Here is a 54,297-nt window from a genome sequence, read left to right as displayed (position 1 = left end):
TGATGCTGCATCCCCGGCTTGCCGAGCAGGCAACGGCGCGGATGAAGATCGCCAATATGCTGATCGACCGTCGGCGCAAGGAACTCACCCGGCGCTAGAGCCATAAAAGTCGAGCGCGCCGGGCCGCTTGTTCCGCCGCTGCGGGCGTGCATTCATGCGCGCATGCGAAGCATCGACCTGAATTGCGATTGCGGCGAGAGCTACGGTGCCTATGTGATGGGCGACGACGCCGCCATGCTGGAGATCGTCACCAGCGCCAATGTGGCCTGCGGCTTCCACGGCGGCGACCCCGAGGTGATGGCCCGCACTTTCGGGCTGGCGAAGAAAAAGGGCGTCGCTGTCGGCGCGCATCCGGGCTTTCCCGACCTTTGGGGTTTCGGCCGGCGGCGGCTGCCGTTTTCGGCGGCGGAAATCGAGCGGCTCGTTGCCTATCAGATCGGCGCGGCGCAAGCGCTCGCCGCCTATGCGGGCCACAAGATCACGCATGTGAAACCGCACGGCGCCCTGAGCAATATCGCCGCCGAGGAGCGCGAGATCGCGGAGGCGATCGCGCGCGCAACCAGGATCGTCGATCCGCAGCTTGTCTTTCTCGCCATTGCCGGCACGGAACTCGAGCGTGCGGGCGCGACGGCGGACCTCGCTGTCGCGCGCGAAATATTCGCTGATCGTGGCTATAGCGACGATGGTCAGCTTCTGCCGCGCGGGCAGGACGGCGCCGTGCTGCATGATCCGCAGGTCATCGCCAAGCGGGTATTGGACATGGTGGAAGAAAGCGCGGTGATCGCCACATCCGGCAAGCGACTGCCGACGCAGATTGATTCGATCTGCGTGCATGGCGATACGCCAGGCGCCGTCGCGATCGCTGCTATGGTGCGAAAAGAACTTGCCGCGGCTGGCGTCAGCCTGCGGGCCTTCGTCAAGCCTGCGGGTTAATCGCTACCGGTCTTCGGCAATTGATGGCCGGCGGTCGCGGGATCGGTGGCCTGCCAATTCTCCGAATGGCCGAATTCGCTCGTCGAATGGATCGACAGGAGGTTGGCGAGCCGGTTACGCGCCCGGTTGACGCGGCTCTTCATCGTGCCAACGGCACAGCCGCAAATCTCCGCCGCTTCTTCATAGGCAAGCCCCGAGACGCCGATAAGGATTAGCGCCTCGCGCTGGTCGTTCGGCAATTGCTGCAAGGCGTCGTGGAGATCGCAGAGGTCCATATGGCCGTTCTGCGCCGGCGCGGTGGCAAGTCTGATCGCCATCGCGCCATCGGGATCGGGAACCTCGCGGCGGCGCTTGCGATATTCGGAATAATAGAAATTCCGCAGGATGGTGAAGAGCCAGGCCGGCAGGTTGGTGCCCTCGACGAAGGAATCGAGATTTCCCCACGCCTTGACGAGCGTCTCTTGAACGAGGTCGTCCGCCCGGTCCGGATTGCCGCATAGAGAAACCGCAAAGGCCCGCAGATTCGGAATGACGGAAATCAGCTCCGCCTTGACCTGCGCGCTAACCGGCTTGTGGCCGGCGCTTTCGCTCGGCATTCCTGTCACTTGCGCTCCTTCTTCGCCGGCTTTCCGGCTTGGGCCTCATGCTCGCCCGCTTCGAGTTGCGCCAGAAGATCGAGGAAGCGCTCGGGCACCGGCTGGGAGGCGACCGAATTGTATATGGACGCCAAGCGGTGGCCGATGAGGTCGACCATTTCGGGATTGGGCGGACCCTTGGCCTTGCGGCCTACGGGCAAGACGCTGATATCGGCGGAAAATTGAGCATCACCGTTGGTGTCCTTCGTTTTGGCACGCAGCTTCTCAATTCGGCCCGAGGTCGATGCATCTGTATTTTTCGTTTTGATTTCAATGGGTTTTGTCACTGGTGCGCCCCTGTAGAGGTTCTCGTCCTGATCCATCGTGCCAACTCGGCCAAATCAGTGGACCGTCCCGCCCCCACGCGGACAACCCGGTTGCAATTTCAAACTTTCGCCACTGGCTAATGCATTTCTGCTGGCGACGTCTTACCTGTAAAGCCAGTTTTGGGCAGGCTTGCGCCCGCCGATGCATAACGTAATGTTTTGGCGAAGGTTCCTTTCAATTGGAACCAAATTTCTCCTGAGACATTAGATTCTAGCCTGAGCTCGTCAGTGCTTAAGGAGGAAAGATGTCCGTCTCGAACGCCATTTCCGCGCATGTTCCCTACTTACGTCGCTTTTCCCGCGCGCTGACGGGAACGCAGGCGGGCGGCGACGCCTATGTTCTGGCAACTTTGGAAACCCTCGTTGCTGAACCCGGCACTCTGGAGGACACAGCGGATCTGCGCGTTGACCTCTATCGGCTCTTCCTCAAGGTCTGGGAATCGACCCCCATCAATGGCTACGTCGATGAAGCACCGTTTTCCGCCGACGAAAAAGGCGCACAGCGCAATCTCGAGGCGATTCCGACCGAGCCGCGCATCGCCTTCCTCCTCAGCGCGCTCGAAAATTTCAATGTCGAGGAGGTCGCCCACATCCTCGACTGTTCGAGCGAAGCGGCCGCCGGCCTCATCGATCGAGCCGGCAAGGAGATTTCCAAGCAGATCCGCACCGATGTGCTGATCATCGAAGACGAGCCGCTGATCGCCATCGATATTCAGATGCTGGTGGAAGAGCTCGGCCATCGTGTCGTCGCCATCGCCCGTACCCGCGACGAGGCCATCGCGGCGGCGAAATCCGGTCCCCCGGGCCTGATTCTCGCCGACATCCAGCTCGCGGACGGCAGCTCCGGCCTCGACGCCGTGAACCAGATTCTCAGCAACTTCGAGTTGCCGGTGATTTTCATCACCGCCTATCCGGAGCGGTTCCTGACCGGCACGCCGCCGGAACCGGCTTTTCTCATCACCAAGCCGTTCGGCATCGACAGTTTGAAAGCCGTGATCAGCCAGGCGCTCTTCTTTGATCGCAGATCCTATCGCAAGGCGCCGCCGGATCAAAAAGCTGCTTTGGTCTGAGCCCCTCAGCCCTTCTTGCCGGAAATGCTGCGGGCAACGACGAAGCCCGCGGTCACCGCCAGGGCGATGAGGCCGAAGGGTCCCGTCTGCTTGCTGAGTTCGACGCCGACGCGCAACGCCAGTTCCGCCGGCTGCATATTCGCCTCATGCAAGGCGCTGAGGATCGGCGCGACCGTCTCGTCGATATTGGCGGACAAAGCGGCGCGCCGCTCGGCCGCCTTCGCTTCAATCTGTGTAGGGTCCGCCTCGACCGGTTTCGGCTTGGGCGCGGGAGGCCCCGAGAGACGCCTCAGCCGCAAGATGAGCAAAGCGATGAGCGCGAACAGGATAAATGCGCCGCCGACCGCCAGCGCGGCATAGAACGGCCCGGCCAGCGCCGCCACCTTGAGGTAGAGCGCGACCGTCAGAAAGGCGAGACCGGCGAAGATCGCGATGATCGCCAACACCGCCAGAACGATGTTGACGATCACACGGCCGGCGGCCCTTTCGAGCAGCGCCGAGATTTCGCGCGCCTGACGTGCCAGAAATTCGTTCATTTGCCGGGGCGCACCAGAATTCCGATCAAAAATCCGGCGAGCGCACCGGCGAAGATCGCCGCAAACGGATTGCGCTCAATGGTGTTTTCGAGATCGGACGTCAGCGCGCCTATGCGGTCGCGCGCGTCGGCGGACTGATCCGCAAATTTTTGCCGCGCGTCATCGACGGCGCCGAAAACCTGGGTTTTGGCGGCGGCCGCCTGTTGCTGCACCAGTTCCAGCACCGACGTGGAAAGCTGCGATATATCATCGCGCAGGGCGGCAAGATCGGCGGCGAGGTCTGAACTCACCTGCGCCTCGACGGATTTAAGGTCTGCCATGACTCTCTCCCTTTGTTCACATGCGCCATACATAGCGCGCCGTCCGCAAAATTCTCTGACATCAGTCAATTATGCTGGATTTAACGCTAATGCCGGCATTTGGTTTGAACCAATCGCCACGCCGGATCGGCAAAAGTGCCACATCACGCAATGTGAATCGGCAGGCGGGAACCTTCGTCACGACGGTGCGTTTGCCTTCCAACCAGCTTTCTAGCGAGGGAAGTGCATGACAAATACGACAGATCTGCCCACCAGAACGTCGACGCGCGGTTTCGCTTCGATGGATCCGGAAAAGCAGCGCGCCATCGCACGCAAGGGCGGCGAAAGCGTGCCCCATGAAAAGCGCAGCTTCTCACAAAACCCGGCGCTCGCCGCGCAGGCCGGCCGCAAGGGCGGCCAGAGCGTGAGTCCGGCCAAACGCAGCTTCTCGCAAAATCATCAGCTCGCGTCGGAAGCCGGCCGTAAGGGCGGCCATGCCTCGCATGGCGGTCCCAAGTCGCCCAAGATCGAGCATTAAGACCGAGCACTAGGGGCTCGAAAGCCCTGCGGGGGATGAGAGCAGCAAGCGCCTGAGCCTGTTCGAAAAAGTTTCGACTTTTTCGACGTGCTCGCCGTGTTTTAGCGCGCCTGCTCGCAAGAACTTGCCCCGCGCCAGACGATGGTTTATTGCCGCCTTCCACGGGCCGCGTAATGCGGCGTCAGCGAGTGGAACTTGGCCTTGCCCGAACGTGGCTCCATCAATTGGCTGCATGTCTCGACCTTGATCGCTGTCGGCATTCTTGTCGGCACGGAGATGGTTGGCGCCTCCTGGGCGGCGGGCTGGGCGCTCGGCGGCCTGTTGCAGTTTTCGCCGCTTGTAAGCCGGATCGTCGAAGGGCTGTTTGCCCTCTGCGGCGTCGTGCTGCTGTATTATTTCATGCGCACGGCGATCAGCAACGAATCGATCCGCAATTAGACACGCCGATCTTCGAGCCCCGTCTTTTGCGCCGACGCGGGACTTATCAAGCCAGCGCCGGGCGATTATAGTTTTGCCGGTTGTCCTCCCGGAACGATCCCATGCCCCGCGCTTTCATCTTCGCCTTTCTGTTTCTCGCCTTCGGCGCCGGTGGCGCGCAGGCCGCGGGCACCGACATCGGCCGCCCGCCGATCTTCGGCGATGGCGTCGCCTGCGACGCCCGGCTGCTGTCCTGGCCCTCCGTCTGGTACGGGCATTTTTCCGGTGGCATCGCCCGCTATGCGCCGAATTCGCCGTCGGCTTTCGTCGACTGGCACGATGACAAGCTCTGCTTTCCCTCGCGGCGCGAATGCCTGCACTGGCAGCACGCCGAGCGCCGCCTCTATCATGAGATCAAGGGCGACTGGACCTGCCTGCCTTTGCGCTGATCCAAGGGAAAGCGATGTTCGATCAAATCAGAAATTTCGTCGCCGAACTGACCGGCGCATCGGAGGCCCGCAGCTTTTCGCCGGATGATTTCCGGCTCGCGGCGGTCGCCCTGTTGGTCCATCTCGCCAGCGCCGACGGCAATTTTTCCGCCGACGAGCAGCGCCGGCTCCGCGACATTATCGAGACGCGATTCGGCCTCGACGCCGACACGACGACCCGCCTCATTGAACTCGGCGAGGTGCAGGACCGTCAGGCCGTCGATTTCTACCATTTCACTCATGCGCTCACGAAAGCGCTCGATCAGGACGGCCGGCAGAAGATCATCGCCATGATGTGGGAGATCGCCTTCGCCGACGGGACGGTGACCGAAGTCGAGGAAAGCATCGTCGCCCGTATCGCCGATCTCCTCGGCGTTTCCCGCCCGGACCGGCTGCGGCTGCGCCAGCAGGTCGCCGACGGCATCGCGGCGGGCACAGGATTTGCTGGCCCCTGGGCGCCGGCAGCGGCGAAGGGAAGCCTGTCTTAGTTTCTTGCCTTGTCTTCCTGCCTTAGTCTTGCCGACCATTTCACCGAGAAATGAAACGTCTCGGCAGATAGTATTGGCTATGGCGACGAATCAGCAGGCCTCCGGCAAGATTCTTATCGTCCTGCATCAGGAACGCTCCTCTCCCGGCCGCTTCGGCTGCCTGCTGAATGGGCGGGGCTACGAACTCGACATCCGCCGCCCGCGATTCGGCGATCCGCTGCCTGAAACGCTCCGCGACTATACCGGTGCAATCATGTTCGGCGGCCCGATGAGCGCCAATGACGAGCATGACTGGCTGCGGCGCGAGATCGACTGGATCGACGTGCCGCTGTCCGAGGACAAGCCCTTTCTCGGTATCTGTCTCGGTGCCCAGATGCTCGCCCGCCACCTCGGCCACCGCGTCTACGCCCATCCCGAGGGCAAGGTCGAAGTCGGCTATTATCCGATCCAGCCGACCGCCGATGGCCATAACGTCTGCGACTGCCCGTTCCCCGACCACGTCTATCAATGGCATGGCGAGGGCTTCGAACTGCCGGCCGGGGCGGCTCTTCTCGCCTCGGGGCAGGATTTCGAGGCACAGGCTTTCCGCTACGGCACCCGCGCCTACGGGCTGCAATTCCATCCCGAGGTCACCTTCACCATGATGTGCTGCTGGATGGGGCGCAACGGCGGCCGCCTCGAACAGCCCGGCGCCTGCCCGCGCGAGCAGCATCTTCAAGGCTGGTTTCAGCATGATATGGCGGTCGCGCGCTGGTCCGACGCCTTCCTTGACGCCTGGACAGGCGTGACAGCAGCCTAAACCTCGTTCAGCGGGTGCAGATCGCGCACCATCGCCTTCATCCGCGCGTCGAGCACGTGGGTATAGATCTGCGTCGTCGAAATATCGGCGTGGCCGAGCAATTCCTGCACGACGCGCAGATCGGCGCCGTTCTGCAAAAGGTGGCTGGCGAAGGCATGGCGCAGCACATGCGGGCTGACGCGCGCCGTGGTGATGCCGGCTCGCGCGGCTATGGTCTTGAGATCACGGGCAAAAACCTGCCGGCTCAGATGGCCGCTAGCGGCCGCGGCGGGGAAAAGCCAGGGGCCGGCGGCGCCGCCCCGCGTCTCCAGAAGCGCGCGATAGGCGGCGATGGCCCGGCGCGCCGGCTCGGAAAGGGGCACGAGCCGCTCGCGCCCGCCTTTGCCGCGCACGTAGATCAGCGGCTCGGCGCCCTTGCCCGCCGTCTTCGGCAGCGCCACCAGCTCCGAAACGCGCAGCCCCGTCGCATAGAGCAATTCGAGCAGACAGACGGTGCGCAGCGCGTCGAGCCGCTCGGCGGACTTTTCCGGCGCATCGGCCGCGGCGGCATGGGCGGTGGCGAGCAAGCGCTCGACCTCCTCGACGGACAGGATTTTGGGCAGGCTCGGCGCGCGTCGCGGCCCCTCCAGAATCGCGGCGGGATCATCGCCGCGCAGACCCTCGGCATAGAGGAAACGATGCAACTGCCGGATCGCCGAAAGCCGCCGGGCGCTGGAGGACGGGGCGAAGCCACGGCTCTTCAGCCCCCGCAGATAGGCCTTGATGTCATCCGTCGCGGCATTTTGCAGGCTCTTGCCGGCGCGGGCGAGGCTCCCGTGATAATCGGCGAGGTCGCGGCGATAGGCTTCGAGCGTGTTGGCGGCAGCGCCGCGCTCGGCGGCCAGCATCTCCAGAAAGGCTGCGATGCCGCGCTCTCTTGCCATGCCGCCCTATTTGTTGAGCCGCGAAGCGGGCAGGGTCTGGACGATTTCGTGGGGTTCGGGCGTCACAAACGTCACCAGAGCCAGCATGCCGAGGTAAACGAGCCCCGCCAGCACGGCGATGGTGAAGATGAACCGGAACAGGCTGGGCAACCCCGAACTCCCAGGCGAATCGCTGAATTTACCGATATTAAGATCAAAATAGGCGCTAAAATATTGCCGCCCGGTCGGCACCGGGGAACACCCGCTTAAAACTGCCTTTCCGCCGTGATACAGCAAGGAAATGACCGGCGCGATAAAATCCATCGGCGAGGAAGGCCAGAGCGCACCGCTAACTGCGGAGGCCGCAGCGCTCGCCGCGGCTTTGGGACATCGCTCCGTCGTGCTCGTCGGGCTGATGGGCTCGGGCAAATCGGCGATCGGGCGGCGGCTGGCACAAAGTCTTGGGCTCGAATTCGTCGATTCCGATACCGAGGTGGAACGCGCCGCCGACATGCCGATCCCGGAGATTTTCGCCCGTTACGGCGAGCCTTATTTCCGCGACGGCGAACGCCGCGTCATGGCACGGCTTCTGACCGGCGGCCCGCGCGTGATCGCGACGGGCGGCGGCGCCTTCATGAGCGAGGACACGCGCGCGCGGATCAAGGAGAACGGCATTTCCATCTGGCTCAAAGCCGATCTCGACGTGCTTTGGCGGCGCGTGCGCAAGCGTGGCCACCGCCCACTCCTGCATAGCGCGGACCCCGAGGGCGTGCTGAAGACGTTGATGGAAGAGCGCTATCCGATCTATGCCGAGGCCGACATCGCCATCATCTCGCAGGAGGGGCCGCATGATGCCGTTGTCGAGGATTTGCTCGCCACATTGCAAAGCTATCTGGGCACTGAAAGTGCGGAGGACGCGGGTGTGAATGACGTGCGGGAAAAGCCGGCCATCTTCGAAAAGGTCAATGTCGCGCTCGGCCGGCGCAGCTACGACATATTGATCGGCGAGGCGATCCTGCCGCAGATCGACGCCCATGCCGCGCGGCTCGCACCCGGCGCGGCGCTGGCCATCGTCACCGACGAGAATGTCGCGCGCGCGCATCTGCCGGCGGTCGAAGCCGCTTTGACGGCGGCCGGTATCCGGCATGAGAGCATCGTCGTCGCGCCCGGCGAAGAATCGAAATCCTATGCCACATTCGAGAAAGTCTGCGACGCGATCATCGCCGGTCGTTTCGAGCGCGGCGATCTCGTTGTCGCGCTCGGCGGCGGCGTGGTCGGCGACCTCGCCGGCTTTGCCGCGGCGAGCGTGCGGCGAGGCATGCGTTTCATTCAGGTTCCGACCTCGCTTCTGGCGCAGGTCGATTCCTCGGTCGGCGGCAAGACCGGAATCAATTCGACGCACGGCAAGAATCTCATCGGCGCCTTTCATCAGCCGCGCCTCGTTCTCATCGATACGCAAGTGCTGAAGACACTGCCCTTACGCGAATTTCGCGCCGGCTATGCCGAGGTCGTCAAATACGGCCTCATCAACGACCGCGCCTTCTTCGAATGGCTCGAAACCCACTGGCGCGGCGTCTTCGCCGGCGGCCCGGACCAGGTGCATGCCATCGCCAAAAGCTGTGCCGCCAAGGCGGCGATAGTGATCGCGGACGAGCACGAGGCGGGCGAGCGAGCGCTACTCAACCTCGGCCATACCTTCGCTCATGCGTTCGAGCACATCGTCCATTACGACAATCGCCGGCTGGTTCACGGCGAGGCCGTGGCGATTGGCCTCGCCTGCGCCTTCCGCTTCTCCGCCGCGCGCGGCCTTGTCGGCGCGGCCGAGGCGGAGCGTGTCGTCGCTCATCTGCGCACGGTCGGCCTGCCAACCGCGATCCGCGATATTCCGGACTGGAATGCGGATGAATCGACGATCCTCGAAGCCATGTTCCAGGACAAGAAAGTGCAACGCGGGGTGCTGACTTTCATCCTGGCGCATGGCATCGGCCGAAGCTTCATCGCTCGCGATGTCGCAGCGGCGGATGTGCGCGCCTTCCTCGCGACCGAACTCAACGCGCCGTAAGACGGGAATCTCAATCATGCACGGCGCTCACGCCGACGGAGTGACGCTCAATCTCTGGATTGCCGCCGGCATCGTCATCTTCTGTATTTTCATGGCGGCCTTCTTCAACGGCTCGGAGACGGCGCTGACGGCCGCCTCGCGCGCCCGCATGCACGCGCTCGAAAAGGGCGGCGACCGTAACGCCCTGCGGGTCAACCACCTGCTCGCCAAGCGGGACCGGCTGATCGGCGCGATCCTGCTCGGCAATACGCTTGTCAGCATCGGCTCCTCGGCGTTTCTGACCAGCGTGCTCGAAGCCATCTTCGGCTATCGCGGCGTGATCTATGCCACCGGCCTGATGACGCTGCTCCTGCTCGTCTTCGCGGAAATCCTGCCGAAGACCCTGGCGATCAATTACCCCGACAGGTTCTCGCTCACCGTCGCGCCGGCTATCGGCTTCTTCGTCGCCATTTTCGGACCGATTCTCGCCGCCATCGAAACCCTCATCCAGGGTCTGCTTAAGCTTGTCGGCATCGACACCAAGGTCCACCACGCGCTTCTGTCCGGCCACGAGGAACTGAAGAGCACCGTGGATCTTATGCACCGGGAAGGCGGCGTGCAGCGCACCGAACGCGATATGTTCGGCGGGCTGCTTGATCTCCGCGAACTCACCGTCGAGGACGCGATGGTACACCGGACAAAAATGTACACGATCGACGCCGATCTGACGCCGCACGAGTTTCTCCATGCGGTGGTCGGCTCGCCCTATTCGCGGGTGCCCATCTGGCGCGGCGAGCCCGACAACATCATCGGCGTTCTGCACGCCAAGGATCTGCTGCGCGCGATCGAGGATTCAGGCGGCGACATCTCGCATGTGAAGATCGAGGATGTCGCGCTTGATGCCTGGTATGTGCCCAACACGACGAGCCTGCAGGACCAGCTTCAGGCCTTTCTGAAGCGCAAGATTCACTTCGCGCTCGTCGTCGATGAATATGGCGTCGTTCTCGGCCTCGTCACGCTCGAGGATATTCTCGAAGAAATCGTCGGCGACATTGCCGATGAGCACGACCCGGTCGCGCTCGGCGTGCGGCAGAATCCCGACGGCTCCGTCACCGTCGAGGGCTCCGTGCCGATCCGCGATCTCAACCGCGTCCTCGGCTGGCAATTGCCGGACGAGGAGGCGACGACGATCGCCGGCCTCGTTATCCACGAGGCCCGCGCCATCCCCGAAGTGGGACAGGTCTTCACCTTCCACAATTTCCGCTTCGAAGTGCTGCGCAAGATCCGCAACCGGCTCACGACGCTGCGCGTCACGCCGCTTGGCGGACCGCAGGCGCCTTCGCCGAGCTAAACCGGTCATTGCGCGCCATCGGGTCCGGCCTTTGGCCGGCCCAATGATAAACTCCGCGAAGCAATCCAGGACAACGCCCGGATTGCTTCGCCGCACCGCGCCTTGCGATGATGTTGGCGATCAGAATTTCTCGCCCACCATTTCCTCGCTCTTGGCCCAGAGCGCCTTGGCGTGCGCGGGATCGAGCGCATAGGGACGCACGCCGCGGCTCATCAGCGAAGCGCCGTCGACCAGTTCGGCGACATGGCAGTCTTCGCAATAAAGACCGCCAACCTCCTCGGCTGGCGCAACAACGCCCGCCCAGACGGTGGTCGCGGCGCCTTGCGGAATGGACTTGAACTTGAACGGCGGTGCGCCGGCCGGGCGCTCGGCATTGATTCTCTCGAGCATTTGCTCAAGAGCGCCCGGCGCCAGATGGCGGCCGAGCTCGGTCTGGATGCCGCCCGGATGAACCGCCGTCGCGCGGATGCCCGCGGCCTTGTGGCGCCGATCGAATTCGACGGCGAACAGAATATTTGCCGTCTTCGAGCGGCCATAGGCGCCGAATTCCGTATATTCCGTATGCTCGAAATTCGGATCGTCGAGATTGACGTCACTGTAGCGATGCCCGGCTGACGACAGGTTCACCAGCCGCGAGCCCGGTTTGAACAACGAGACGATGCGGTTGACGAAGACGAAATGGCCTAGATGATTGGTGCCGAACTGCATCTCGAACCCGTCCTTGGTGAAGCTCTTGGGGCAGGCCATGACCCCGGCATTCGCGATGACGAGATCGAATGTGCGGCCATCGGCCACCAGCGCATCGGCCGCGGCCCGGACATCGGCGAGCGAGGCGAGGTCGAGTTCGATCAATTCGAGCCCGCCGCCGGCGGCTTTGGCTTGCGCGCGGACCTCCTGCGTCGCGGCGCGCGCCTTGTCGAGATCGCGCGCGGCACCGACGACTTCCGCGCCGTGCGCCGCCAATGCGCGCGCCGTCTCGGTGCCGAGGCCGGCCGAGACGCCGGTGACGAGGATGCGTTTGCCACGCAGATCGACACCCGCGAGCACCTCGTCGGTCGTGGATTCGGCGCCAAATTGCTTGCTCATGCTCATTTCCCTCATGAATTGGTTGTCGGTTCACGCTCTATCTGGAGGACCGCAGATTGATCCGCGCTCGCGATTGCGTCGATCTCTTGCCTAATCCTCTCAAAAGATTGCGCTTGGGGCCGGAAATGCCTTGCCCTTCCCGGCCGCTGCGCCAATGTCAGCTTCATGGCTGAAGAACTAGAGCTTTTGCGCGCCCTGGCCGCGCGCCATGCCGGAGGCCGGCATCAGGAGACGCCAATCCCGCGGGTCGCGATCCATAGAGGATGCGCGCCGACGGAAATCTCGGCGGGCCTCTTCGAGCCGAAACTCTGTCTCGTCCTGCAAGGCGCGAAACAGATCATGATCGGCGATCAGGTACTGCGTTACGACCCGGCGAACTATTTCATCGCCACGGTCGAATTGCCGGTCACGGGACGGATCATCGAGGCGAGCGCCGCACAGCCCTATCTCGGCCTCTCCCTCACGCTCGACTGGCAAAGCCTCGCCGCGCTGATTCCCGACGTGCCCGGCGGCCGCGAGACGGCTGGCGCCGGTTTCGCGGTGAGCCCCGTCACGGCGCCCTTCCTCGATGCCTGGCTGCGGCTCTTGCGTCTGATCGAAGCGCCGCAGGATATCGCCGTCCTCGCGCCGCTTTGCGAGCGGGAGATTCTGTATCGGCTTCTGCAAGGCCCGCAGGGCTATGTGCTGCGCCAGATCGTGACGACCGACAGCCGGCTCTCGCAGATCCGCAAGGCCATCGGCTGGATCAGGGAAAATTACAACGCATCCCTGCAGATCGAATCGCTCGCCAGCCTGGCGGGAATGAGCACGGCCTCATTCCATCGCCATTTCAAGGCGGCGACGACGATGAGCCCGCTGCAATATCAGAAGACGCTGCGGCTGCAGCAGGCCCGCCAATTGATGATCGCCAACCCCGACGCGACCCGCGCGGCCTATGCGGTCGGCTACGAGAGCGCCTCGCAGTTCAGCCGCGAATATGCCCGCATGTTCGGCGCGCCGCCGGCGCGCGACGCGCTGCGCCTGCGCGGTATCGGGGCGGCCAGCGAGGAAATATCCGCCGCCTGATGCTTGCTTACCGAAAGGCCACCTTCAAGACTTCGTAGCTCTTGCCGCCGCCGGGCGTGTTGACCTCGACGGAATCACCTTCCTTCTTGCCGATCAGCGCGCGCGCGGTCGGTGAGGTGATCGAGACGCGGCCGGATTTCACATCGGCCTCGCTCTCGCCGACGATCTGGTAGACCTTCTTCTCTTCCGTATCCTCATCGACGAGCGTGACCGTCGCGCCAAACTTGACCGTATTGCCGGAAAGCTTCGAGACATCGATGACTTCGGCGCGCGAAAGCTTGTCCTCAAGCTCGGCGACGCGCCCTTCGTTCAGCGATTGCGCCTCCTTGGCGGCATGATATTCGGCATTTTCCGACAGGTCGCCATGCGAACGCGCCTCGGCAATCGCCTGGATGATGCGCGGGCGCTCCACCTGCTGGCGATGCTTCAACTCCTCCGACAAAGCCGTATAGCCCTGCCCGGTCATCGGAATCCTTTCCATTCTCTCGATCTCTCTCCAGGCCGGCGCTCGCCGGCGTTCGTTGAAATTCGATATTCTGGCCGCGCGGCTGAAGCGCGGCGGATAGCAACCTCGGCGGAGCGCACCAGGCGCGCCCGCTGTTCTACGATTCCCGAAACAGGATCTTGTGCCGCGCGCTCCTATCGAGGGGCAGCGGCCGGATCAGATGTTCCAGCCTATTCTTTCCGCGAAAAGCGAAGGTTGCAATTGTAAATCCGGAGGCCCGACGCCGCCGCCGGGCCTGTGCCCGAATGTCGCGCCCGCCTCGCACGGCCGCCGGCCGTGAAGAATTTCTGCCAAAAACGCTATTTTATTCAGGTGCTTACTTAATTTATTCGCTGCTGTCGGCGAAATAATCCTGCAGCGCCCTCACCTCCAGGTCGCCGGCCTTATAGCCGGCGATCGCCTGCGTGGCGGCAATCGCCCCGGCAAGCGTCGTATAATAAGGCACCTTATGCAGCAGGGCCGCACGCCGGAGCGAGCGCGAATCGGCCAAAGCCTGCGCGCCCTCGGTCGTATTGAAGACGAGCTGGACGCCGCCGTTCTTGATCGTATCGACGATATGCGGGCGGCCCTCCGACACTTTGTTGACCTTCTGCATCGGGATGCCCTGGCTTTCGAGAAAGCGGGCCGTGCCGCCCGTCGCGCAGAAGGTGAACCCGAGTCCGAGCAATTGCCTGACCGCCGGGACGATGCGCGGCTTGTCGGCATCGCGGACCGACACGAAGACCGTACCGCTGACCGGCACTTTGGTGCCGCCGCCGAGCTGGCTCTTGGCGAAGGCGATGGCGAAGGATTTGTCGAGGCCGATGACCTCGCCGGTCGAGCGCATTTCCGGGCCGAGCACAGTGTCGACACCGGGGAAGCGCGCGAACGGAAACACCGCTTCCTTGACGCCCACATGGTTGAGCGGCTTCGGCGCCAGATGGAAGCTTGCGAGACTTTCGCCGGCCATCAGCCGCGCCGCGATCTTGGCGATCGGGATGCCGATCACCTTGGCGACGAAGGGCACGGTGCGCGAGGCGCGGGGATTCACCTCGAGGACATAGATTTCGCCATCCTTCAGGGCGAGCTGGACGTTCATCAGGCCGCCGACGTCGAGCGCCAGGGCCAGTCTGCGCGCCACATCCTCGACCCGCGCGATCGTCTCGGGCGGCAACGAATGCGGCGGCAGCGAGCAGGCGCTGTCGCCGGAATGGATGCCCGCCTCTTCGATATGCTCCATGATGCCGCAGATGAAAACATCCTTGCCATCGCAAAGCGCATCGACATCGATCTCGACCGCATCCGAAAGATAGCGGTCGAAGAGCAGCGGATTCTTGCCAAGAACAGTGTTGATCTGCCCCGTCTTGTCGTTGGGATAGCGCGCCTTCACATCCGAGGGGACGAGACCGGGCAGCGTCTCCAGCAGGTAATCGTCGAAGGCCGAGGCGTCATGAATGATCGCCATCGCCCGCCCGCCAAGCACATAGGAGGGCCGCACGACAAGCGGCAGGCCGAGGTCGGCGGCGACAAGCCGCGATTGCTCGACCGAATAGGCGATGCCGTTCATCGGCTGTTTAAGGCCGAGCTTGTCGAGCAGCCGCTTGAAGCGGTCGCGGTCTTCCGCGAGATCGATCGAATCGACGCTGGTGCCGAGGATCGGGATCTCCGCCTGCTGTAACGCATAGGCAAGCTTCAGCGGTGTCTGGCCACCGAACTGGACGATGGCGCCGCGCAGCCGCCCGACCGAGCGCTCGACGTCGAGGATTTCGAGCACGTCCTCGGCGGTCAGCGGCTCAAAATAGAGTCGGTCCGACGTATCGTAATCCGTCGACACCGTCTCCGGATTGCAATTGATCATGATCGTCTCGTAGCCCGCGGCGCGCAAAGCAAAGCTCGCGTGACAGCAGCAATAGTCGAACTCGATGCCCTGGCCTATGCGGTTGGGGCCGCCGCCGAGGATGACGATTTTCTCGCGCGACGACGGCAGCGCTTCGCTGGCGGGAACGCCGGCGAACGGCGTCTCATAGGTCGAATACATGTAAGCGGTGGGGGAGGCGAATTCCGCCGCGCAGGTGTCGATCCGCTTGAAGACGGGCCGCACGCCGTGTTCGTGCCGTAGCGCCCGCACGCTCGCCTCGTCGGTGCCCGCGAGCGTCGCGAGCCGCGTGTCGGAAAAGCCCGCCGCCTTCAGCATCCGCAGATTATCGGCATCCTGCGGCAGGCCGCGCGCCCGCACTTTCGCTTCAAGTTCGATGATCTCTTGGATGCGAGCGAGAAACCAGCGGTCGATCTTGCAGGCCTCGTGGATTTCATCGAGGCTCATGCCATACCGCAGCGCCTGCGCGGCGACGAGCAGGCGATCCGGCGTCGGCCGCCCCAGCGCGGCGCGCAGAACCTTCTTGTCGTCGTCGCGTTCGAGCCCCTCGATCTCGACTTCGTCGAGGCCGGTGAGGCCGATTTCGAGCGAACGCAGCGCCTTCTGCAGGCTCTCGGCGAACGTGCGGCCGATCGCCATGGCCTCGCCGACCGATTTCATCGCCGTCGTCAGCAACGGCTCGGCGCCGGGGAATTTCTCGAAGGCGAAGCGCGGCACCTTGGTGACGATGTAATCGATCGTCGGCTCGAAGGAGGCCGGCGTCGCACCGCCGGTGATGTCGTTGGCGATCTCATCGAGCGTATAGCCGACCGCCAGTTTGGCCGCGACCTTGGCGATCGGAAAGCCGGTCGCCTTGGACGCGAGGGCCGAGGAGCGCGAGACGCGCGGGTTCATCTCGATGACGATGAGGCGCCCGTTCTCGGGGTTGACGGCGAACTGCACGTTCGAGCCGCCGGTTTCGACGCCGATCTCGCGCAGCACCGCGATCGAGGCATCGCGCATCACCTGATATTCCTTGTCGGTGAGCGTCAGCGCCGGGGCGACGGTGATCGAATCGCCGGTGTGGATGCCCATCGGATCGATGTTCTCGATCGAGCAGATGATGATGCAATTGTCCGCTGTGTCGCGGACGACCTCCATCTCGAATTCCTTCCAGCCGAGCACGCTCTCCTCGACCAGCACTTCATTGGTCGGCGAGGCGTCGATGCCGCGCTCGATGATTTCGATGAACTCCTGCTTGTTGTAGGCAATGCCGCCGCCCGTGCCGCCCATGGTGAAGGAGGGCCGGATGATGGCCGGCAGGCCGATATCGTCCAGAATCGCCAGCGCCTGGGAGAGCGTCTTGATCTGATGCGAGCGCGGCGTCGAAAGGCCGATGCGCGACATCGCCTCGCGGAAACGTTCGCGATCCTCCGCCTTGTCGATGGCCTCGGCGGTCGCGCCGATCATCTCGACATTGTATTTTTCGAGCACCCCCATCTTGGTCAGCGACAGCGCGCAATTAAGCGCCGTCTGGCCGCCCATGGTCGGCAGCAGCGCGAAGCCGCCGGGCACGGCATCGCGCTCCTTGGCAATGATCTTGGCGACGACCTCGGGTGTGATCGGCTCGACATAGGTGCGGTCGGCCATATCCGGGTCGGTCATGATCGTCGCCGGATTGGAATTGACGAGGACGATCCGATAGCCTTCCTCGCGCAGGGCCTTGCAGGCCTGGGTGCCGGAATAGTCGAATTCGCAGGCCTGGCCGATCACGATGGGACCGGCGCCGATGATCATGATGGTCGAAATATCCGTCCGGCGGGGCATAGGTGGGCTTTGTCTCCTCGTCCGGGCGCGCCGGAAGGCCGCCACCGAGAGGACGGGGCGGCAAAAATTGCGAATTAAGGGCTAGAGGAATTGCTCTAAAGAAGAAAAGCCGCCCTGTGAACCCCCCCGGCTTTTAGCGCGCTTTCGGACCGGATGGACTCATCCGGTCGATAAGAAATCGCGCCAATTCATGATGTTGGAGCACGTTCCGATCGAAAAAGTCGCACAACTTTTTCGGAACATGCTCTAGGACAAATCGACGGCGTGGGCCTTGAGATCGGCCAGGGCGCAATCCGCGAGCGCCCCCTCGTGCGTCGCCTTCAGCGCAACGCGCGGCGCCTGCCCTGCCTCGAAGGCCTCCTGCCAGCGCGGCGCGCAGAGACACCAGCGGTCGCCGGGCTTGAGGCCGGGGAAACCGTAGGCCGGGGCCGGGGTGGAGAGGTCGTTGCCCTGTGCCTTGGAGAAAGCGAGGAAGTCCGCCGTCAGCACGACGCAGACGGTATGGCTGCCCCCGTCTTCCGGCGACGTGTCACAGCAGCCGTTGCGGAAAAAGCCCGTCAACGGATTGAACGAGCAGCTTTCCAGCGGCTCGCCGAGCACATTGCGCGCCGGCTTGCGGCCACCGCCTCCGGGAACATCCCTGAACATGCGATTTTGCCTCGTCGAAGATGAGCCGGCAAAATAGGCTCGTTGCGCAAATGCAACAAGAGACTAACGCGCCGCTTTCTTGCCGCGGATCTGAACGCAGAATTCACGCGAGCGCACCAGCAGGCGCTCCGTCTCCTCCGAGAGCGAATTGGTCGCCTGGAGCATTTCGGCGGCGATCCTCTGGCTCTCGCCAGTCGATTGCGCCACCGCTTGCAGCGTCGCGGAAAGCTGCTGCGCCTCGCCTGCCGTGGCCACGACATAATCGCCGATCCGTCCGGCCGCCTGTTCCCGCATCGCCGTGCCTTCGCGGATCATGTCGGTGATCGCGCCGATACGACCAATGCGCTCGACCGTCACACCCACGGCCTTGACGACCTGCCCGGTCGCGCTCCGCACGACCTCGATCCGCGCCGCAATGTCGGCGGCGGCGCGCGAGGTTTCCTGCGCCAGCGCCTTCACCTCGCTGGCAACCACCGCGAAGCCGCGCCCTGCCTCGCCGCAGCGCGCCGCCTCGATTGTCGCGTTGAGGGCAAGCAGGTTGGTCTGATAGGCGACCCCGCCGATGAAATCGGCGATCTGGCCGATGGTTTCGACGGCGTCGGCGAGTTCGCCAGCGGAATTCGACGTCATCTTGCCGTCGGCCGCCGCGTGTCCGGCGATCTGGTCGGCGGCGAAGAAATCCTGGTTGGCACCGTCGACCAGCGAGCTGAATTTCTGCGCCGCGGCGGACAGAGCCTCGACCATCTCAAGGCTGACGCGCGAGGACTGGACGACATTCCGGGCGCGCCCGTCCGTGGCATGGGCGATGTCGCGCATCGCCGCCGCATTGCGTTGCAATTCCTGGCTCGCCGCCGAGAGCGCGGCGATGACATGCAGGACATCGTCCTGAAAGGCTTCTATGAAGCGCTCGCGCTCGGCCGCCAGCGTCTGCTCGGCGCGCGACTCGGCCGAGCGGGTTTCCGCTTCCAGGGCCTTCAGCGCCTTGGCTTTGTCGCGAAACACCCGGATCGCCCGCGCCATGTCACCAAGCTCATCCGAGCGGCGCGTATGCCCGATTTCGGTATCGAACCGGCCGCCGGCGATCTCGCCCATCGCAGCGGCAAGCCGCAGCAGGGGCCGGGCGATAGCGAACGAGGCCAGCGCAAGCGCCCCCAGAAAAATGGCGATATAGCCACTGGCGAACAAAGCGCTGAGGCGTTGAAAGCGCGGCGCGGCGACATTGTCGACATGGGCGATGCGATCGTTCATGTCGCCCGCGGTTTGGTTCGAAACCTCGTTCAGCGCGGCTTCGAGATCGTCGCGCAACGGACCGAAGCGATAATCGATCTGGAATTCGCGCGTCTCGGCGCTCGGCGTCTGCCGCGCGTAGCCTTCCAGGAAGGCGAGCAATCTGTCGAAGCGCACGGAAATTCCGTCGAGATTGTCCTTCGCCTCGGGCAAGAAGGCGCGGGCGATGCCAATCCAGTTGCGGAAGCGCTTCGCCTCGTCGCGAAAGGCCCAGGTCGTCTGCTGCGCCGTGTCGGGGTCGGCATGCGCGAGTTCGTAGGCGAAGGCGGTGAAGTTCGCTTCCGAGGCCTTGGCCTCGACGATGGCGACGCGGGCGGCATATTGCCGGTGGATGATGTCGGTATAGACGCCCCGCAATCCGCCGACTTCGTGCCAGAAGATAGCGGCACAAACGGCGGTCAAAATCGCAAAGGTGATGATGATCGCGGCGAACCGGTGGGTCAGCCGCAGTTTGGGGGCGAGGTTCAACACTTGAATCTGCTTTGGGCACACGAATCAGAGATCGCATGCGAAGTCTCTCCTACAGGAGTTAGCAAATTCTGTTGCCTATTTGTGACAGCCCCAAATTTCGATTCCCAAAACCGTGCCTTTGAAGTCCCATTGTTGCCCGTTCACAACAGACATCGGCGCCTGCCTTTGTTATACGAACATCACTGACGACGACCTGATTCAACCGGCCGGGGGGCAACGGTTTAGAAACGGGCCGAGGGGCAGGCAAAAGCCCGGTTCTGGGGGGAACCGGGCTTTTTTGCGCGCTCTTGCTGGCGGCATTATTCTATTAAGCCGGCAGGCGCCAAGCTGAAATCTCCAAGCCGAAATCGATATTTGAATGGATTTCGATATCGTCATTCCGACGTTGAACGGCGCGCGCTGGCTCGGGCAACTGCTGGACGCCTACCGGTCATTCGGGGTTGAGCCGCTCTATGCGGTCGATGACCGAAGCGACGACGGCGCGCTGGAATTGCTCCGCGCCCGCGGCGCAAGGATTGCCCTCATCCATCAGGATGGTTTCCACGTCGAGAACGTTTTCGCGCAAATGTCGCGCTTCGTCGATCGCGACTGGATATTGCGCCTGGACGACGACGAGTTTCCGTCGCGCGGGCTTCTGGAATGGGCGGAAAAAACGGTTGCGGCGCCCGATATTGCTTCGTGGTGGCTGCCGCGCGTGACGCTCTTCCAACACAAGGGGCGGCTCAAATACAGCCGGATAAAGACCCATTATCACTGGTATCCGCACAGCCGGCTCCTCGACCCGCAGTGCCGGCTCTATCGCCATCGCAGCGTCGGCTACATCACCGACATCCATTCATGCGGATTCGCGTCCGGCGATCCGTATTTCGCGCCGGCGTCAGCCTTTTTCCTGCACCTCGATGTTCTCTTGAGAAATCCCGGCGAGCGGTTGGCGAAAATGCGCCGCTACGAGTCGATCAAACCGCGATCGACCTGGAAATACACCTATCATATTTTGCCGGACCTGTTTCCGGCCGTGCAAAATCCGGCGCCCTTCAAGGTTCGGGATTTCGACGCCTTGATCGCGTCCCTGCCTGAGCCGCCGCGCCCATCCGAAATGCCGCCCGAAAGTGAATTGAAAACGGGGCAAGTGGCGGCCTCCCGCTATCTTCGCGCCTGGCACTTGCGGCATGGCCGATTTTTCAGAAGAAGCCTCAACCGCGCGGCGGTCCGTGTCCTGTCGCGAAAGCCGATTGCCGAATTCCTTTGCACCAGCGCCGGTTTTCTTCGCCACCAAACCTGGGTGCCGCGCCGCCTGCCGAGCCAGCTCCACGATTTCGGCAATGAACTCTTCTGGCAGGCAAGTTTGCGCGCGGGGGACAAAGCGGCGGTGCGCGAGGCTCCGCGGCCGCCCGCGGAAGCCTCTTAGCTGCAAAGACCTCGATTAATCGAGGCTGGCGCAGAAGCGCTGGATCTTGGTGCAGGCGTCTTCCAGCACTTCGGTCGAAGTGGCGTAGGAGACGCGGAAGTTCGGCCCGAGACCGAAGGCCGTGCCCTGCACCACGGCAACGCCTTCCAATTCCAGCAGCGCCGAAACGAAGTCTTCGTCCGTCTCGATCTTCTTGCCGTTCGGCGCCTTGCGACCGATCGCTTCCGCCAGCGACGGATAGACATAGAAGGCGCCTTCCGGCGACGGACATTTCAGATATTTCGCCTGGCCGAGCATCGAAACGACGAGGTCACGCCGCGCCTCGAAAATCTTGCGGCGCTCAGGGATGAAATCCTGCGGCCCGTTGAGGGCTTCGACGGACGCCCATTGCGCGATGGAGCAGGCGCCCGAGGTCTGCTGGCCCTGCAACAGGTCCATCGCCTTGATGAGCTTGTCGGGGCCCGCCGCATAGCCGATGCGCCAGCCGGTCATGGCATAGGATTTCGAGACGCCGTTCATGGTCAGCGTGCGGTCGATGAGATTGGGCTCGACCTGCGCCACCGTGACGAATTTGAAATCGCCATAGGTAAGATGCTCGTAGATGTCGTCCGTCAGCACCCAGACGTGCGGATGGCGCAGCAGCACATCCGTCACCGCCTTCAATTCGTCGTGCGAATAAGCGGCGCCCGAGGGGTTCGACGGCGAGTTCAGGATGATCCATTTGGTCTTGGGCGTGATCGCGCGCTCGAGATCCTCCGGCTGCAGCTTGAAGCCCTGCGCCATCCGGGTCTCCACCGGAACCGGCGTGCCGCCGGCGATTTCCACCATATCGGGATAGCTGACCCAATAGGGCGCCGGGATGATGACCTCGTCGCCCGGGTTCACCGTTGCGAGCAGTGCGTTGAACAGGATGTGCTTGCCGCCGGTACCGACGATCGTCTGCGACGGCTTGTAGTCGAGCCCGTTCTCGCGCTTGAACTTGGCCGCGATCGCCTCGCGCAGCGGTTGGATACCGGCCACGGGCGTATATTTCGTCTCGCCCCGCTCGATAGCGGCGATGGCGGCGCGCTTGATATTGTCCGGCGTGTCAAAATCCGGCTCACCGATCGACAGCGAGATGATGTCGCGGCCGGCGGCTTTCAGCTCCCGCGCTTTCTGCGTCGCCGCGATCGTCGCGGAGGGTTTGACCCGCAGGAGAGCATCGGAAATGAAAGCCATGACGGATTATTCCTCGTACTGGACTGTTAAGCCTTGCATATTGCGGCGCGAAACTAGTGGCCGCGCCACCTGGCCGCAAGCTCTGTTTCAGCCTGCGGCCAGCCGCCGCCTAACGCGGCGTGAATCTGACTGTGCAAATCTCCGCGGCGGGCTCCGCGCAATTTTAACGACATTCGATAATTTCGTTTTTGCGCTGCCGCCAATACCGCACAGCCCAAGGAATTATCGGTCGCGCCCCTCAACTCGTCCGGCATAACTCATCTAACACCTTGTTTTTGAACAAGTAAAATTCGCGTTGCCGGTGGGAGCACCAAATTCGCGCCGGTTTCTCCTGCTTTGACGTAGCAACCAAAAATGCGCTTTTGAGTTGAATTAGGCGGATATTCAGGCGCAAACCGCGGCGGATACACAACAGTCAAATGATTTTCTTCGGTTCCCGGCAACTTTTCTCGGGAATGTTGCGTTGGGGATACGTACGAGTTCTTTACCCAGTCGCGGCACATATGAGCGAGATCAAGGCCACGCGACGCCGTTAGTTCCACGCTGTCAATGTGCTTTTGCGCACAGGCAACTGGGGGAAGACGGCTTAGCTGTGAGTGGTCTCGCGGCAGAGTGCTGAGAGGAGTTGGAAATGTCGATTGCCGATCATTTCGATCACGCCCCGGATGCTGGTTTTATCCGCAGCTATGATCTGCGATCGGCCCGGCGGCAGTTTCAGGTTTCGCTGATCCTGATCGCCATCCTGACCGTTTCCGCTTTCGCCCTCGGCCTGCTGGTTCGCTTTGATCCGCCCGCGGGCGTGTCCCAATCCCAGGCGCCGACAGCCGCGCATGATGTCCATTTCGCCGGTGTGCTGCCGGATTTGACAGGTTTCGCGCCGCACTCGTAGCGGCGGAACGTTACCACGACCCCCGATGCCCCCCGTAGGAGGTCGTGTCTGAGGGCCGCGCTCCGTAAGGACGCGGCCCTTTCTTTTTGCCCGCTTCTCGTCTCCGGTCAGAAAGTTTCGGCGATTGCGTCAATCGTTTCGTAGGGCGGCGGCCTTAGGCTGCGCCCATGTCTCCGCCAATGTCCATGCCTCCAGCAAAGACCTTCGGCCGGCGCGGCCTTGCCCCGGCGGCGCGAGGCCCGGCGCCAGCGCGGCCGGACCCGCGTCCGTCCGAAAAATTGGCGCCGGAACTGCCGCGCGAGGTCGTCGCCGCGGTGCTCGCCGGCCCCCGTGATGATGCCAGCGCAGCGCGCGCCAAACCTTCCGGGATCACCCGCGTCGGCTGGTCGTTTCGCGCCGCCGTTCTCGCCGGTCTGATTGTCGGCCTCCTCAATGCCGCGGCCCGCGCCACCAGTTTCCTCAGCTTCGGCGCGCTCGGTGGCCTCGACAAGCTGCCGCTCGGTGATATCGGCATGGGCCAGATCTCGCTCGGCGAAGCTCAAGTGCCGATCATGCTGCTGATCGCGATGGCCGGCCTCTGGAGCGGTGCTCGCGCCAGCGCGCTGGCCCTGCTGTTCGCCCACAAGATTTTGGCGCGCCTCGGCCATACCAGTCTACTCGCCTATAGCCTCGGCGGTGCGGCGGCCTCTCTGGCCTATGCGCTGGTCGCGGCCCTGTTGTGGGCCGATGCAACCCCCGTCTCGATCGGCATGGAAGCGCTCTCGGGGCTCGGCGCCGGCTTTTTCTACCGGCTGTTCGCAGCGACCGAGCGAGGGTAGGAAAATCCGGCACAGGCGGTCCGGCGCTTTCATCTCGGACGCGGCGGCCCCATATTGCGGCCATGCCCAAACCGCCGAAAAAACTCAGCCGCCCCAAAGCCGGAAAGCCCGAGCTGAAGCCGCTCGGCGACCATCTCGCCGCGCTGCTCAATCCTGCCTTGACGACCAACGGCGGGCCTCCTGTGGGCTTTGCCGAGGCACCCGCGACGTTCGACGCCGCAGGCGGTGTCGCGGCGACCGCCGCCTCGCTGAAGGATCTGCTCGAGCGGGGCGACCCCAATCTGCGCGGCAAGACCCCGTGGATGCCGCATCGGCCGCCGCGCCCGGAGAAGTCGGAGGGCGGCGTCGAGTTCAGACTCATCTCGGAATATGAGCCGCGCGGCGACCAGCCGGCGGCGATCGATGAGCTTGTGGCCGGCATCAACAGCGGCGAACGCGACCAGGTGCTGCTCGGCGTCACCGGCTCGGGCAAGACCTTTACGATGGCGCAGGTCATCGCCCGCACCCAGCGCCCGGCTTTGGTTCTCGCGCCCAACAAGACGCTGGCGGCGCAGCTCTACGGCGAGTTCAAGAGCTTCTTCCCGGAGAACGCAGTCGAATATTTCGTCTCCTATTACGACTATTACCAGCCGGAAGCCTATGTGCCGCGCTCGGACACCTATATCGAGAAGGAATCCTCGATCAACGAGCAGATCGACCGCATGCGTCACGCCGCGACGCGCGCGCTGCTCGAACGCGACGACGTGATCATCGTCGCCTCCGTCTCCTGCATCTATGGTATCGGCTCGGTCGAGACCTACACGGCGATGACCTTCACCGTGAAGGCGGGCGAGCGCATCGATCAGCGGCAATTGATCGCCGATCTCGTCGCCTTGCAATACAAGCGCTCGGGCGGCGACTTTTATCGCGGCGTCTTCCGCGTGCGCGGCGATACGATCGAGCTTTTCCCCGCCCACTATGAGGATCGCGCCTGGCGCATCCGTTTCTTCGGCGACGAGATCGAAGGAATCGTTGAATTCGATCCGCTGACCGGGCAGAAGACGCAGGACCTCGAATTCATCAAGGTCTATGCGAATTCGCATTATGTGACGCCGCGCCCGACGCTGCTGCAATCGATTAAAGGCATCAAGGAGGAATTGAAGCAGCGCCTCGCCGAGCTTTATGCCACCGGGCGCCTGCTCGAAGCGCAAAGGCTCGAACAACGCACGCTCTTCGATCTCGAGATGATGGAGGCGACCGGCTCCTGCGCCGGCATCGAGAATTATTCGCGCTATCTCACCGGCCGCCAGCCGGGCGAGCCGCCGCCGACGCTGTTCGAATATCTGCCCGACAATGCGCTCGTCTTCACCGACGAGTCGCATGTCACCGTCCCGCAGATCGGCGCCATGTATCGCGGCGACTTTCGCCGCAAGGCGACGTTGGCCGAATATGGCTTCCGCCTGCCGTCCTGCCTCGACAACCGGCCGCTGCGCTTCGAGGAATGGGACGCGATGCGGCCGCCATCTGTCCATGTCTCCGCGACCCCCGGCAAATGGGAGATCGAACGCGCCGGCGGCATCTTTGTCGAACAGGTGATCCGCCCGACCGGGCTCATCGATCCGCCGGTCGAGGTGCGCCCCGCGCGGGCACAAGTAGATGATCTTCTTGGCGAGGTGCGCGAGGTCGCCCAGCGCGGCTATCGCTCGCTCGTCACCGTCCTCACCAAGCGCATGGCCGAGGATCTCACCGAATATCTGCATGAGCATGGCGTGCGCGTGCGCTACATGCATTCCGACATCGACACGCTGGAGCGGATCGAGATCATCCGCGATCTGCGCATCGGCGCTTTCGATGCGCTCATCGGCATCAACCTGCTGCGCGAGGGTCTCGACATTCCCGAATGCGGGCTCGTCGCCATCCTCGACGCGGATAAGGAAGGTTTTCTGCGCAGCGAGACCTCGCTGGTGCAGACGATCGGCCGCGCCGCGCGCAATATCGATGGACGGGTGATCCTCTACGCCGATCAGATCACCGGCTCGATGCAGCGCGCTATGGCCGAGACCAGCCGGCGGCGTGAAAAGCAGGAGCAGTTCAATGTCGAGAACGGCATCACGCCGGAATCGATCAAGCGCGGCATTCAGAACATCCTCGGCTCCATCGCCGAGCGCGACCATGTGACGGTCGATGCCGGAATGGCGCAGGCGGGCAATCTCATCGGCCATAATTTCAAGGCGACGATGGCGGACCTCGAACGCGAGATGCGCGATGCGGCGGCGGACCTCAATTTCGAGAAGGCGGCGCGGCTGCGCGACGAAATCAAGCGGCTACAAGCGGTGGAACTCGCGATCTCCGACGATCCGCTGGCGACGCAGTCCGATGTCGAACGCGAGGCGGGCGGCTACCGCGGCCCACGGCCCTTCGGCGATGCTGCGAATATGCCGGCGAGCCGGCCGCACAAGCCGACCGATTCCGAAATGGGGCCCCATAATTTCGGCGGCGGCGAAGCCAAGCCACGCTCGTCTGCGGGCAAAGGCGGCACGCGGGCGTGGAAGGGCAAGAGGCGGGGGTAATTTGTCCGAGGCGGCGTCATTGCGAGCCGAAGGCGAAGCAATCCATAATCATTCTGGATTGCTTCGGCGCATGCGCGCCTCGCAATGACGGTTGCGCATCATAAAATTTTTGCCGCAACCATTTTGCTTGCGCTCGCGTTGGCGGCGGCCATGTTTCACTTTCGCGCCACGCCGCAGACCACGGCAATGCTTTGTAGCGCCAAAACCTATCCGCTGAGCCATAGCGCCGGCGCGCCGCATATCGAGATCGATATCGACGGCACGCCCGCCCGCGCCCTGCTCGATTATGGCGCCACGCAAAGCTCGTTGCGGGCGAAGGCCGCGACCGACGTTGGTTTGCTGGTCAAGGCCGCAACCTCGCTGCCCTTGCCGGGCGAAAGCGAATTCCTCGCCCGCCATGCCGATCCGGCCACGGACGCCATCATCGGCACCGACCTTCTGGCGCATCTCACCGTCGCGCTCAATGCGACAACGGCGGCGATTTCGGCCACACCATGCGCGGCGTCGCAACTGCAAGAAGCCGGGTTCACGCCCATCGACCAGCGCGGCTTCTTCTCACCCGGCCGCGTTCATGTCGCCCACGACAGGCCGAATGTGCCTGTGGTCTTTTTGCGGATCGGCGCGGCGAAGACCTGGGCGCAGATCGACACTGGCTATGACGACGATCTCTATCCCCATTCACTCGACATCAATCAGGCCTTTCACGACGCCCTGATCGCAGACGGAGCGTCGCTGACGCTTCAAAATCATGTGACGGTGAAGACCTGCGCCGGCTTTGAGAGCCGGCCGGTTTATTCGAGCCGTCAACCGCTTGTGATCACAAATGAGAGCGGCGCGGCTGTCGCGCAGACCCGCGACTATTATCTGATCGTCAAACCAGCGAATATCTGTGGCGGTATCGCGGCGCAGACGACGCCGGCGGCACAGCTTGGCGTCTCCTTCCTGCGCCTGTTCCAGACGATCGTTTTCGACCCGCAAGCGGGACGGGTGTGGATCAAGAAGGATTGATCCCCGCGGCGCTGGCCCGACTCGGAAAGGCGAAGCCATGTTCAGGACGTTGGTGCTCGCGGCCTGTCTTCTTGCCACGCCCGCCTTTGCCGCGCAGCAGCTCATCCCCGAGCCATATCCGGGACAGCTCGGCGGCAATGCGCAGGAATCGCAGCCCTTGAACCCCGGCGGCGGCGCGCACCAGGAACTCGTGCCGCAGCCCGTGCCGCAGGCCAAGGGCCCCAATGCACTGGACGATCCGCAAACCATGCAAGGCGACCGGCATCAGCAGATGCGTCGCCACCCATATCGACGGCAGGATTGGTGCAACGGGGCGAGCTCGTGCTCTATTCTGCGTTGATCTGCTCGGGCAGCATCCGCGCCAGATAACCGTCCTTGCGCACGGCGACATGCCAGACGACGCCGAGGATATGCACGCCGAGAAAGAAATAGACGAGATATTGCCCAGCGACATGAATCTGGCCCGCGAGATCCGACAAGGCTTTGTCCTTCGGAAGCTGCGGCAACGGCAGCCCGAACAGCGAGACAGGATGGCCGCCGGCGCTCGACGTAATGTAGCCGCTCACCGGCATCACGATGAAGATCAGATAGAGAAAGGCATGCGTCGCATGCGCGAGGCCGATTTCCCATTTGGCTGTCTGTGGCGGTAGGCCTGGCGCCGGGCGCAGCGCCCGCCAGCCAAGCCGCGCGACAATGAGCCCGAGCGCCAGCACACCAAAGGATTTGTGGACGAAGAACAGCGTGCCGCGGGCCGGCTTGTGCTCGTCCATGTTCACCATCACCCAGCCGAGCGGCAGGAGGGTGAAGATGACGACGAGTGTGATCCAATGCAGCGCTTGCGCCGGCGCATTGTAGCGCGCGAGCCCGGGTTTGGATGAAAAACTTTGTTGCAGCACGGCGGCCTCCGCCCCCGATCATACCGGCGGGAGCGCGCAAGGAAAGCGGATGCCGCAAATCGTGAACGCTCAGTTTTTGTCGAGCTGCCAGACGGGAAAGGGATCGGCGAGCTTGCCCCAGGCCGAGGTCTGCATCTCCTTCGCATTGGCGTCGCCGACGAGACAGGCATTGAGCGTGCGGCGGATCGCTGCCTCCTCCATCGCCGCGCCGATGAAGACAATCTCCTGCCGCCGGTCGCCATAGACCTTGTCCCAATGCTTGGCGATGGCCGCACGCCATTCCGGATGATCGGGCCAGCGGTTCTTGGGCACCGCGGCCCACCAGAAGCCCATCGCTTCATTGCGGACGAGAGCCCCTGCCTGGCTCAATTCACCGACCCATTCCGGCCGGGTCGCGAGCCAGAAATGTCCCTTGGCGCGGATGACGCCCGGCCAATTGGTGTTGAGAAAGGCGTGGAATTTCTCGGGATGGAACGGCCGCCGGGCGCGATAGACGAAGCTGCCGATGCCATATTCCTCCGTCTCCGGCGCGTGGTCGGCAAAGCCATAGAGCTCCTTGAACCATAGCGGATGCTGCTGCGCCTTTTCATAATTGAAGCGGCGCGTATCGAGGACGCGGCCGAGATCGACCTGCGCCATTGCGGTCTCGATCAGATCGGCTTCGGGATTGAGCGCGCGGACGATCTTGCGCGCGGCATCGACCGCCTCGGGCGTTGCCGCATCGACCTTGTTCAGAATGACGACATCGGCGAATTCGATCTGATCAACAAGCAGATCGACAAGCGTGCGATTATCGTCGTCGCCGAGCGACTCGCCGCGATCTTTCAGGAAATCGGCCGAGGCATAATCCTTGAGGAGATTGGCGGCATCGACGACCGTGACCATCGTATCGAGCCGCGCGAGATCGGCCAGGCTGCGGCCCTCCTCGTCGCGGAACTCGAAAGTCGCGGCGACCGGCAAGGGCTCGGCAATGCCGGTCGATTCAATGAGGAGATAATCGAAGCGCTCATCCTCTGCGAGTCGGCGCACTTCCTGGAGCAGATCATCCCGAAGCGTGCAGCAGATGCAGCCATTGGTCATTTCGACGAGCTTTTCGTCGGTGCGCGAGAGGTTGGCGCCGCCCTCGCGCACGAGATCGGCGTCGATGTTCACTTCGCTCATATCGTTGACGATCACGGCTACGCGGCGCCCGGTGCGATTGTTGAGCACGTGATTGAGCAGCGTCGTCTTGCCAGCCCCGAGAAAGCCGGAGAGCACGGTCACGGGGAGCCTGCGGTCTGTTGCCAATGTCATGAACATCATTCCTGAATTTTTTCGTGGGCCGGGGCGTCGCGTCGCGCCCAGCCGCATCAATCGCGCGGCAGATTATGTAACTATATAACATATAATTCGCAACCCGGGGCCGGGCGCGGTCTGGGGATAGCCTTGGGCCTAATGAAGATCCCAGTCGCTCGGCTTGCCCTCGGGCACATAGGCGCCGTCGGCGCGCAGCGTGCCACGCTGCGGCGCCACCGGCTCGGGCGGCAAGGCGTCGCTCGACAGGGCCTGATAGTCGCGCGCATAGGAGCGCGGCGGCGAAGAGGGGGCGGGCGGCAGCGATGCATCGGGCGAGCCAGGCCCCGCGTGCAGGGAGACGGGCTGATCGACGCCGGCGCCCGCCTGCGAAACATCCATCTCTTCGTCGAGCGGCGGCGGCTCGGGCAGGCCGTCCGGGGGATGATCCTGCGGCAGAATCCCCGGATGCGGCTTGCAGACGCGGCGCGGCCCCGTCGACGTATTGCCGCGCATCGCGAGATCGAGATGGAAATGATTATAATGGAGGAAATTATAGCCGGGGCCGAGGACCGTGGTGAAATCGCCGCAGGCGCCGTTGTCGACGTCGCGCAGGAAAGCCTGCGATTGCGGATCGCCAAAGTTCCAATCATGCGCAATGACAAGCTTGCGCCCATCCTGAAGGATGAAGCCAGAGACGTCGATGGCATTGCCGAAGGCGTGCTCGGAGAGGCGCGAGCCGAATTCTCCGTTGATGCCGCGGCAGCTATAGGTGCCGAAGGTGGTGATCTCGACGACGCGCTCGTTATACCGGGTCTGGGCGGCGGGCTCGACGACATCGTGAACCCAGGCATTGAGCGCCGCGATCATCGGGCAATCGAGGACGTAATTGCCGTCGAGCATCACTGCGCCGTCGAGCAGCGCCGCGACCTTGAAGGGGCGCGTCAGACCACAGATGCCGGGCCCGTCGATCGCCTGGACCGGGCGGACATAGGCCGATTCATGGATCAGGTTTTGCGCCAGACAGGCGTTCTCCGCCTCGGCGCGCCAAGCCGGCCGCTGGGCCTCGTAATTCGAGCAGCCAGCAAGCTCAAAGACGAGCGCCGCCGCAGCGGCTAAGGGCAATACGCGACGCGCCATTGCCTCAAATTGTGCGAAATATGTTAAGTGCTCTTAAAATAACGCGGTTAACGTCTCGCTCAGCCGCGGGATGCCCTGCGGCCGGCCCGCTCCAGAAGATAGAGTTCTCCCGATGGATGACACGCCCGCCGCCCCGTCTGCGCTTTCGGCCGCAGGCCAAACCCTGCCTGGCCAAACCTTGCCCGGACTCGTCTGGGCGTTTCGCATCCATGCCGACGGCACGCCCGAGGCGCTGCCGATAGACCAGCCGATCGACACCGTCAGCGAGGACGGCTGGCTATGGCTGCACTTCAACCTCGCCGACGCCCGCGCCTGCGCCCTGTTGCCCAAGTTCGAGGATTTGCCGGCCGAGGCGGCGGTGGCGCTGACGGCCCCCGACGGCACCCAGCAGCTCCATGTCGACGACAATTGCGTCTATGGCGTTTTCGCCGATCTCATCGCCGATATCGACGGCGCCACGCAGCATTTCGGCTATCTGCACTTCGCCATGACCGACAGAGTGCTGATCAGCGCGCGGCGGCGGGCGATGAGCGCCGCGGAAAGCGCGCGCCAGGCGCTCGACCGCGGCCGCAAGCTGCATCGCGTCGCCTCGCTGTTCGAGCTGATCGTCGATCACGTGGCCGACTCGATCGACAAATATTCCGATGAACTCGATGAAGATATGGACGAGATCGAGGACGAGCTGTGGCAACGCGCCTCCAGGGACCAGCGCGAGCGCCTCGCCAAGGCGCGCAAGGCTGCCGTGCATCTGCACCGCCAGATGCAGGGCCTGCTGGCCCTGTTCGAGCGTGTCGGCCCCAAGCTCGACAGCGCGCCGCCACCGGATTTGCGCGTCAAGACCAACATCCTGATGCAGCGGCTCGAAAACCTTGATCGCGACATCATCGCCATGCGCGAACGCGCCCACATGCTGCAGGAGGAGGTCGCGCTCAAGATCGCCGAGGACACCAACCGCAGCCTCTATCTGCTGACGATCATCACCACTTTCTTCCTGCCGGCCAGCCTCGTCGCCGGCATATTCGGCATGAACGTGAAGAACCTGCCCTTTACCGAGATCAGCAGCGGCTTTTTCTGGTCGATGGTGATTCTGGTCGGCGCTTCGCTCGCGATTCTGGTCATCATGCAGCGTATGCGGATTCTCTTGCGCTAGCTGCCGGAATAAATCCACATGCCGACAATCGCCATCGCCAAAAATGTTTCGATCGACGAGAGCGAGCTCGAATATTCCTTCGCGCGCGCTTCCGGCCCCGGCGGCCAGAATGTCAACAAGGTCGAAACGGCGGTGCATCTGCGCTTCGATGTGCGCCGCTCGCCCTCGCTCGAGGACGATATCAAGCGGCGGCTCGAAAAGCTCGCCGGGAGCCGGCTGACGCTCGACGGCATCGTCATCATTTCCGCGCAGAGATTTCGCACGCAGGAAGCCAACCGGCGGGATGCGCTTACGCGCCTTTGCGCGCTGATCGCCAAGGCGGCGGTGCGGCCCAGGCGCCGCATCGCAACACGGCCGACGCTGGCGTCGCAGAAACGCCGCGTCGAGGCCAAGCAAAGGCGGGGCACCATCAAGAAGCTGCGTAACGTCCAGCCGGACTAGAACGCATTGCCGGAAAGTTGCGTGACTTTCCCGATAAGAACACGCTCGAGCATCACCAGCCCGCGCCCGGCAAGTGGACCGGCAAAGTAGATTGGCGCCGCCGTCCGTGCTATGGCGGGCGCCATTACAGGGCTGGGAGGGATATATGCGCGTGACATTCGCAATGACGGCGGCGCTGGTTTCGATCTTTGCGACGGCCGCCGCGGCCGACGATTATCCGCCACGCAAGCCCGGCCTCTGGGAAGTCAGCGTGCACAATCCCTCGATTCCCGACGTCGCCATGAAAATGTGCATCGACGCCGCGACCGATCAATTGTTCCACCAGTTCAGCAGCGATGTGCGTTCCAAACATTGCAGCAAGAACGACATCAAGACGGCCGGCAGCACCGTGACGGCGGACAGCGACTGCACGATGGGCGGGACCAAAGTGACGACGATCGCCACCACGGTGTACACGGGCGATACCGCCTATCATGTCGACATCAAATCGCATTTCGACCCGCCGAAGCTTGGCCAGAGCGATGTCGACATTACTCAAGATGCCAAATGGACCGGCGACTGCCCCGCGGACATGAAGCCCGGCGATTTCGACATGGGCCACGGCATCCGGGTCAACATCAAGACGATCAGGTTTCTGAAGTCGTTGCTGCCGGGCGGCGGCGGAAACAGCCAGTAATAGCCCCGACGTCGTCGCGAGCCAGACTTCACGTCCAGATAACGAAAGCAATCCGGTTTTGTTTCCGGATTGCTTCGCTGCTTATGCTTTTGCCGATGATGCCAGCAGCTTGATCAGCTTGCCGGCGGATTGGGTGCACCAGACTGCGGCGGCTGCGCATTGCGCTGCGCCAGGAAGCGCTCGAACTCCTCGCGATCCTTGGCGCGGCGCAGGTTCTCGACAAAGCTCGAGAACTCCTGCTCGGCAGCACGCAGCTTCTCGCGCTCGGCCTCGATGCGCGTGAGTTCGGCTTCGCGCCATTCGTCGAAAGCCAGATTGCCGGTCGTCGCCGGACGCCACTGCCAGGGCGGCCCGCCGAAGCCGCGTCCCTCGCCAACCGACCAATTGTAGAAATCCTGACGGCGCAAACCGTGACGGCGCATTTTCTGCTCCCATTTTTCGCGGAATTTCTGCTGCACCTGCGCGCTGACGAAGCCCGGCAGATCGCCGGCATAGGCGCGGTTCTTCTGCCAGATCTTGGCGATGAGGATGGCAAGCCCGATCGGCCAGAAGAGAATGAAGCCGAGAACCATCGCGACGATTTCCATCGGTCGCCAGTCAGACCAATAGGGAAGGCTTATCGAACTCCCTCCGGGCGTATGCCCGTAGCTGCGTGCTCCACACATAAGTTCCTCCATGCAGCAGAAGCGCTACAATGTTAATGTAACATACTTTAACATTGGCCGTTTGTCGAGACAGCGTCCGATCAAATCGTACAACCCATTGAGAGAGCGTCTATTTTTTTCGAAGTGCCGCGGTGATCAGGGCCTCCGCGCCGCGGTCGAGGATCGCGGCGGGATCATCTCCTGACGCTGGATTGAAATGGCCGGCGAGGGTCAGCATCGCCGTGCCATGCGCCAGCGCCCACAGTTCGAGCGCCAGGCGGCGGATTTCGGCTGGATCGCCGCCGCCCCCGAGAATGACGCCGGCCGCGGCGCGGCTCAGACCCTCGAAAGCCTTGGTGGCGATGAAGCCCGCCGCAGCCCCGCGCAGACCTCTGGCATTTTCGAACATCGCGCTGTAGAGGCCGGGCTCGGCCGTGGCGAAGTTGAGATAGGCGCGGCCCATGCGCTGCAAGGCGGCACGCGGCTCGGGCCGGCCTTCGTCCCAGGCGCCGGCCAGCCGCTCACCGAAAAGATCGAAGCCGCGGCGGGCAAGTTCGCCCATCAGATCCTGCCGGTCGGCGAAATGCCGGTAGGGCGCCGCCGCCGTGACGCCGACGCGCTTGGCCGCCTCGGACAGAGTGAAACCGCTCGGCCCATGCTCGGCCATCAGGGCGCGGGCCGCCTCCACGAGGGCGTCCTTGAGGCCGCCATGATGATAGCCGCGCCGCTCGCCGAACGGACCGCCGTGTTTCCAATTGCGTTTCATATGCCTTGGGATCATCCGGGCCAGTTTAGACGCGCCTGCCGCCCCGCGCGAGGGCGGTCGCGGTTTACGCTCACGGTCATGGTTACCAAAATTTGACGTATCCGCGGTAGTCTCACGGTCGGGACCACATTTAGAGAAGTACAGGCCAAACGTCCAAGGATCGCTTTTGATGTTCCGGCGTCTCAGCCAGAAGCAGCATGAGGCGCCGTCGCAAGTTGCGCCGGACGAGGATCATTTTGCCGAAATCATCGAGGCGCTGGCGGGGACGGGCGACACGGCGCCATTGCTGGACGGACGCTTCGGCCGTGCCTTGGTGCGCCTCGTCCAAACGGCACGGATCGGCAATCTCGATCACCTCGGTCTGATCGCGACGCTCTCGAAGGAAGCCTCAGAGACGGCCGTCAACACGATTTGGATCTCGCACGACGCGCGCGAAATGACGCGCGCGGCCCGGGCGATTTCGGGCGCGGTGGAAGAACTCGCGACCTCGACCAAAGCCATCGCCGACAATTCGGCCGAAAGCGCGACGCTCGCCACGCAAGCGGCGGACGCGATGACACGATGCGCAGTCGACAGCCAGGCGGCGAGCGATGCGATGACCGTGATCGAGCGCCGCGCCGGCGACATCGATGATCGCCTCAATGTTCTCGAAGCCGCCGTGGCGCAAATCGGCGCGATGGCCGGCCAGATCGAAGCCATCGCCGAGCGGACCAACATGCTCGCGCTCAATGCGACGATCGAAGCGGCGCGCGCGGGCGATGCCGGCCGCGGCTTTGCGGTCGTCGCCGAAGAAGTGAAGGCGCTATCGCGTCAGACCGGCGGCGTGACCGAGGACATTTACAAACGCCTGCACGCCCTGGCGTCGGAGACGGCCCTCATTCGCGCTGCTGCCGGCGACAGCCTGACCGCCGTCGGAGAGGGCCTTGGCATCGTCCGCAGCGTCGCCGCGCAGGTCGCCAGCGGGGGGATCGCGATGGCCGATGTCGCCCACCGGGTGCGCTGTCTTGCCGAACATCTGGCCCGCCAGCGCGCCGCGACCGCCGAGATCGCCGAAAGCACCTCCGCCATCGCCGGCAAAATCAGCAAGACCGAGACTGAGGTCGGCGCGATCGATACACGACTGACCGGCTGCGAGGCCATGTCGGAACAATGTTTCGACGCGGCGCCGACGCTGGCTGGCTTCGCGCGCATCCCGGCCGATGCCGCGAGCTTCAAGCATCGGCTCGCCGCGATCCTGATTGGCGCCCAACCGCCGCAGATCACAGCGCAATGGCTGAATCGCGATTCTCTCGACGCCAGCCTGCAGAATTTTCCCGGGCTTCGCGACGGGGGGCGCGCTGAACGCGTCGCGCAAGGTGCGGCCGAGGCCGGAAGCCTGGGAGGCGCCGTGGCTGCCGCGGTCGCGCGGAAGGATTGGAACGATGCGACGCGACTTTACCGAAGCTGCGAAACCGCGTTGGGCGAGGTCATCGCCGACGCTGTGCTTCTCCTCCAGGCCGCCAAAGATGCAGCGTAAGCCTCACCACGGCGGCTTGGCACTCCACGTGAGACGCCTCTATAATCTGCACATGCCGATTTTTTCTCGCGTACTCTTCCTGCCGCTCGGTCTGAGCCTCGTTCTGCCGGTCACCGCGGCCACGGCAGATGAGCAAGCGTCGCCGGTACCGTTTCAGAACCGCGGCGCGATCGGGAAGATACCCTCGGATGTCTCGGTGCTGGCCTATGGCGCCGCGCATCCCGAATGCCTCGAATGGACGGATAGCTGCCGCACCTGCCTGCGCAGTCCGGACGGGCGCGTCGGCTGCTCAACGCCGGGTATCGCCTGTCAGCCGAAAGCGGTTATCTGCAAGAAAGAGAAGTCCGCAAAATAGGCGTCACGCCGCCTGGACGAAGCTTTCTAGCACCATCTTGCGGCCGGCCTTGTCGAAATCGACCGTAAGCTTGTTGCCATCGACGGCGGCGACGGTGCCTGGTCCGAACTTGATGTGAAACACCCGCGCGCCCTTGTCGAAGGATGAGGTCGCGGAGGACTTCGCGACCAGTTCGCCCTCGATCGTCAGCGGGCCGCGGCGCGCGGAACTGTCGCGCCAAGCCCCGCCCTTCGCCTCGCTTTGCTCTTCGGCATTGCGGCGCTGCGCGCGCTGCCAGCCGGGCGTCGTATAGGAGGAGCGATAGGTATCCATATTGGCGAAGCGCGATTGCGCATAATTGCCGTAGCTGCGGCCTGACGCCGAATCGACGACCTCGACATGCGCCTCCGGCAATTCGTCGAGAAAGCGCGAGGGGATCGTCGTCTGCCACAGACCGCGGATACGCCGGTTGGTGGCGAAGTAGATTTTCGCCCGCCGCTTGGCGCGCGTGAGCCCGACATAGGCGAGGCGGCGCTCTTCCTCGAGCCCGGCGCGGCCCTGGTCGTCGAGCGAACGCTGGTGCGGGAACAGGCCTTCCTCCCAGCCGGGAAGGAACACCGTCTCGAATTCGAGGCCCTTGGCGGCATGCAGTGTCATGATCGAGACGCGCGGGCCGGCATCCTGGCTGTCGGTGTCCATGACCAGCGAAATATGCTCGAGGAAGGCGGCGAGGCTGGGAAACTCCTCCATCGCGCGTACAAGCTCTTTCAGGTTTTCGAGCCGGCCCGCGGCCTCGGCCGTGCGGTCCTTCTGCCACATATCGGTGTAGCCGGATTCTTCCAATATGGTCTCGGCCAGTTCGCCCTGCGGCTTCTGCTCGATCTGCGCCGACCAGCGGTCGAGATCGGCGAGGAAGTCGCGCAAGGACTGACGCTGCTTCGGCTTCAATTCCTCCGTTTCGATCATGCTGCGCGCCGCCCGCGTCAGCGAAATGCGCTCGCGCCGCGCATGATCGTGCAGGAGCTGAATACTGGCGTCGCCGAGGCCGCGCTTCGGCACGTTGATGATGCGCTCGAAGGCAAGATCGTCGTCCGGCTGGGCGGTAATCCGCAGATAGGCGAGCGCGTCGCGGATTTCGGCGCGCTCATAGAAGCGCGGGCCGCCGATGACGCGATAGGGCAGGCCGAGCGTGATGAACCGCTCCTCGAATTCGCGCATCTGGAATGACGCGCGCACAAGAATTGCGATCTCGTCGAGCCGCACGCCTTTATGCTGAAGCTGCTCGATCTCCTCGCCGACCGTGCGCGCCTCCTCTTCCGAATCCCAGACGCCGGAGACAGTGGGCTTGTCGCCCTTCTCGCCATCGGTGAAGAGCGTCTTGCCGAGCCGCCCCTGATTATGCGCGATGAGGCCCGCGGCGACATCGAGAATATGCGCCGTCGAGCGGTAATTGCGCTCAAGTCTTATGATCTTCGCGCCCGGAAAATCCTTCTCGAAGCGCAGGATGTTGTCGACATCGGCGCCGCGCCAGCCATAGATCGACTGGTCGTCATCGCCGACGCAGCAGATATTGTTGCGGCCCTGCGCCAGCAGCTTCAGCCACAGATACTGGACCGTGTTGGTGTCCTGATATTCGTCGACGAGCATGTAGCGGAAGCGATCCTGATATTGCTTCAGCACGTCGGGATTTTCGCGGAAGAGCCGCAGGCTTTCGAGCAGGAGATCGCCGAAATCGGCGGCGTTCAGCACCTTCAGCCGATCTTGATAGACGTGATAGAGCTTGGCGCCCTTGCCGTCGGCGAAAGCCGCCGCCTCCCCCGCCGGCACATGCGCGGGATCGAGGCCGCGATTCTTCCAATTGTCGATCTGATAGGCGAGCGTGCGCGCCGGCCAGCGCTTGTCGTCGATATTCTCCGCCTGCAGCACCTGTTTCAGCAGCCGGATCTGATCGTCGGTGTCGATGATGGTGAAGGAGCTCTTGAGCCCGACAAGCTCGGCGTGGCGGCGCAGGATTTTGGTCGAGATCGCGTGGAACGTGCCGAGCCAGGGCATGCCCTCGGCCGCGGCGCCGACCAGCGTGGCGATACGTTCCTTCATCTCCCGCGCCGCCTTGTTGGTGAAGGTGACGGCGAGAATCTGGCCAGGGAAGGCACGGCCCGAGGCGAGAATATGGGCCATGCGGGCGGTGAGCACGCGCGTCTTGCCGGTGCCAGCCCCGGCGAGCACCAGAAGCGGCCCATCCAGCGTCTCGACCGCCTCGCGCTGTTCGGGGTTCAGCCCTTCAAGGTAGCGGGCACCACCCACCCGAGCACGCGCGGCGATGCCGCCCGGCCGCAACGCCGGCGGCTCGTAGCCATGTCCTGCTTCTTCAAAACTGTCGGGGGCGCTCAATCCCGCTTCTCTCCGGGGAACGAAAGACGAATCATTGACCCCAATGTGGGGTCTTTGTCCACCTCTGTCGACCCGCGAGCGCCGCCGCTGCACAGGCGGCGCTCGAACCTCCACGATCAAGCGCTCCGAGGCGCCGCCTAATGCTTTAGACGGCCTTCCTTCTGCGCCTGGGCCGTCTGGCCGTGGCGTTCCTTTTCCTTGGTCTTGTGGAGATGCTCGCGGTTTTTCTGCGGGCTTTCGGATTTCGAGGCGCCCGCCTCGCTCAGGGCGATGGCGACCGCCTGTTTGCGGCTCTTCACCTTGCCGCCGCGGCTCGATTCCAGTTCGCCGTGCTTGTATTCGTGCATGACACGGCCGACGGTGTTTTTCTGGGCCTTGCTCTCGTGTTGCGCCATTGGCCTTCTCCCATTCGCGCTGCGACCGCTATCAACGCACGAGAGCCCGGACGCGATCCACGGCACATCTCAAAGTTTCAGGCCGGCGAGCCATTCGGTCAGCAACTCCGCCGTCGCGCTCCGCAGCGGCGGGCAATGGCGCGCCGCCGCCTTGCGGAACGCCCGCGGATCGAGTTTGGCGCCGGCGAGATCGCCGGCATAGCCGATAAGCCAGCGCTCCAGGTCCGCCGCATCCGGCTCGGGATGGAATTGCAGGGCGAGAACATTGGGACCGCGCGAAAATGCCTGATGCGCGCACAGCGGTGTCGAGGCTAGCAGCGTCCCGCCATCGGGAATCGCGAATGTGTCGCCATGCCAGTGCAGCACGTCGACATCGGCGAGATGCCGCAACGGGCTTTCGGCCCCGGCCGCGTTCAGCGCAAGGCGCGAGAAGCCGATCTCGCTATGGCCGGACGGGGCGACCTTGGCGCCCAATGCCGCCGCAATCAGTTGCGAACCGAGGCAGATGCCGAGCGTCGGCCGGTTGGCCGCAAGCCGCGCTTCAAGCAGGCGAATCTCGTCGAGAAGAAAGGGATATTCGTCCGTCTGATAGACACCGAGCGGACCGCCCAGAACGACGACGAGATCCGCCGCCAGCGGATCCAGCGCCGCGAGAGCGCTATTATCGACATCGACATAGGTCACACTGTAGCCGGCACTCCGCAATAACGGCGCGAGCGTGCCGAGATCTTCGAAATAAACGTGCCGGATGGCGACAGCGGTTTTCATAAGCGAGGCTCGCTCTGCATACGATTAAGGGCGCCGGAACTTTTCCGGCGCCCACCGATGATTGTCTGGCAGACGCTAAGACGCTATCCGCATCTTCATCAGTTGCGCCAGCAATGCCGTCCGCCACCGCCGAGATGCCAGCCGGGAGGACACGGACGACCGCGCCAATAGCCGCCCGCCTGACCGCCCGCGCGGCAATGGCCATAGGGTCCGCGATGACCATAAGCCCCGCAGCCGCCATAAACGAGCGTGACGTGCGGCGCCGAAGCGCCATCAAGCGACGACAAGGGCAGGGCTTCAACCTGAGACGCGACCAACGCAAAACCGGCAACTATCGAAAGCGCCAAAACTCTTTTGAGCATTCGAATCTCCCGCGATCTGGCCCGGGCCGAAGGGGAAGGAAGAAATCAGACGATGGCCCGCAAAGCCGCCGAGCCTATAGCCCGGCCACGGTAGCGCTTCAAGGCTTGCGCGTTGCATTATCTTTGAGCAAAGCGAAGAACGCCTGAGCGGCGCGCGTGGCCTCGCGCTCGCGATGTTTCAACGCAAAGAAACGTCGTTTCGGCAAAGCGACGTCGAGCTGTTTCAATGCGCCGCAAACCAGCGTGTCGGCGACGACGAGGCGCGACAAGGCTGCCGCGCCAGCGCCCGTGACGACCGCCGTGCGCACCGCCTCGTTCGACGGCAATTCGAGCACGATATTGAGCTCCCTGGCCGCGAGGCCGAGGCCCTTCAGCGCCCGCTCGAACATCGCCCGCGTCGCCGATCCCTTTTCGCGCAGCACCCAGGGCAGATTTTTGAGCAACGCTTCCGGCTTGGCCTTCGCCGGCAGCGCCAGCGCCGAACTCACGACGACAACCAGTTCGTCGCCGGGCATCGGCATCGCGCTCAAGGCGGGATCATCGACCTCTGCCTCGACGAGGCCGAGGTCGACAAGACCCTCGCGCACCAGATCGGCCACGAGGGGTGTGGTGCTGATCCGGATGTTGAGCGCAATGCCGGGATAGGCCGCACGAAATTTCAAGGCGAGCGGCGGCAGCCAATAATTGCCGATGGTCTGGCTCGCAGCGATTGAAAGGCTGCCGCTCTTCAGCCCAGCGAGATCGGCAAGTGCCGCTTCGGCATCCGCCGCGCGCAAAAGCACGCCGCGCGCCTCCTTCAAAAACACATTCCCGGTCTGAGTCAGCGCGATCCGGCGACCGACACGATCGAACAATTTGACCGCATAGCGTGCTTCGAGCGCATGGATCGCGGCGCTGACGGCGGATTGCGTCAAATTGAGATCTCGCGCCGCCTGCGTCACATGTTCGCGTTCGGCTGCCGCAACGAAGATGCGAAGCTGCTCCAGGGTCATCCGCGCATCATGTCGTCATCTTCACCAAAGCCAAGCTGAAAGTGGCGATGAAGAGGAACGAGCCGAGTCCGAGGAGCAGGGGACGCAGCCCCTCGGCGCGCAGCTTGCGAATGTCGGTCTCGAGCCCCATGGCGGCCAAAGCCATCGACAACAGAAACGTTGTCAGCATCGCGATATCGGACTTGAGCGGCGCGGGCATGGCTATGAGGCTGTTGAGGCCGACGAGCGCCACAAAACCGAGCACGAACCAGGGGATCGGCGCGGCGGCGCGGTGGTGCGCCTGTCCTGCGCGCAGGCGCGTCAGGAAACCGAGGCCGATGATCACCGGAGCCAGCATCATGACGCGGGAGAGCTTGGCAATCGTGCCGAATTCGCCAGCTGCCTTGCCATCCTGGAACGCCGCCGCGACGACCTGCGCGATCTCATGGATCGAGGCGCCGGCCCACAGGCCATAGGCGTGCGGCGAAAGCCGCAACAGGCCGGGCAGGAGCGGATAGACGAACATGGCGATCGAGCCGAAGACGGTTACACAGGCGACAGCATAAGCCACATCCTCGTCACGCGCGTTGGTCACCGTATTGGTGGCGATCACCGCGGAGGCACCGCAAATCGACGTGCCGGCGGCGATGAGTTCCGCCAGCTTCCGATCAACGCCAAGAATCCCGCCGAGCCATTTGGTGAAGACGAATGTGGCAAGGAGCGTGAGGATGATCACGCTGACGCCCTTCGCACCCACGTCCGCAACCTGCGCGACCGTCAATTGAAGGCCGAGCAGAATAATGGCGAGGCGGAGAATCCGCCGCAACGAGAAGGTGACGCCCGCTTTCGCCCGGGCCGGTGTGCCGACGAGATTGTGGAAGGCGATGCCGATGAGGATCGCCAGAATCATCGGGCTGAACGCCGCAACTCCGGGCAGATTGTGCAAGGCAAAGGCCGTCGCTGCGATCGTCGCGGTAAGAAGCAGACCCGGAAGAACCGTGAGGCGAACACGGCCCGTCGGCGCATGCCGCCGGGACAGGGGCGCATCTAAATCCGGGGTCGTGCTCGTCATCATCTGGCTCCTCTTGGGAGCCGAATGTCGCCTAAGCTGACAGATAAATATAATTCATTATTTCATTCGTATCGATCTGATTTGCAGATCGATTATCTAGAGTTCCCCGGTCAGGAATTGCGCCCGGCCGTTGCCGAACGACCAATCCTCATCCGTGTTCTGCACGAGCGAGATCATCACATCGGAGGTCGCGATGGCGCAGTGCTCCCAAAGCTCCTGACAGAGCAATTTGTAGAAGGCTTCTTTCTCGGCCCGCGAGCGCGGCCGCGTCGTCACCGTAACGAGCACGAATTTTTGCGTGCGGGGAATGTCGAGGCCGGTATCCTGCGCGATGAGATGGCTGGCCAGGTGCTCCGTATAGACCTGATAGCGGTCGCGCTCCGGCACCTTGAACGCGGCAAGCATGGCGCGATGCGCGGAATCGAGCAGCGTCTTGATCTCGTCTTCTGTGCGCCCGGCGATGGCGTCGATACGGATAAGCGGCACGGGACCCCCTTATATCTGGATGGCGTGACGTTGCAGCTTGGCGACGCGCACATGTCAGGCGCGTGTCAAAAAGCCAAACCGTTCTTCGGCTTTAATGCCATTTCCCGAGGAAATCGAGCCACGCGTCATGACGATATTTTTATCGCGCGAGCAAGCGCCGCGGTTGTGATGATTCGCCAACATCAGAACCACCTTGACACGTTTGTACCGATCGGTACAATAGCGCTCCTCAGTACAGGAGCTTTCATGACCGCGCTCGTGCCGCCTTTCACACGTGAAACCGCCATCGCCAAAGTTCGGCTCGCGGAAGACGGCTGGAACAGCCGCGACCCCGAGCGCGTCTCGCGCGTCTATACGCCGGATTCGATCTGGCGGAATCGCGCCGAGTTTCCGCGCGGGCGCGCCGAAATCATCGCCTTCCTGACGCGCAAATGGGCGCGCGAACTGGACTATCGCCTCATCAAGGAACTTTGGGCTTTTACCGACAACCGCATTGCCGTGCGCTTCGCCTATGAATGGCACGACGATGCGGGCCAATGGTTCCGCTCCTACGGCAATGAGAATTGGGAATTCGACGCCGAGGGTCTGATGCAGCGCCGCTTCGCCTCGATCAATGATCTGCCGATCAAGGAGCAGGATCGCAAATTCTTCTGGCCTTTGGGCCGTCGCCCCGACGATCACCCGAGCCTCAGTGATCTGGGATTATGATGTCGTCGTCGGCGGTGTTTTCCAACTGCGCCGTGCGCTCCCAATAGGGCGGTTTGCCAAACCGCGCGGCGAAGAAAGCGAGAAAGGTGCGTACTTTCGGCGCGACGATGCGCTTGGGCGGATAGATGCCCCAGATCGCCCGCTCCGCGCCGGTGGCAATCGCCCAATGCCAGTCGCTCAACAGCGGCGTGAGCAGGCCGGCGCCGAGTTCATCGGCCATGATCCACGTCGGCAGCAGCGCAATGCCAAGCCCATCGCGCGCAAGCTGCAACAAGGCCTCCGATTCATTGGCGCGCACATCGCCGTTCACCGTAATGCTCTCAAGTTCGGCTTCGGGCGTGGCGCGATAATACCAGGTCTCGCCCTGCTGCGGCGCGAGGATGAGACAGGCGTGGCGCGCGAGTTCGTCCGGCGCGCGCGGCGTGCCGTGACGGTCGAGATAGGTCGGGCTTGCGACCGGGATACGCCGCTGCGGCGCAAGCTTTCGAGCGACGAGGGTTGAATCCTCCAAAGCCCCGATTCGGATCGCGACATCGGCACCCGTCTCGATCAGGTTCACGACCGTATCGGTCAAGGTGACGTCAAGCCGGACGAGCGGATAGAGATCGCGATAATCCTTCAGATGCGGAACGATATGGCGGCGGCCGAAGGCGCTCGGGATATTGACGCGCAGCACGCCGCGCGGGCTGGCGTTGAGCGTGTGCATGGCGAGCCGTGCTTCCTCGAACTCGGCGAGGATCGCCACCGCCCGGCGATAGAAATCGCCACCCCCTTCGGTGAGATGCAGACGCCGCGTCGAGCGATTGAAAAGCGCGACCCCGAGATCGGCCTCAAGCGCGCTGACATAGCGCGAGACGGTCGAGACCTTCAGCTCCTGTTCGGCCGCCGCCTTGGAGAAACTGCCGAGATCGACCGACCGGACGAAAGCTCGCAATGCAGCAAAAACGTCCATCTATCTGCCTATTTGCGCAATAAACGGACCTTAATATCCGTTAATGAACCCATACAGGGTAGCATTATGCCCTTTTTTGCAAAAGACATTTGAGAAGTCGGATATTTTCTGTTGCGCCGCGGAAGCGCATTTTGAGTGGCGAACGAAGGAGATTCGCCATGTTGGTCGCCGTCTTCACCCTTCTCGGTGTCGAGCTTTTGGGCGAATTGCTGCGCGCCGCGCTGCATCTGCCGGTTCCCGGCCCGGTCGTCGGGATGATCCTGCTCGCGGCCTGGCTGATCTTTCGCGGTTACGGGCGCGAGACCACACCGGCTGCGCCCGGCGCGCTCGACGAGACCGCCGGCGTCATTCTCAATTATCTTGGCCTGCTCTTCGTGCCGGCGGGCGCCGGCATTATCGCTGAATTCGGCCTGATCCGGCAGCAATGGCTGCCGATCCTCGGCGGCGTCATCGGCTCGACCGTGTTGAGCCTCGCCGTCACCGGCCTTGTGTTGCATCACCTGATCCGCAGGAAAGCCGCGCCGAAAAAGGCGCGGATACTCGCGGTGGGAGACAAGCCATGTATCGCGAAATCCTAGCCGTCTGGACGCCGCTCGCGCTGGCGCCGCTCACCTGGATCGTGCTGACAATCGGCGCCTATCTCGCCGGCTGCTGGCTGCAGCGCAAAGCGGGCGGGGCGCCCTATGCCAATCCTGTAGCATTCGCGGTCATTGCCGTCGGTTTTATCGTCGTCGCGACGCAGACGTCCTATGCGACCTATTTCAGCGGCGCCCAGTTCATCAACTTCCTGCTCGGCCCCGCGACGGTGGCGCTGGCGGTGCCGCTCGCGCGCAATTTCCACCATATCCGCCGCAACCTCGCGAGCATCGGTCTGGCCCTCAGTGCCGGCGCGGTAACCGCGATCCTCTCGGGCATCGTTATCGTCCGCCTGCTCGGCGGCAGCCGCGCCATTGCTTTGTCGATGGCGCCGAAATCCATCACGACGCCGATCGCCATGGCGGTCTCTTCCGAGATCGGCGGCAACCCGGCGCTGACCGCCGCGCTGGCCATGGTCGGCGGCATCCTTGCCGCGATCATCGGTGAGAAAATGCTGAAAGGGCTGCGCGTCGCAGACTGGCGCGCCCATGGCCTTGCTGCGGGAGTCGCCGGCAGCGGCGTCGCCGCGGCGCAGGCGGCCCGGCTCGACGGGGTCGCCGCCGCTTTCGCCGCGCTCGGCATCGCCCTCAACGGCCTCATCACGGCGCTCATCCTGCCGCTCGTGCCGCTCATCTGGCATTAGAAACAGGCTGACCAAAAAAGCCTTTGAAAGCTTGGACAGATTGTCCATGCCCATCCTGCGATACCGCAAGGGTGCGCGTGGATTTCACAGAACATTTCTGGCTTGATCAAGATCAATTCGATTCGGGGCGACGCACAGTAACGTCCCGCGGCTTTTAGAACGTTTCCGTCACGTGGACTGACGTCTATGTGTTACCTCGCCCGCATATCCTGTTCGCGCTTTCATTCTTTCTCGAATATCGGCTGCGCGGGCATTCTCGCAGATCTTCTTTGCAGCGGTGTTGCGTGATGCCGATTGAACTCTCAATGCCACGACGCTCCGGCCGTTTCACCTATTGGCGTGAGATCGTCGCGGTCCTGTGCCTGAAGGTGATCGGCCTCACGGCGCTTTATTTCCTCTTCTTCTCCTCCGCCCACCAAATGGTGCCGACGCAACAGGATGTCGCGCATCATCTCATCGATAGAACTATGGCCAGCACGGCCGAGAGGTGAGTCATGATCGATAATGTCACGGTGGAGCTGTCGCGGCTCCAATTCGGCCTCACGGCCTTGTATCATTTTCTCTTTGTCCCGCTCACCCTCGGTCTGTCGATCCTGCTCGGGATTTTCGAGAGTGTGTATGTGATGACCGGCCGCACCATCTGGCGCGACATCACCAAATACTGGGGCCTGCTGTTCGGCATCAATTTCGCCATGGGCGTTGCGACCGGCATCACCATGGAATTCCAGTTCGGCACGAACTGGGCCTATTACTCGCATTACGTCGGCGATATTTTCGGGGTGCCGCTGGCGATCGAAGGCCTGATGGCCTTCTTCCTTGAAGCGAGCTTCATCGGTCTCTTCTTCTTCGGCTGGGACCGGCTCTCCAGGGTCGGCCATCTCGTCGTCACCTGGCTCGTCGCGCTCGGCTCCAACCTCTCGGCGCTGTGGATTCTCGTCGCCAACGGCTGGATGCAGCATCCCGTCGGCGCCAAGTTCAATCCCGCCTCGATGCGCATGGAAGTCGCCAATTTCAGCGACGTTCTGTTCAACCCGGTGGCGCAGGCGAAATTCGTCCACACGGTCAGCGCCGGCTATGTCACCGGCTCGATCTTCGTGATGGCGATCAGCGCCTGGTTCCTACTCAAGGGCCGCAATATCGCTTTCGCCAAGCGCTCGATGACGGTGGCCGCAAGCTTCGGCCTTGCCTCGGCTCTGTCGGTCGTGGTGCTCGGCGACGAGAGCGGTTACAGCGCGTCAGAAAATCAAAAGATGAAACTCGCGGCCATCGAGGCGATGTGGCAGACCGAGGCGGCGCCGGCGAGCTTTACCGCTTTCGGTTTCCCCGACCTCGCCACCCATACCACACATGACGCGCTCGAAGTGCCGTGGGTGATGGGCCTCATCGGCACCCGCTCCTTCAGCGACAAGATTCCGGGCATCCTGAATCTCGTCGAGGCCAACAAGGCGCGCATCGCCAGTGGCGAAGTCGCCTATGGCGCGCTCGGCCAATTGCGCAAACACCCCGACGATGTGGCGGCCCGCACGACCTTCAACGCGCATGTCAACGATCTCGGCTATGGCCTGCTTCTCAAGCGCTATACCGACAAGGTGACCGACGCGACGCCGGAGCAGGTTTCTAAGGCGGCGTGGGACACCGTGCCGAACGTGCCGGCGCTGTTCTGGACCTTCCGCATCATGGTGGGCCTTGGCTTCTTCTTCATCGCCTTCTTCGGTTTCGCCTTCTGGCTTTCGGCGAAGCACCGGCTCGATACCTACAACTGGTTCCTGCGGCTCGCGGTCGCCATTCTGCCGCTGCCGTGGATTGCAGCCGAGTTGGGCTGGTTCGTAGCGGAGAACGGACGCCAGCCGTGGACGATCGACGGCATTCTGCCGACGTTCTTGTCCGCATCGAGCCTGACGGCGGGCAATCTCTGGCTGAGTCTCGGCGGCTTCATCCTCTTCTACAGCGTGCTTGCGGTCGTCGAGCTTTATCTGATGATCAAATACATCAAGCTCGGCCCGGACGCCGAATTCCCGCCGTCGACCGCGCTCGGCGCGCCGGCTTTGTCCTTGCCTGAAGGGGGACGCTAATCATGTCATACCTGACTTACGAACATCTGCGCATCATCTGGTGGCTGCTGCTTGGCGTCCTCCTCATCGGCTTTGCCATCGCCGACGGCTTCGATCTCGGCACCGCCATTCTGTTGCCCTTCGTCGGCAAGACCGACGGCGAGCGCCGCGTCGTCATCAATACGGTCGGGCCGGTGTGGGAAGGCAATCAGGTTTGGTTGATTCTCGGCGGCGGCGCGATCTTCGCCGCCTGGCCGCTGGTCTATGCCGTCTCCTTCTCCGGTTTCTATCTCGCCATGCTGCTGGTGCTCTGCGCTTTGATCCTGCGTCCTGCCGGATTCAAATACCGCAGCAAGCTCGAAAACACCCGCTGGCGCGAGACGTGGGACTGGCTGCTCTTTGTCGGCGGCTTCATCCCGGCGCTGATCTTCGGCGTCGCGGTCGGCAATGCGCTGCTCGGCGCGCCCTTCACTTTCGATGACACGATGCGCATGACCTATCATGGCAATCTGTTCGGCCTGTTGACACCGTTCGCCTTGCTGTGCGGGCTGGTATCGGTCGCCATGCTTACGATGCACGGCGGCACCTGGCTCGCGGTCAAGACCGAGGGTGTGGTCGCCGAGCGCGCCCGCAGCGCGACGACCTACGCGGGCCTCGCGCTGATCGTCCTCTTCGCCCTCGGCGGTCTTTGGGTAAAATATCTCGACGGTTACCAGATCGTCGGCACCATCGCGCATGATGCGGCATCGAACCCGCTCGCCAAGACAGTGGTGCGCAAGAGCGGCCAGTGGCTCGCCAATTATTCTGCGCAACCGTGGACCCTTCTCGCGCCGATCCTGGGCTTCGGCGGCGCGGCGCTCGCGATCCTCGCAACGCGGGCGAAGTTTGCGATCGGCGCCTTCATCGCGAGTTCGCTCGCGGTCGCCGGCGTCGTCGCGACGGCGGGTCTCAGCCTGTTTCCCTTCATCCTGCCGTCGTCGTCCGATCCGTCGGCCAGCCTGACGGTGTGGGATGCGTCCTCGAGCCAGACGACCTTGTTCATCATGCTGATCGCCGCACTGATCTTCGTCCCGATCATCCTCGCCTACACGTCGTTCATCTACTACGTGCTGCGCGGCAAGGTGACGGAAGAGCAGGTGAAAGCCGATCATTTCAGCTATTGATAGGAGAAGATTCCCATGTGGTACTTCAGTTGGGTTCTCGGACTGGGACTTGCGTGCTCCTTCGCCATCCTCAACGCCATGTGGCTTGAAGTGAAGGATTCTGATGCGCGCGCCAAAGAAAATGGCTTTTCGAATCACTAGGCCGGCATGACGCCGCCAAACAAGTCGTAATGCGCGACACGTAAAAGGCCGCCCAATGGGCGGCCTTTCTATTTTCCCCGTCGTCCGGCCGGATCATCGCCCTTTGGCAGCCTCCTCGATGAGCGCGGCGACCGCCGCGGGATGCGACACCGGCGACGCGTGGCTCGACTGGATCGTCACCGTCGTCGCCTTCATGCGATGCGCAAAGAAAGCCTCCGCCTGGGGCGGGATCATCAGATCGTTGGCCGAGATTGCGTAATACGTCGGTTTCAGATGCCAGGCGGCGACAACAGCCGGGGTGCCGAACGCCGCGCCGTTGATCGGCATCTGCTTCTTGGCCAGTTCCTCACCCTCCGCGACTGGCACGTCGCCGACGAAGACATGCGGGTAGGCGGCGGGGTCGATCGACAGGAAGCCCTTGGCGTCAGGCCGGACCGCTTTCAAGCCTTCGGTCGGCGGTCCGTTGCTCGTGAGAGCCTTAAGGGTTTGGCCCTTGTCGGGCGCGAAGGCGGCGACATAAACCAGCGCATTGACCTTGGGATCGTCGCCGGCCTCGCCGATGACGACGCCACCCCAGGAATGGCCGACCAGAATGGTCGCCCCGTGCTGAGCCTCCAGCACTTTACGAGTCGCCGCGACATCGGCCTCGAGCGAGGTCAACGGAATGTCGACTTCGCTGACCTTGAAGCCCTTCTCGCGCAGCAGATGGGCCACCTTGTCCCAACTTGACTTGTCGGTGAAGGCGCCGGGAACGAGCACCACATTATGCGCGGTCGCGGTCGCGGCGGCGGCGGGAACTCCCACGGCCTGAAGGACGCCAAGGAGGCTGAGGGCAAGCATTTTCATGGGATTATCCTTTCAACTCGGCGGGCAAGCCAGAAAATCGGAACATTTCCGATCGAGGCTCCATCCCGCAATAAACGATTGCGGATTTGTTCTAAAAGTACGTATTATCATGCAGTTACGAACTCTGAACGGCGCCTTGATACCTTCAATCGGGCGATTTTAGCCATGACCGAACTCCCGAAAAACTTGACCATTCTTCCAGAAATGGAGGTCGGCATCCCGGCATCTGCCGATCTGCTGTCCCATGTGCTGGCGCAAATCCGCCTCACCGGAGATCGGGTCTATTCCTGCTCGCTGGAGCCAGCGGGCCGCCTGGAGCTGGAAGCCGGCGCCGCGCATGTTTGCCTCGTCATGGCGGGTACCCTCAGCGTTGAAGGAAGCGAGCGCGGACCTTCGATCATCGACACGGGCGACCTTGTGATGCTGCCTCACGGTGCCGGCGCCTTGCGGTTAGCGGCGGCGGGCGCGGGTGCAACCCTGGTTCTCTGCCGCTTCCGATTCGAGACCGACAGCCTGCGGGGCATGGTCTCCGCGCTGCCGGACTGCATCCATATCCGCCACGCGGAGGGTGCAGGCTGGCTTGAGGGAATCGTGCATTTTCTGATGATCGAGGCTGGCGATATCCAGCCCGGCGCCGCCCTGATGGTCTCGCGGCTGATCGACCTGGTGGTCATCCGCACATTGCGGACCTGGGTGCATCAGGGCCCCGCGTCGGGGTGGCTGGGAGGACTTTCCGATGCCCGCATCGCGAGTGCGCTGAAAGCCATTCATGAGCGGCCCACCGAACGGTGGAGCATAGATACTCTGGCGGGCCGTGCGGGAATGTCCCGTTCCAATTTCTGCGAGCGATTCACTGCCTTGGTGGGCCGTCCGCCTCTGCGCTACCAAAACGAGTGGCGCCTGACGCTGGCGCGGGATCTACTGGCGAAGGGCAATGTGCGGGTCAGCGAGATCGGGTTTATCGTCGGCTACGAATCCGAGGCTGCCTTCAGCCGCGCTTACAAGGCTCTCTTCGGTCATCCCCCGCGCGCCGAATATAAGCCGCGCAAAGATACCGCCCGCCCGGCGTCATGACTGGGCCTATTTGGATGGCGCTCGCGATCATTCGCGGGCGCCCTTCGCACGCGCGGGCCTGCTTCCCGTATGCGCGGTTTGATCCATATTAATGCCGCCCCGCGGCCATCGCCTGACACTGATCATGATCTCGCCGTGCGAGTTAAGACATTTCAGGAGAAATCTCATGAGCAATCAAACAACCGATCAGCCGGTGTGGTTCATTACCGGGTGCTCGACCGGATTTGGCCGCGCTCTGGCGCAAGCCGCACTCGCTCATGGCTTTCGCGTGGTGGCCACCGCGCGCGATCCGGAGACGCTGGCGGGTTTGGCTGCCGGCCATGAAGATCGCATCCTCACGCTTCCTCTCGATGTGGCGAAGGCGAGTCAGATCCAAGCCGCGGTTGAAGAGGCGAGACGCCGTTTCGGTCATATCGACGTTCTGGTCAATAACGCGGGCTATGGTTATCTCGCCGCTGTCGAAGAAGGCGACGACGCCGATATTCGCGCGCTTTTCGAAACCAATTTCTTCGGCCTCGCCGCGGTGACGCGCGCGGTCCTGCCGGACATGCGGACGCGGCGGCACGGCACAATCGTCAATATCGCCTCCGTCGCCGGGCTGATCGGATTTCCGGGCTCCGGCTATTACGCTGCGACCAAATTCGCCGTCGAGGGCTTTTCCGAATCTCTGGCGCAGGAGGTCGCACCTTTGGGCCTGCATGTGGTTCTGGTCGAACCGGGCCCATTTCGAACGGACTGGGCGGGCCGGTCATTGAAGCAATCGCCGCGTTTCATCGCCGATTATGGAGAGACCGCCGACAAGCGAAGGCTCGCAACCGCCGGCTACAGCGGCAAGCAGCCGGGCGATCCGGCGCGCGCGGCACAAGCCATCATCGAGGCCGTTCAATCCCCGGCACCGCCGCTGCATCTCGTGCTTGGACGCGAGGGTTTCGAGAATGTCGAGAAGCAATTGCGCGGCACTCTGGAACAGATCGATCTTTGGAAAAAGACCAGCCTCTCCGCCGATTATCCGGCCGCCGAGTGAAACGCTCGCACTGAAATCAATCCCCTTGCACCGGCGTCTCGGGGATGCCGGTGCAAAGCTTCGCGGCGAGTTCCATCAAAAGCTGCTCGGCTTGCATTGCGTCTCGCGCCAATCCGAACGCATAGAAGTCGGGGCGAACGAGGACTGCGACTGCCTTGTGCCCCGCGAGCCAGGCGGCGATGCGTCCGTTTGCCTCGCGGTGAGCACCTGCGCCGATCGCCACGAGAACGACGCCCAGATTGTCGGCTATGGCACGCACGCGGTTGTCGAGCGCCTCAAGGGTCGCGGGGTCGCCGATCAGCGCGAAATTCCGGCCGACGATATCGTCGAGGCGGCGGAAGCCCTGCGCGGTCTCCAGTTCATCATGCGGGGTGAGCAAGCCGGCGCCGTCCCCCTTGGCGATGATGCCGCCGGAGAGCCCCGGAAAGTCGAGCGGCGGCGGCCCGCCGCTCAGGAAAGCCGCGTCGCGCGCCTTCGCCGCTTCAGCGTCAATCTCGCAGACGATCTTGCCCACCTCCATCGACACGCGAATGTAGGCATCGACGTTCGGGCCCCGCTCGGCCTCGTAGGCATCGAGCAGAGCATCGCTCGAAGTCCCCTTCAACACGCGATCGAGCTTCCAGGCGAGGTTCCAGGAGTCGCGAATGCCCGAGCCCATGCCCTCCCCCATGAAGGGCGGCATCAGATGCGCCGCGTCGCCGGCGATGAGAAGCCGCCCGTTGCGCCAGCCTTGCGCGAGCACCGAGCGAAACCGATAAACCGCGTGACGCACGAGCTCGCCGTCGCCCGGTTTCATCCAACGCGAGAGCAGTTCCCATGTCTTTTCAGGCTTGGCGAATTCGGCCGCGTCCTCGTCCGGTTTGATCATGAACTCCCAGCGGCGATTGACGACACCGCCCCAAACGATCGTCATCGGCCGCGCCGGGTTGCAGTATTGCAGGACATCGGGGAACTGCAGCTTGGAGGGATCGTGCGGACGAACGTCGATAACCAGCCATCGCGCATCGAAGCCATGATCGAGAAACGTCGAGCCGAGAGCTTCGCGCACCAGGCTGTTGGCGCCATCGCAGCCGACGACATATTTTGCCGTTATCTGCTTAATCTTAGAGAGATCGACCGCCTCCGTCTCGGCGTCGAACGGCGCGATCGTGACGCTTGCGCCGTCAGCCGTCTGCTCGACCCCTTGCGCCTCGTTGCGCAGGAATAACGCGATCCCGGAGCGGCCCTGGAGGTCGCGCTCGAGCAGCCGTTCGAGATCCGGTTGATTGAAGCTGAGGGACTGGCGTCCGCCGGAGAGGGTTTCGCCGGTTTCGTCGATGTCGGCCAGAACCTTCCAGTCGGCGTTGTACCAAATGTAATGGCTCAATGGCCGGGAAATTGCCTCGATTTGCGAAGCCAACCCGAGCGCGTGGAACACGCGCTTGATGTCATGATGATAGGCGACCGCCCGGGGCAGAGGATAAGCCTCGGGCCAGCGCTCCACGATGGCAACACTGTGTCCCGCGTCGCTGAGGCACCGGGCGAGAATCTTGCCCGTCGGGCCGTAGCCTACGACGATGACGTCGTAATCCATTGGCGAGCCCCCATTCAACGAGGCAGCGGGCCTGCTTGCCCTTGAACCCTCTGCCCAGCGCGCATGGAAGACTATTTGGAGCGGGCGAAGGGATTCGAACCCTCGACCCCAACCTTGGCAAGGTCCAGATTATCCTTCGCCTTGCCACTCTGCGTCACTCTACATCCCTATAAAACAGTAGGTTATACAGAACATCCTACGCTCGTCCCCGACCGATCCGCCCTCCGCTTGCGCCGAACTGCTTACATAGTGCTTACATTTTTTGGTAGGCCTGATAATGTAAGCAGATCGGATCGCAAAGAGGAAGGCGTCATGAGCGGGAGGTTGACCAAGACGGCCGTCGAAGGCCTAACGCCCCCGGGCAAGCAGGGCGAACAGGGCTTCCTTTGGGATGGCGAATTGAAGGGCTTCGGCGTCCGGGTCATTCACTCTGGCCTGAAGACCTTCATCCTTCAGTACCGAGATGCCGACGGCCGGACCCGCCGGATCAAGCTCGGGCGCTTCGGCGCGATCACGGTTGAGAACGCACGCGATCTTGCCAAGGTGAAATTCGGCGAACTAGCCAAGGGCAATGACCCGGCCAAGAAGCCCGACACACGGAGGAAAACGACCGTGGCGGCGCTGTGCGACTGGTATCTTGAGGAAGCCAAGGCCGGCCGTATTCTCGGACGCCGGAACCGGCCGATCAAAGCCTCGACCCTCGCGATGGACAAGAGCCGGATCGAAACACACATCAAGCCGCTCTTGGGCAAAGCGCTGATCCACACCCT

60 protein-coding genes (2 of these 60 only partly in view) are annotated in these 54,297 nt (G+C 63.1%); 32 read left to right on the top strand and 28 right to left on the bottom strand.

Going from position 1 to position 54,297, the window contains the following annotated elements; translation table 11 throughout:
• Positions 1-98: the final stretch of a hypothetical protein gene (locus CWB41_RS05870; protein WP_115835147.1), read on the top strand. Its footprint begins 331 nt before the window's first position; the window shows 98 of its 429 coding nt (coding positions 332-429); its start codon lies beyond the left edge, outside the window; the stop codon is at positions 96-98.
• A 64-nt stretch (positions 99-162) separates the two neighbouring features.
• A complete protein-coding gene (locus CWB41_RS05865) occupies positions 163-933 on the top strand; it encodes a LamB/YcsF family protein (RefSeq protein WP_115835148.1) in 771 nt (256 codons plus the stop codon).
• Here the strand turns inward: CWB41_RS05865 and CWB41_RS05860 are convergent.
• Positions 930-1,529: a sigma-70 family RNA polymerase sigma factor gene (locus CWB41_RS05860; RefSeq protein WP_115835149.1), complete on the bottom strand. Its 600-nt coding sequence runs from the start codon at positions 1,527-1,529 to the stop codon at positions 930-932. The two genes, CWB41_RS05865 and CWB41_RS05860, sit on opposite strands and share 4 nt — an antisense overlap.
• 5 nt (positions 1,530-1,534) lie before the next feature.
• Positions 1,535-1,891 carry a NepR family anti-sigma factor gene (locus CWB41_RS05855; RefSeq protein WP_115835150.1) on the bottom strand — a complete coding sequence of 119 codons (357 nt, stop codon included), beginning with the start codon at positions 1,889-1,891 and terminating at the stop codon, positions 1,535-1,537.
• Between the two features lie 248 nt (positions 1,892-2,139).
• Here CWB41_RS05855 and CWB41_RS05850 point away from each other — a divergent pair, with 248 nt between their 5' ends.
• Positions 2,140-2,964 (top strand): response regulator, encoded by an 825-nt coding sequence (locus tag CWB41_RS05850; protein WP_115835151.1) that lies wholly within the window; start codon positions 2,140-2,142, stop codon positions 2,962-2,964.
• 5 nt (positions 2,965-2,969) lie between these two features.
• Here CWB41_RS05850 and CWB41_RS05845 read toward each other — a convergent pair whose 3' ends face one another.
• Together CWB41_RS05845 and CWB41_RS05840 are read right to left on the bottom strand one after the other, a co-directional pair.
• Positions 2,970-3,500 carry a hypothetical protein gene (locus tag CWB41_RS05845; RefSeq protein ID WP_115835152.1) on the bottom strand — a complete coding sequence of 177 codons (531 nt, stop codon included), beginning with the start codon at positions 3,498-3,500 and terminating at the stop codon, positions 2,970-2,972.
• Positions 3,497-3,820: an ElaB/YgaM/YqjD family protein gene (locus CWB41_RS05840; protein WP_115835153.1), complete on the bottom strand. Its 324-nt coding sequence runs from the start codon at positions 3,818-3,820 to the stop codon at positions 3,497-3,499. The genes CWB41_RS05845 and CWB41_RS05840 overlap by 4 nt, the downstream gene beginning before the upstream one ends.
• Before the next feature lie 226 nt (positions 3,821-4,046).
• On the opposite strand from CWB41_RS05840, the gene CWB41_RS05835 reads away from it, so the two are divergent.
• From CWB41_RS05835 to CWB41_RS05815, 5 genes are all read left to right on the top strand, one after another.
• Positions 4,047-4,337: a con-10 family general stress protein gene (locus CWB41_RS05835; protein ID WP_207206632.1), complete on the top strand. Its 291-nt coding sequence runs from the start codon at positions 4,047-4,049 to the stop codon at positions 4,335-4,337.
• Between the two features lie 201 nt (positions 4,338-4,538).
• Entirely contained in the window at positions 4,539-4,775 is a 237-nt protein-coding gene (locus tag CWB41_RS05830) for a hypothetical protein (protein WP_425373443.1), read from the top strand.
• A 101-nt stretch (positions 4,776-4,876) separates the two neighbouring features.
• On the top strand, positions 4,877-5,203 hold the full coding sequence (locus tag CWB41_RS05825) for a hypothetical protein (RefSeq protein ID WP_115835154.1): 327 nt from the start codon (positions 4,877-4,879) through the stop codon (positions 5,201-5,203).
• Positions 5,204-5,217: 14 nt separating this feature from the next.
• The gene (locus tag CWB41_RS05820) at positions 5,218-5,730 is read left to right on the top strand and encodes a tellurite resistance TerB family protein (protein ID WP_115835155.1); all 513 of its coding nucleotides are present in this window, start codon (positions 5,218-5,220) and stop codon (positions 5,728-5,730) included.
• A 79-nt stretch (positions 5,731-5,809) separates the two neighbouring features.
• Complete coding sequence (locus CWB41_RS05815) at positions 5,810-6,529, top strand: glutamine amidotransferase (protein ID WP_115835156.1); 720 nt, start codon at positions 5,810-5,812, stop codon at positions 6,527-6,529.
• On the opposite strand, the gene CWB41_RS05810 is transcribed toward CWB41_RS05815, so the two are convergent.
• Positions 6,526-7,452: a site-specific tyrosine recombinase XerD gene (locus tag CWB41_RS05810; protein ID WP_115835157.1), complete on the bottom strand. Its 927-nt coding sequence runs from the start codon at positions 7,450-7,452 to the stop codon at positions 6,526-6,528. The two genes, CWB41_RS05815 and CWB41_RS05810, sit on opposite strands and share 4 nt — an antisense overlap.
• Before the next feature lie 6 nt (positions 7,453-7,458).
• Complete coding sequence (locus tag CWB41_RS05805; protein WP_115835498.1) at positions 7,459-7,602, bottom strand: histidine kinase; 144 nt, start codon at positions 7,600-7,602, stop codon at positions 7,459-7,461.
• A 130-nt stretch (positions 7,603-7,732) separates the two neighbouring features.
• On the opposite strand from CWB41_RS05805, the gene aroB reads away from it, so the two are divergent.
• Both aroB and CWB41_RS05795 read left to right on the top strand, forming a co-directional pair.
• A complete protein-coding gene (gene aroB / locus CWB41_RS05800; RefSeq protein ID WP_115835158.1) occupies positions 7,733-9,493 on the top strand; it encodes a 3-dehydroquinate synthase in 1,761 nt (586 codons plus the stop codon).
• A 16-nt stretch (positions 9,494-9,509) separates the two neighbouring features.
• On the top strand, positions 9,510-10,823 hold the full coding sequence (locus CWB41_RS05795) for an HlyC/CorC family transporter (RefSeq protein WP_115835159.1): 1,314 nt from the start codon (positions 9,510-9,512) through the stop codon (positions 10,821-10,823).
• Between the two features lie 120 nt (positions 10,824-10,943).
• Here the strand turns inward: CWB41_RS05795 and CWB41_RS05790 are convergent, their stop codons facing one another.
• Positions 10,944-11,909 (bottom strand): SDR family NAD(P)-dependent oxidoreductase, encoded by a 966-nt coding sequence (locus CWB41_RS05790; RefSeq protein ID WP_115835160.1) that lies wholly within the window; start codon positions 11,907-11,909, stop codon positions 10,944-10,946.
• Between the two features lie 165 nt (positions 11,910-12,074).
• Between CWB41_RS05790 and CWB41_RS05785 the strand changes: the two genes are divergently transcribed.
• Positions 12,075-12,974 (top strand): AraC family transcriptional regulator, encoded by a 900-nt coding sequence (locus tag CWB41_RS05785; protein WP_115835161.1) that lies wholly within the window; start codon positions 12,075-12,077, stop codon positions 12,972-12,974.
• Positions 12,975-12,981: 7 nt separating this feature from the next.
• Here the strand turns inward: CWB41_RS05785 and greA are convergent, their stop codons facing one another.
• From greA to CWB41_RS05765, 4 genes are all read right to left on the bottom strand, one after another.
• Complete coding sequence (gene greA, locus CWB41_RS05780; protein WP_115835162.1) at positions 12,982-13,455, bottom strand: transcription elongation factor GreA; 474 nt, start codon at positions 13,453-13,455, stop codon at positions 12,982-12,984.
• A gap of 349 nt (positions 13,456-13,804) precedes the next feature.
• Entirely contained in the window at positions 13,805-17,140 is a 3,336-nt protein-coding gene (gene carB / locus CWB41_RS05775) for a carbamoyl-phosphate synthase large subunit (protein ID WP_115835163.1), read from the bottom strand.
• 246 nt (positions 17,141-17,386) lie between these two features.
• Complete coding sequence (locus tag CWB41_RS05770; protein WP_115835164.1) at positions 17,387-17,788, bottom strand: DUF2237 family protein; 402 nt, start codon at positions 17,786-17,788, stop codon at positions 17,387-17,389.
• 63 nt (positions 17,789-17,851) lie between these two features.
• Positions 17,852-19,546, bottom strand: a complete 1,695-nt coding sequence (locus CWB41_RS05765; RefSeq protein ID WP_129396419.1) for a methyl-accepting chemotaxis protein — start codon at positions 19,544-19,546, stop codon at positions 17,852-17,854.
• Between the two features lie 358 nt (positions 19,547-19,904).
• Here CWB41_RS05765 and CWB41_RS05760 point away from each other — a divergent pair, with 358 nt between their 5' ends.
• Positions 19,905-20,954 (top strand): glycosyltransferase family 2 protein, encoded by a 1,050-nt coding sequence (locus CWB41_RS05760; RefSeq protein ID WP_115835166.1) that lies wholly within the window; start codon positions 19,905-19,907, stop codon positions 20,952-20,954.
• Between the two features lie 15 nt (positions 20,955-20,969).
• On the opposite strand, the gene CWB41_RS05755 is transcribed toward CWB41_RS05760, so the two are convergent.
• Complete coding sequence (locus CWB41_RS05755; RefSeq protein WP_115835167.1) at positions 20,970-22,172, bottom strand: pyridoxal phosphate-dependent aminotransferase; 1,203 nt, start codon at positions 22,170-22,172, stop codon at positions 20,970-20,972.
• A 631-nt stretch (positions 22,173-22,803) separates the two neighbouring features.
• On the opposite strand from CWB41_RS05755, the gene CWB41_RS05750 reads away from it, so the two are divergent.
• The 5 genes from CWB41_RS05750 to CWB41_RS05730 all read left to right on the top strand — a co-directional run bounded on the left by CWB41_RS05750 (position 22,804) and on the right by CWB41_RS05730 (position 27,776).
• A complete protein-coding gene (locus CWB41_RS05750) occupies positions 22,804-23,061 on the top strand; it encodes a hypothetical protein (protein WP_115835499.1) in 258 nt (85 codons plus the stop codon).
• Positions 23,062-23,246: 185 nt separating this feature from the next.
• Positions 23,247-23,879, top strand: a complete 633-nt coding sequence (locus CWB41_RS05745; RefSeq protein WP_129396418.1) for a hypothetical protein — start codon at positions 23,247-23,249, stop codon at positions 23,877-23,879.
• Between the two features lie 62 nt (positions 23,880-23,941).
• On the top strand, positions 23,942-26,428 hold the full coding sequence (uvrB, locus tag CWB41_RS05740; RefSeq protein WP_115835169.1) for an excinuclease ABC subunit UvrB: 2,487 nt from the start codon (positions 23,942-23,944) through the stop codon (positions 26,426-26,428).
• Between the two features lie 150 nt (positions 26,429-26,578).
• Positions 26,579-27,436, top strand: coding sequence for a hypothetical protein (locus tag CWB41_RS05735; protein WP_129396417.1), 858 nt, complete (start codon positions 26,579-26,581; stop codon positions 27,434-27,436).
• Positions 27,437-27,473: 37 nt separating this feature from the next.
• The gene (locus CWB41_RS05730; protein ID WP_129396416.1) at positions 27,474-27,776 is read left to right on the top strand and encodes a hypothetical protein; all 303 of its coding nucleotides are present in this window, start codon (positions 27,474-27,476) and stop codon (positions 27,774-27,776) included.
• Here the strand turns inward: CWB41_RS05730 and CWB41_RS05725 are convergent.
• The 3 genes from CWB41_RS05725 to CWB41_RS05715 form a co-directional block, all read right to left on the bottom strand.
• A complete protein-coding gene (locus CWB41_RS05725) occupies positions 27,763-28,332 on the bottom strand; it encodes a cytochrome b (protein ID WP_115835172.1) in 570 nt (189 codons plus the stop codon). The two genes, CWB41_RS05730 and CWB41_RS05725, sit on opposite strands and share 14 nt — an antisense overlap.
• A gap of 69 nt (positions 28,333-28,401) precedes the next feature.
• Complete coding sequence (gene zigA / locus CWB41_RS05720; protein WP_115835500.1) at positions 28,402-29,625, bottom strand: zinc metallochaperone GTPase ZigA; 1,224 nt, start codon at positions 29,623-29,625, stop codon at positions 28,402-28,404.
• Positions 29,626-29,763: 138 nt separating this feature from the next.
• Entirely contained in the window at positions 29,764-30,744 is a 981-nt protein-coding gene (locus tag CWB41_RS05715) for an extensin-like domain-containing protein (protein ID WP_115835173.1), read from the bottom strand.
• Between the two features lie 112 nt (positions 30,745-30,856).
• Between CWB41_RS05715 and CWB41_RS05710 the strand changes: the two genes are divergently transcribed.
• The 3 genes from CWB41_RS05710 (at position 30,857) to CWB41_RS05700 (ending at position 33,011) form a co-directional block, all read left to right on the top strand.
• The gene (locus CWB41_RS05710; RefSeq protein ID WP_165204035.1) at positions 30,857-31,894 is read left to right on the top strand and encodes a CorA family divalent cation transporter; all 1,038 of its coding nucleotides are present in this window, start codon (positions 30,857-30,859) and stop codon (positions 31,892-31,894) included.
• 18 nt (positions 31,895-31,912) lie between these two features.
• Complete coding sequence (arfB, locus tag CWB41_RS05705; RefSeq protein ID WP_115835175.1) at positions 31,913-32,335, top strand: alternative ribosome rescue aminoacyl-tRNA hydrolase ArfB; 423 nt, start codon at positions 31,913-31,915, stop codon at positions 32,333-32,335.
• A gap of 145 nt (positions 32,336-32,480) precedes the next feature.
• Complete coding sequence (locus tag CWB41_RS05700; RefSeq protein WP_115835176.1) at positions 32,481-33,011, top strand: DUF3617 domain-containing protein; 531 nt, start codon at positions 32,481-32,483, stop codon at positions 33,009-33,011.
• Positions 33,012-33,124: 113 nt separating this feature from the next.
• On the opposite strand, the gene CWB41_RS05695 is transcribed toward CWB41_RS05700, so the two are convergent.
• Both CWB41_RS05695 and CWB41_RS05690 read right to left on the bottom strand, forming a co-directional pair.
• Positions 33,125-33,598, bottom strand: coding sequence for a DUF2852 domain-containing protein (locus tag CWB41_RS05695; protein WP_245411132.1), 474 nt, complete (start codon positions 33,596-33,598; stop codon positions 33,125-33,127).
• Between the two features lie 187 nt (positions 33,599-33,785).
• A complete protein-coding gene (locus CWB41_RS05690) occupies positions 33,786-34,421 on the bottom strand; it encodes a TetR/AcrR family transcriptional regulator (protein ID WP_115835177.1) in 636 nt (211 codons plus the stop codon).
• A 169-nt stretch (positions 34,422-34,590) separates the two neighbouring features.
• Here CWB41_RS05690 and CWB41_RS16470 point away from each other — a divergent pair, with 169 nt between their 5' ends.
• Together CWB41_RS16470 and CWB41_RS05680 are read left to right on the top strand one after the other, a co-directional pair.
• Positions 34,591-35,937, top strand: a complete 1,347-nt coding sequence (locus tag CWB41_RS16470) for a methyl-accepting chemotaxis protein (RefSeq protein ID WP_115835178.1) — start codon at positions 34,591-34,593, stop codon at positions 35,935-35,937.
• A 52-nt stretch (positions 35,938-35,989) separates the two neighbouring features.
• A complete protein-coding gene (locus CWB41_RS05680; protein WP_115835179.1) occupies positions 35,990-36,292 on the top strand; it encodes a hypothetical protein in 303 nt (100 codons plus the stop codon).
• 3 nt (positions 36,293-36,295) lie between these two features.
• Here CWB41_RS05680 and CWB41_RS05675 read toward each other — a convergent pair whose 3' ends face one another.
• The 8 genes from CWB41_RS05675 to CWB41_RS16465 all read right to left on the bottom strand — a co-directional run bounded on the left by CWB41_RS05675 (position 36,296) and on the right by CWB41_RS16465 (position 42,899).
• Complete coding sequence (locus CWB41_RS05675) at positions 36,296-38,662, bottom strand: ATP-dependent helicase (protein WP_115835180.1); 2,367 nt, start codon at positions 38,660-38,662, stop codon at positions 36,296-36,298.
• 137 nt (positions 38,663-38,799) lie between these two features.
• Positions 38,800-39,057 carry a DUF6496 domain-containing protein gene (locus CWB41_RS05670; protein ID WP_115835181.1) on the bottom strand — a complete coding sequence of 86 codons (258 nt, stop codon included), beginning with the start codon at positions 39,055-39,057 and terminating at the stop codon, positions 38,800-38,802.
• Positions 39,058-39,126: 69 nt separating this feature from the next.
• Positions 39,127-39,825: a glutamine amidotransferase gene (locus CWB41_RS05665; protein WP_115835182.1), complete on the bottom strand. Its 699-nt coding sequence runs from the start codon at positions 39,823-39,825 to the stop codon at positions 39,127-39,129.
• A gap of 98 nt (positions 39,826-39,923) precedes the next feature.
• On the bottom strand, positions 39,924-40,187 hold the full coding sequence (locus CWB41_RS05660) for a GCG_CRPN prefix-to-repeats domain-containing protein (protein ID WP_115835183.1): 264 nt from the start codon (positions 40,185-40,187) through the stop codon (positions 39,924-39,926).
• A 98-nt stretch (positions 40,188-40,285) separates the two neighbouring features.
• Complete coding sequence (locus CWB41_RS05655) at positions 40,286-41,179, bottom strand: LysR family transcriptional regulator (RefSeq protein WP_115835184.1); 894 nt, start codon at positions 41,177-41,179, stop codon at positions 40,286-40,288.
• Positions 41,180-41,186: 7 nt separating this feature from the next.
• Positions 41,187-42,230 (bottom strand): YeiH family protein, encoded by a 1,044-nt coding sequence (locus tag CWB41_RS05650; protein ID WP_115835502.1) that lies wholly within the window; start codon positions 42,228-42,230, stop codon positions 41,187-41,189.
• A 96-nt stretch (positions 42,231-42,326) separates the two neighbouring features.
• A complete protein-coding gene (locus CWB41_RS05645; protein WP_115835185.1) occupies positions 42,327-42,716 on the bottom strand; it encodes a tautomerase family protein in 390 nt (129 codons plus the stop codon).
• A 54-nt stretch (positions 42,717-42,770) separates the two neighbouring features.
• Positions 42,771-42,899 (bottom strand): hypothetical protein, encoded by a 129-nt coding sequence (locus CWB41_RS16465; protein WP_281024133.1) that lies wholly within the window; start codon positions 42,897-42,899, stop codon positions 42,771-42,773.
• A gap of 63 nt (positions 42,900-42,962) precedes the next feature.
• Here CWB41_RS16465 and CWB41_RS05640 point away from each other — a divergent pair, with 63 nt between their 5' ends.
• A complete protein-coding gene (locus tag CWB41_RS05640; RefSeq protein WP_115835186.1) occupies positions 42,963-43,424 on the top strand; it encodes a nuclear transport factor 2 family protein in 462 nt (153 codons plus the stop codon).
• Here the strand turns inward: CWB41_RS05640 and CWB41_RS05635 are convergent.
• Complete coding sequence (locus CWB41_RS05635) at positions 43,405-44,376, bottom strand: LysR family transcriptional regulator (protein WP_115835187.1); 972 nt, start codon at positions 44,374-44,376, stop codon at positions 43,405-43,407. The genes CWB41_RS05640 and CWB41_RS05635 overlap by 20 nt on opposite strands.
• Before the next feature lie 158 nt (positions 44,377-44,534).
• On the opposite strand from CWB41_RS05635, the gene CWB41_RS05630 reads away from it, so the two are divergent.
• From CWB41_RS05630 to cydX, 6 genes are all read left to right on the top strand, one after another.
• A complete protein-coding gene (locus tag CWB41_RS05630; protein ID WP_115835188.1) occupies positions 44,535-44,954 on the top strand; it encodes a CidA/LrgA family protein in 420 nt (139 codons plus the stop codon).
• The gene (locus tag CWB41_RS05625; protein WP_115835189.1) at positions 44,936-45,655 is read left to right on the top strand and encodes an LrgB family protein; all 720 of its coding nucleotides are present in this window, start codon (positions 44,936-44,938) and stop codon (positions 45,653-45,655) included. Before CWB41_RS05630 ends, CWB41_RS05625 begins: the two co-directional genes overlap by 19 nt.
• A 305-nt stretch (positions 45,656-45,960) precedes the next feature.
• Positions 45,961-46,146: a cytochrome oxidase putative small subunit CydP gene (gene cydP / locus CWB41_RS05620; protein WP_129396415.1), complete on the top strand. Its 186-nt coding sequence runs from the start codon at positions 45,961-45,963 to the stop codon at positions 46,144-46,146.
• Between the two features lie 3 nt (positions 46,147-46,149).
• On the top strand, positions 46,150-47,727 hold the full coding sequence (locus tag CWB41_RS05615) for a cytochrome ubiquinol oxidase subunit I (RefSeq protein ID WP_115835191.1): 1,578 nt from the start codon (positions 46,150-46,152) through the stop codon (positions 47,725-47,727).
• Between the two features lie 2 nt (positions 47,728-47,729).
• Complete coding sequence (gene cydB / locus CWB41_RS05610; RefSeq protein WP_115835192.1) at positions 47,730-48,869, top strand: cytochrome d ubiquinol oxidase subunit II; 1,140 nt, start codon at positions 47,730-47,732, stop codon at positions 48,867-48,869.
• A 15-nt stretch (positions 48,870-48,884) separates the two neighbouring features.
• Positions 48,885-49,010: a cytochrome bd-I oxidase subunit CydX gene (cydX, locus tag CWB41_RS05605; protein WP_115835193.1), complete on the top strand. Its 126-nt coding sequence runs from the start codon at positions 48,885-48,887 to the stop codon at positions 49,008-49,010.
• A 93-nt stretch (positions 49,011-49,103) separates the two neighbouring features.
• On the opposite strand, the gene CWB41_RS05600 is transcribed toward cydX, so the two are convergent.
• The gene (locus CWB41_RS05600) at positions 49,104-49,856 is read right to left on the bottom strand and encodes an alpha/beta fold hydrolase (RefSeq protein WP_115835194.1); all 753 of its coding nucleotides are present in this window, start codon (positions 49,854-49,856) and stop codon (positions 49,104-49,106) included.
• A 165-nt stretch (positions 49,857-50,021) separates the two neighbouring features.
• On the opposite strand from CWB41_RS05600, the gene CWB41_RS05595 reads away from it, so the two are divergent.
• Both CWB41_RS05595 and CWB41_RS05590 read left to right on the top strand, forming a co-directional pair.
• Positions 50,022-50,930, top strand: coding sequence for an AraC family transcriptional regulator (locus CWB41_RS05595; protein WP_115835195.1), 909 nt, complete (start codon positions 50,022-50,024; stop codon positions 50,928-50,930).
• A gap of 166 nt (positions 50,931-51,096) precedes the next feature.
• Positions 51,097-51,954, top strand: a complete 858-nt coding sequence (locus CWB41_RS05590) for an oxidoreductase (protein ID WP_115835196.1) — start codon at positions 51,097-51,099, stop codon at positions 51,952-51,954.
• Between the two features lie 16 nt (positions 51,955-51,970).
• Here CWB41_RS05590 and mhpA read toward each other — a convergent pair whose 3' ends face one another.
• Positions 51,971-53,527: a bifunctional 3-(3-hydroxy-phenyl)propionate/3-hydroxycinnamic acid hydroxylase MhpA gene (gene mhpA, locus CWB41_RS05585; RefSeq protein WP_115835197.1), complete on the bottom strand. Its 1,557-nt coding sequence runs from the start codon at positions 53,525-53,527 to the stop codon at positions 51,971-51,973.
• Positions 53,528-53,851: 324 nt separating this feature from the next.
• Between mhpA and CWB41_RS05580 the strand changes: the two genes are divergently transcribed.
• Positions 53,852-54,297, top strand: partial view of a tyrosine-type recombinase/integrase gene (locus CWB41_RS05580; protein WP_245411133.1) — the beginning only. The gene runs 820 nt beyond the window's last position; only the first 446 of its 1,266 coding nucleotides appear in the window; it begins with the start codon at positions 53,852-53,854; its stop codon lies off the right edge, out of view.

Source organism: Methylovirgula ligni (assembly GCF_004135935.1).
GTDB lineage: Bacteria > Pseudomonadota > Alphaproteobacteria > Rhizobiales > Beijerinckiaceae > Methylovirgula > Methylovirgula ligni.
Note: the sequence above shows the minus strand (reverse complement) of the source record. Positions and strands in the feature narration are given on the sequence as shown.

What these genes read in the sequence shown, in the direction of transcription:
- CWB41_RS05865 (WP_115835148.1), top strand. Translation starts at nt 163, where the DNA reads ATGCGAAGCATCGACCTGAATTGCGATTGCGGCGAGAGCTACGGTGCC.
- CWB41_RS05860 (WP_115835149.1), bottom strand. Translation starts at nt 1,529, where the DNA reads ATGCCGAGCGAAAGCGCCGGCCACAAGCCGGTTAGCGCGCAGGTCAAG.
- CWB41_RS05855 (WP_115835150.1), bottom strand. Translation starts at nt 1,891, where the DNA reads ATGGATCAGGACGAGAACCTCTACAGGGGCGCACCAGTGACAAAACCC.
- CWB41_RS05850 (WP_115835151.1), top strand. Translation starts at nt 2,140, where the DNA reads ATGTCCGTCTCGAACGCCATTTCCGCGCATGTTCCCTACTTACGTCGC.
- CWB41_RS05845 (WP_115835152.1), bottom strand. Translation starts at nt 3,500, where the DNA reads ATGAACGAATTTCTGGCACGTCAGGCGCGCGAAATCTCGGCGCTGCTC.
- CWB41_RS05840 (WP_115835153.1), bottom strand. Translation starts at nt 3,820, where the DNA reads ATGGCAGACCTTAAATCCGTCGAGGCGCAGGTGAGTTCAGACCTCGCC.
- CWB41_RS05835 (WP_207206632.1), top strand. Translation starts at nt 4,047, where the DNA reads ATGACAAATACGACAGATCTGCCCACCAGAACGTCGACGCGCGGTTTC.
- CWB41_RS05825 (WP_115835154.1), top strand. Translation starts at nt 4,877, where the DNA reads ATGCCCCGCGCTTTCATCTTCGCCTTTCTGTTTCTCGCCTTCGGCGCC.
- CWB41_RS05820 (WP_115835155.1), top strand. Translation starts at nt 5,218, where the DNA reads ATGTTCGATCAAATCAGAAATTTCGTCGCCGAACTGACCGGCGCATCG.
- CWB41_RS05815 (WP_115835156.1), top strand. Translation starts at nt 5,810, where the DNA reads ATGGCGACGAATCAGCAGGCCTCCGGCAAGATTCTTATCGTCCTGCAT.
- CWB41_RS05810 (WP_115835157.1), bottom strand. Translation starts at nt 7,452, where the DNA reads ATGGCAAGAGAGCGCGGCATCGCAGCCTTTCTGGAGATGCTGGCCGCC.
- aroB (WP_115835158.1), top strand. Translation starts at nt 7,733, where the DNA reads ATGACCGGCGCGATAAAATCCATCGGCGAGGAAGGCCAGAGCGCACCG.
- CWB41_RS05795 (WP_115835159.1), top strand. Translation starts at nt 9,510, where the DNA reads ATGCACGGCGCTCACGCCGACGGAGTGACGCTCAATCTCTGGATTGCC.
- CWB41_RS05790 (WP_115835160.1), bottom strand. Translation starts at nt 11,909, where the DNA reads ATGAGCAAGCAATTTGGCGCCGAATCCACGACCGACGAGGTGCTCGCG.
- CWB41_RS05785 (WP_115835161.1), top strand. Translation starts at nt 12,075, where the DNA reads ATGGCTGAAGAACTAGAGCTTTTGCGCGCCCTGGCCGCGCGCCATGCC.
- greA (WP_115835162.1), bottom strand. Translation starts at nt 13,455, where the DNA reads ATGGAAAGGATTCCGATGACCGGGCAGGGCTATACGGCTTTGTCGGAG.
- carB (WP_115835163.1), bottom strand. Translation starts at nt 17,140, where the DNA reads ATGCCCCGCCGGACGGATATTTCGACCATCATGATCATCGGCGCCGGT.
- CWB41_RS05770 (WP_115835164.1), bottom strand. Translation starts at nt 17,788, where the DNA reads ATGTTCAGGGATGTTCCCGGAGGCGGTGGCCGCAAGCCGGCGCGCAAT.
- CWB41_RS05760 (WP_115835166.1), top strand. Translation starts at nt 19,905, where the DNA reads ATGGATTTCGATATCGTCATTCCGACGTTGAACGGCGCGCGCTGGCTC.
- CWB41_RS05755 (WP_115835167.1), bottom strand. Translation starts at nt 22,172, where the DNA reads ATGGCTTTCATTTCCGATGCTCTCCTGCGGGTCAAACCCTCCGCGACG.
- CWB41_RS05750 (WP_115835499.1), top strand. Translation starts at nt 22,804, where the DNA reads ATGTCGATTGCCGATCATTTCGATCACGCCCCGGATGCTGGTTTTATC.
- CWB41_RS05745 (WP_129396418.1), top strand. Translation starts at nt 23,247, where the DNA reads ATGCCTCCAGCAAAGACCTTCGGCCGGCGCGGCCTTGCCCCGGCGGCG.
- uvrB (WP_115835169.1), top strand. Translation starts at nt 23,942, where the DNA reads ATGCCCAAACCGCCGAAAAAACTCAGCCGCCCCAAAGCCGGAAAGCCC.
- CWB41_RS05735 (WP_129396417.1), top strand. Translation starts at nt 26,579, where the DNA reads ATGTTTCACTTTCGCGCCACGCCGCAGACCACGGCAATGCTTTGTAGC.
- CWB41_RS05730 (WP_129396416.1), top strand. Translation starts at nt 27,474, where the DNA reads ATGTTCAGGACGTTGGTGCTCGCGGCCTGTCTTCTTGCCACGCCCGCC.
- zigA (WP_115835500.1), bottom strand. Translation starts at nt 29,625, where the DNA reads ATGACATTGGCAACAGACCGCAGGCTCCCCGTGACCGTGCTCTCCGGC.
- CWB41_RS05715 (WP_115835173.1), bottom strand. Translation starts at nt 30,744, where the DNA reads ATGGCGCGTCGCGTATTGCCCTTAGCCGCTGCGGCGGCGCTCGTCTTT.
- CWB41_RS05710 (WP_165204035.1), top strand. Translation starts at nt 30,857, where the DNA reads ATGGATGACACGCCCGCCGCCCCGTCTGCGCTTTCGGCCGCAGGCCAA.
- arfB (WP_115835175.1), top strand. Translation starts at nt 31,913, where the DNA reads ATGCCGACAATCGCCATCGCCAAAAATGTTTCGATCGACGAGAGCGAG.
- CWB41_RS05700 (WP_115835176.1), top strand. Translation starts at nt 32,481, where the DNA reads ATGCGCGTGACATTCGCAATGACGGCGGCGCTGGTTTCGATCTTTGCG.
- CWB41_RS05695 (WP_245411132.1), bottom strand. Translation starts at nt 33,598, where the DNA reads ATGGAAATCGTCGCGATGGTTCTCGGCTTCATTCTCTTCTGGCCGATC.
- CWB41_RS05690 (WP_115835177.1), bottom strand. Translation starts at nt 34,421, where the DNA reads ATGAAACGCAATTGGAAACACGGCGGTCCGTTCGGCGAGCGGCGCGGC.
- CWB41_RS16470 (WP_115835178.1), top strand. Translation starts at nt 34,591, where the DNA reads ATGTTCCGGCGTCTCAGCCAGAAGCAGCATGAGGCGCCGTCGCAAGTT.
- CWB41_RS05680 (WP_115835179.1), top strand. Translation starts at nt 35,990, where the DNA reads ATGCCGATTTTTTCTCGCGTACTCTTCCTGCCGCTCGGTCTGAGCCTC.
- CWB41_RS05670 (WP_115835181.1), bottom strand. Translation starts at nt 39,057, where the DNA reads ATGGCGCAACACGAGAGCAAGGCCCAGAAAAACACCGTCGGCCGTGTC.
- CWB41_RS05665 (WP_115835182.1), bottom strand. Translation starts at nt 39,825, where the DNA reads ATGAAAACCGCTGTCGCCATCCGGCACGTTTATTTCGAAGATCTCGGC.
- CWB41_RS05660 (WP_115835183.1), bottom strand. Translation starts at nt 40,187, where the DNA reads ATGCTCAAAAGAGTTTTGGCGCTTTCGATAGTTGCCGGTTTTGCGTTG.
- CWB41_RS05655 (WP_115835184.1), bottom strand. Translation starts at nt 41,179, where the DNA reads ATGACCCTGGAGCAGCTTCGCATCTTCGTTGCGGCAGCCGAACGCGAA.
- CWB41_RS05650 (WP_115835502.1), bottom strand. Translation starts at nt 42,230, where the DNA reads ATGACGAGCACGACCCCGGATTTAGATGCGCCCCTGTCCCGGCGGCAT.
- CWB41_RS16465 (WP_281024133.1), bottom strand. Translation starts at nt 42,899, where the DNA reads ATGTTGGCGAATCATCACAACCGCGGCGCTTGCTCGCGCGATAAAAAT.
- CWB41_RS05640 (WP_115835186.1), top strand. Translation starts at nt 42,963, where the DNA reads ATGACCGCGCTCGTGCCGCCTTTCACACGTGAAACCGCCATCGCCAAA.
- CWB41_RS05635 (WP_115835187.1), bottom strand. Translation starts at nt 44,376, where the DNA reads ATGGACGTTTTTGCTGCATTGCGAGCTTTCGTCCGGTCGGTCGATCTC.
- CWB41_RS05630 (WP_115835188.1), top strand. Translation starts at nt 44,535, where the DNA reads ATGTTGGTCGCCGTCTTCACCCTTCTCGGTGTCGAGCTTTTGGGCGAA.
- CWB41_RS05625 (WP_115835189.1), top strand. Translation starts at nt 44,936, where the DNA reads ATGTATCGCGAAATCCTAGCCGTCTGGACGCCGCTCGCGCTGGCGCCG.
- cydP (WP_129396415.1), top strand. Translation starts at nt 45,961, where the DNA reads ATGCCACGACGCTCCGGCCGTTTCACCTATTGGCGTGAGATCGTCGCG.
- CWB41_RS05615 (WP_115835191.1), top strand. Translation starts at nt 46,150, where the DNA reads ATGATCGATAATGTCACGGTGGAGCTGTCGCGGCTCCAATTCGGCCTC.
- cydB (WP_115835192.1), top strand. Translation starts at nt 47,730, where the DNA reads ATGTCATACCTGACTTACGAACATCTGCGCATCATCTGGTGGCTGCTG.
- cydX (WP_115835193.1), top strand. Translation starts at nt 48,885, where the DNA reads ATGTGGTACTTCAGTTGGGTTCTCGGACTGGGACTTGCGTGCTCCTTC.
- CWB41_RS05600 (WP_115835194.1), bottom strand. Translation starts at nt 49,856, where the DNA reads ATGAAAATGCTTGCCCTCAGCCTCCTTGGCGTCCTTCAGGCCGTGGGA.
- CWB41_RS05595 (WP_115835195.1), top strand. Translation starts at nt 50,022, where the DNA reads ATGACCGAACTCCCGAAAAACTTGACCATTCTTCCAGAAATGGAGGTC.
- CWB41_RS05590 (WP_115835196.1), top strand. Translation starts at nt 51,097, where the DNA reads ATGAGCAATCAAACAACCGATCAGCCGGTGTGGTTCATTACCGGGTGC.
- mhpA (WP_115835197.1), bottom strand. Translation starts at nt 53,527, where the DNA reads ATGGATTACGACGTCATCGTCGTAGGCTACGGCCCGACGGGCAAGATT.